43 protein-coding genes, 2 tRNA genes and 1 pseudogene (1 of these 46 running past the window's edge) are annotated in these 57671 nt (G+C 65.2%); 24 read left to right on the top strand and 22 right to left on the bottom strand.

Annotated features, from left to right (window positions below; genetic code table 11):
• The 5 genes from sfsA to ACP69S_RS12305 all read left to right on the top strand — a co-directional run.
• Positions 1-207 carry the 3' portion of a DNA/RNA nuclease SfsA gene (sfsA, locus tag ACP69S_RS12325; protein WP_425997594.1) on the top strand. 498 nt of this gene lie to the left of the window's left edge, so only the last 207 of its 705 coding nucleotides appear in the window; the start codon falls outside the window, past its left edge; its stop codon occupies positions 205-207.
• A gap of 75 nt (positions 208-282) precedes the next feature.
• Positions 283-666, top strand: a complete 384-nt coding sequence (locus tag ACP69S_RS12320) for a hypothetical protein (RefSeq protein WP_425997592.1) — start codon at positions 283-285, stop codon at positions 664-666.
• 122 nt (positions 667-788) lie between these two features.
• Positions 789-1619, top strand: coding sequence for a type I methionyl aminopeptidase (gene map, locus ACP69S_RS12315; RefSeq protein WP_425997590.1), 831 nt, complete (start codon positions 789-791; stop codon positions 1617-1619).
• A gap of 61 nt (positions 1620-1680) precedes the next feature.
• Entirely contained in the window at positions 1681-2394 is a 714-nt protein-coding gene (radC, locus tag ACP69S_RS12310; protein WP_425997588.1) for a RadC family protein, read from the top strand.
• 71 nt (positions 2395-2465) lie between these two features.
• Entirely contained in the window at positions 2466-3719 is a 1254-nt protein-coding gene (locus ACP69S_RS12305) for a dipeptidase (RefSeq protein ID WP_425997611.1), read from the top strand.
• Between the two features lie 148 nt (positions 3720-3867).
• Here ACP69S_RS12305 and msrQ read toward each other — a convergent pair whose 3' ends face one another.
• From msrQ to ACP69S_RS12285, 4 genes and pseudogenes are all read right to left on the bottom strand, one after another.
• Positions 3868-4509, bottom strand: a complete 642-nt coding sequence (msrQ, locus tag ACP69S_RS12300; protein ID WP_425997586.1) for a protein-methionine-sulfoxide reductase heme-binding subunit MsrQ — start codon at positions 4507-4509, stop codon at positions 3868-3870.
• Positions 4509-5429, bottom strand: coding sequence for a protein-methionine-sulfoxide reductase catalytic subunit MsrP (gene msrP / locus ACP69S_RS12295; RefSeq protein WP_425997584.1), 921 nt, complete (start codon positions 5427-5429; stop codon positions 4509-4511). Before msrP ends, msrQ begins: the two co-directional genes overlap by 1 nt.
• A gap of 145 nt (positions 5430-5574) precedes the next feature.
• Positions 5575-5757, bottom strand: coding sequence for a CsbD family protein (locus ACP69S_RS12290; protein WP_425997582.1), 183 nt, complete (start codon positions 5755-5757; stop codon positions 5575-5577).
• Between the two features lie 192 nt (positions 5758-5949).
• Positions 5950-6777, bottom strand: a pseudogene (locus ACP69S_RS12285) (trypsin-like serine peptidase); the annotation flags it as partial.
• 35 nt (positions 6778-6812) lie between these two features.
• On the opposite strand from ACP69S_RS12285, the gene ACP69S_RS12280 reads away from it, so the two are divergent.
• Positions 6813-8990, top strand: a complete 2178-nt coding sequence (locus ACP69S_RS12280; protein ID WP_425997580.1) for a S9 family peptidase — start codon at positions 6813-6815, stop codon at positions 8988-8990.
• A gap of 136 nt (positions 8991-9126) precedes the next feature.
• Positions 9127-9675, top strand: a complete 549-nt coding sequence (locus ACP69S_RS12275) for a GNAT family N-acetyltransferase (RefSeq protein WP_425997578.1) — start codon at positions 9127-9129, stop codon at positions 9673-9675.
• A 55-nt stretch (positions 9676-9730) separates the two neighbouring features.
• On the opposite strand, the gene ACP69S_RS12270 is transcribed toward ACP69S_RS12275, so the two are convergent.
• Complete coding sequence (locus ACP69S_RS12270) at positions 9731-10171, bottom strand: MucR family transcriptional regulator (protein ID WP_425997576.1); 441 nt, start codon at positions 10169-10171, stop codon at positions 9731-9733.
• Positions 10172-10519: 348 nt separating this feature from the next.
• Positions 10520-10593 (bottom strand) — tRNA-Gln (locus ACP69S_RS12265).
• Positions 10594-10744: 151 nt separating this feature from the next.
• Here ACP69S_RS12265 and ACP69S_RS12260 point away from each other — a divergent pair.
• Both ACP69S_RS12260 and sppA read left to right on the top strand, forming a co-directional pair.
• Positions 10745-10821, top strand: a tRNA-Pro gene (locus tag ACP69S_RS12260).
• Between the two features lie 116 nt (positions 10822-10937).
• Complete coding sequence (sppA, locus tag ACP69S_RS12255; protein ID WP_425997574.1) at positions 10938-12722, top strand: signal peptide peptidase SppA; 1785 nt, start codon at positions 10938-10940, stop codon at positions 12720-12722.
• Between the two features lie 345 nt (positions 12723-13067).
• On the opposite strand, the gene ACP69S_RS12250 is transcribed toward sppA, so the two are convergent.
• Positions 13068-16235 (bottom strand): TonB-dependent receptor, encoded by a 3168-nt coding sequence (locus tag ACP69S_RS12250; protein ID WP_425997572.1) that lies wholly within the window; start codon positions 16233-16235, stop codon positions 13068-13070.
• 611 nt (positions 16236-16846) lie between these two features.
• On the opposite strand from ACP69S_RS12250, the gene ACP69S_RS12245 reads away from it, so the two are divergent.
• The gene (locus tag ACP69S_RS12245; RefSeq protein WP_425997570.1) at positions 16847-17257 is read left to right on the top strand and encodes a TIGR01244 family sulfur transferase; all 411 of its coding nucleotides are present in this window, start codon (positions 16847-16849) and stop codon (positions 17255-17257) included.
• A 157-nt stretch (positions 17258-17414) separates the two neighbouring features.
• On the opposite strand, the gene ACP69S_RS12240 is transcribed toward ACP69S_RS12245, so the two are convergent.
• Positions 17415-17555: a hypothetical protein gene (locus ACP69S_RS12240; RefSeq protein ID WP_425997568.1), complete on the bottom strand. Its 141-nt coding sequence runs from the start codon at positions 17553-17555 to the stop codon at positions 17415-17417.
• Between the two features lie 59 nt (positions 17556-17614).
• On the opposite strand from ACP69S_RS12240, the gene ACP69S_RS12235 reads away from it, so the two are divergent.
• Entirely contained in the window at positions 17615-18505 is an 891-nt protein-coding gene (locus ACP69S_RS12235) for an MBL fold metallo-hydrolase (RefSeq protein ID WP_425997566.1), read from the top strand.
• A 6-nt stretch (positions 18506-18511) separates the two neighbouring features.
• Here ACP69S_RS12235 and ACP69S_RS12230 read toward each other — a convergent pair whose 3' ends face one another.
• Both ACP69S_RS12230 and ACP69S_RS12225 read right to left on the bottom strand, forming a co-directional pair.
• The gene (locus ACP69S_RS12230; RefSeq protein ID WP_425997564.1) at positions 18512-21295 is read right to left on the bottom strand and encodes a long-chain-fatty-acid--CoA ligase; all 2784 of its coding nucleotides are present in this window, start codon (positions 21293-21295) and stop codon (positions 18512-18514) included.
• Positions 21296-21445: 150 nt separating this feature from the next.
• The gene (locus ACP69S_RS12225) at positions 21446-22945 is read right to left on the bottom strand and encodes an AAA family ATPase (RefSeq protein ID WP_425997562.1); all 1500 of its coding nucleotides are present in this window, start codon (positions 22943-22945) and stop codon (positions 21446-21448) included.
• A 194-nt stretch (positions 22946-23139) separates the two neighbouring features.
• On the opposite strand from ACP69S_RS12225, the gene ACP69S_RS12220 reads away from it, so the two are divergent.
• Positions 23140-23718 (top strand): TetR/AcrR family transcriptional regulator, encoded by a 579-nt coding sequence (locus ACP69S_RS12220; protein ID WP_425997561.1) that lies wholly within the window; start codon positions 23140-23142, stop codon positions 23716-23718.
• A gap of 1 nt (position 23719) precedes the next feature.
• Here the strand turns inward: ACP69S_RS12220 and pdxH are convergent, their stop codons facing one another.
• Complete coding sequence (gene pdxH / locus ACP69S_RS12215) at positions 23720-24385, bottom strand: pyridoxamine 5'-phosphate oxidase (RefSeq protein WP_425997559.1); 666 nt, start codon at positions 24383-24385, stop codon at positions 23720-23722.
• A 94-nt stretch (positions 24386-24479) separates the two neighbouring features.
• Between pdxH and ACP69S_RS12210 the strand changes: the two genes are divergently transcribed.
• From ACP69S_RS12210 to ACP69S_RS12200, 3 genes are all read left to right on the top strand, one after another.
• Positions 24480-25193 (top strand): DnaJ domain-containing protein, encoded by a 714-nt coding sequence (locus ACP69S_RS12210; RefSeq protein WP_425997557.1) that lies wholly within the window; start codon positions 24480-24482, stop codon positions 25191-25193.
• A 109-nt stretch (positions 25194-25302) separates the two neighbouring features.
• Positions 25303-25719, top strand: a complete 417-nt coding sequence (locus ACP69S_RS12205; RefSeq protein WP_425997555.1) for an organic hydroperoxide resistance protein — start codon at positions 25303-25305, stop codon at positions 25717-25719.
• Positions 25716-26165, top strand: a complete 450-nt coding sequence (locus ACP69S_RS12200; RefSeq protein ID WP_425997553.1) for a MarR family winged helix-turn-helix transcriptional regulator — start codon at positions 25716-25718, stop codon at positions 26163-26165. The genes ACP69S_RS12205 and ACP69S_RS12200 overlap by 4 nt, the downstream gene beginning before the upstream one ends.
• A 227-nt stretch (positions 26166-26392) precedes the next feature.
• Here ACP69S_RS12200 and ACP69S_RS12195 read toward each other — a convergent pair whose 3' ends face one another.
• Positions 26393-26746: an L-rhamnose mutarotase gene (locus ACP69S_RS12195; RefSeq protein ID WP_425997552.1), complete on the bottom strand. Its 354-nt coding sequence runs from the start codon at positions 26744-26746 to the stop codon at positions 26393-26395.
• A gap of 95 nt (positions 26747-26841) precedes the next feature.
• Here ACP69S_RS12195 and fucP point away from each other — a divergent pair, with 95 nt between their 5' ends.
• The 3 genes from fucP to ACP69S_RS12180 are packed head-to-tail and all read left to right on the top strand — an operon-like array spanning position 26842 to position 29699.
• The gene (gene fucP, locus ACP69S_RS12190; RefSeq protein ID WP_425997550.1) at positions 26842-28113 is read left to right on the top strand and encodes an L-fucose:H+ symporter permease; all 1272 of its coding nucleotides are present in this window, start codon (positions 26842-26844) and stop codon (positions 28111-28113) included.
• Positions 28110-28928 (top strand): amidohydrolase family protein, encoded by an 819-nt coding sequence (locus tag ACP69S_RS12185; RefSeq protein ID WP_425997548.1) that lies wholly within the window; start codon positions 28110-28112, stop codon positions 28926-28928. Before fucP ends, ACP69S_RS12185 begins: the two co-directional genes overlap by 4 nt.
• Positions 28929-28934: 6 nt before the next feature.
• On the top strand, positions 28935-29699 hold the full coding sequence (locus ACP69S_RS12180; protein WP_425997546.1) for an IclR family transcriptional regulator: 765 nt from the start codon (positions 28935-28937) through the stop codon (positions 29697-29699).
• Here the strand turns inward: ACP69S_RS12180 and ACP69S_RS12175 are convergent.
• Together ACP69S_RS12175 and ACP69S_RS12170 are read right to left on the bottom strand one after the other, a co-directional pair.
• The gene (locus tag ACP69S_RS12175) at positions 29696-31621 is read right to left on the bottom strand and encodes a sialate O-acetylesterase (protein WP_425997544.1); all 1926 of its coding nucleotides are present in this window, start codon (positions 31619-31621) and stop codon (positions 29696-29698) included. The genes ACP69S_RS12180 and ACP69S_RS12175 overlap by 4 nt on opposite strands.
• A 130-nt stretch (positions 31622-31751) precedes the next feature.
• Complete coding sequence (locus ACP69S_RS12170; protein WP_425997542.1) at positions 31752-34220, bottom strand: glycoside hydrolase family 3 protein; 2469 nt, start codon at positions 34218-34220, stop codon at positions 31752-31754.
• A 127-nt stretch (positions 34221-34347) separates the two neighbouring features.
• On the opposite strand from ACP69S_RS12170, the gene ACP69S_RS12165 reads away from it, so the two are divergent.
• The gene (locus ACP69S_RS12165; RefSeq protein WP_425997541.1) at positions 34348-36324 is read left to right on the top strand and encodes a glycoside hydrolase family 97 protein; all 1977 of its coding nucleotides are present in this window, start codon (positions 34348-34350) and stop codon (positions 36322-36324) included.
• Between the two features lie 10 nt (positions 36325-36334).
• The gene (locus ACP69S_RS12160) at positions 36335-37963 is read left to right on the top strand and encodes an alpha-L-fucosidase (RefSeq protein ID WP_425997539.1); all 1629 of its coding nucleotides are present in this window, start codon (positions 36335-36337) and stop codon (positions 37961-37963) included.
• A 94-nt stretch (positions 37964-38057) separates the two neighbouring features.
• On the opposite strand, the gene ACP69S_RS12155 is transcribed toward ACP69S_RS12160, so the two are convergent.
• The 8 genes from ACP69S_RS12155 to ACP69S_RS12120 form a co-directional block, all read right to left on the bottom strand.
• Positions 38058-38879 (bottom strand): flagellin, encoded by an 822-nt coding sequence (locus ACP69S_RS12155; RefSeq protein ID WP_425997537.1) that lies wholly within the window; start codon positions 38877-38879, stop codon positions 38058-38060.
• A 345-nt stretch (positions 38880-39224) separates the two neighbouring features.
• A complete protein-coding gene (locus ACP69S_RS12150) occupies positions 39225-40046 on the bottom strand; it encodes a flagellin (RefSeq protein ID WP_425997535.1) in 822 nt (273 codons plus the stop codon).
• A gap of 265 nt (positions 40047-40311) precedes the next feature.
• Positions 40312-41817 carry a tryptophan halogenase family protein gene (locus ACP69S_RS12145; RefSeq protein WP_425997533.1) on the bottom strand — a complete coding sequence of 502 codons (1506 nt, stop codon included), beginning with the start codon at positions 41815-41817 and terminating at the stop codon, positions 40312-40314.
• A 68-nt stretch (positions 41818-41885) separates the two neighbouring features.
• Entirely contained in the window at positions 41886-42896 is a 1011-nt protein-coding gene (locus ACP69S_RS12140) for an isoaspartyl peptidase/L-asparaginase family protein (protein ID WP_425997531.1), read from the bottom strand.
• Between the two features lie 78 nt (positions 42897-42974).
• On the bottom strand, positions 42975-45824 hold the full coding sequence (locus ACP69S_RS12135; RefSeq protein WP_425997529.1) for a TIM-barrel domain-containing protein: 2850 nt from the start codon (positions 45822-45824) through the stop codon (positions 42975-42977).
• Positions 45825-45866: 42 nt separating this feature from the next.
• Positions 45867-47498: a DUF5597 domain-containing protein gene (locus tag ACP69S_RS12130; RefSeq protein WP_425997527.1), complete on the bottom strand. Its 1632-nt coding sequence runs from the start codon at positions 47496-47498 to the stop codon at positions 45867-45869.
• A 355-nt stretch (positions 47499-47853) separates the two neighbouring features.
• Positions 47854-49377, bottom strand: a complete 1524-nt coding sequence (locus ACP69S_RS12125) for a tryptophan halogenase family protein (protein WP_425997525.1) — start codon at positions 49375-49377, stop codon at positions 47854-47856.
• 70 nt (positions 49378-49447) lie between these two features.
• Positions 49448-52384 carry a TonB-dependent receptor gene (locus ACP69S_RS12120; protein ID WP_425997523.1) on the bottom strand — a complete coding sequence of 979 codons (2937 nt, stop codon included), beginning with the start codon at positions 52382-52384 and terminating at the stop codon, positions 49448-49450.
• Between the two features lie 305 nt (positions 52385-52689).
• Here ACP69S_RS12120 and ACP69S_RS12115 point away from each other — a divergent pair, with 305 nt between their 5' ends.
• Genes ACP69S_RS12115 through ACP69S_RS12100 form a run of 4 tightly spaced genes read left to right on the top strand, consistent with a single transcriptional unit; the run spans position 52690 to position 57583 of the window.
• Positions 52690-54426: an IlvD/Edd family dehydratase gene (locus ACP69S_RS12115; RefSeq protein ID WP_425997521.1), complete on the top strand. Its 1737-nt coding sequence runs from the start codon at positions 52690-52692 to the stop codon at positions 54424-54426.
• Positions 54426-55358 carry a 2-dehydro-3-deoxygalactonokinase gene (locus ACP69S_RS12110; protein WP_425997519.1) on the top strand — a complete coding sequence of 311 codons (933 nt, stop codon included), beginning with the start codon at positions 54426-54428 and terminating at the stop codon, positions 55356-55358. Before ACP69S_RS12115 ends, ACP69S_RS12110 begins: the two co-directional genes overlap by 1 nt.
• Positions 55345-55974, top strand: a complete 630-nt coding sequence (locus ACP69S_RS12105) for a 2-dehydro-3-deoxy-6-phosphogalactonate aldolase (protein ID WP_425997517.1) — start codon at positions 55345-55347, stop codon at positions 55972-55974. Before ACP69S_RS12110 ends, ACP69S_RS12105 begins: the two co-directional genes overlap by 14 nt.
• A 37-nt stretch (positions 55975-56011) precedes the next feature.
• On the top strand, positions 56012-57583 hold the full coding sequence (locus tag ACP69S_RS12100) for a sodium/sugar symporter (RefSeq protein ID WP_425997515.1): 1572 nt from the start codon (positions 56012-56014) through the stop codon (positions 57581-57583).
• The last annotated feature ends 88 nt before the right edge of the window (positions 57584-57671 follow it).

Here is a 57671-nt window from a genome sequence, read left to right as displayed (position 1 = left end):
GTCGCTGCGGGGGATCGGGCGGTGGCGCTGTTCGTGGTGCAGCGGATGGATTGCGAAAGCTTCAGAGCTTGCGCGGATCTCGATCCGGCCTTTGCGCAGGGCTTGGCCCAGGCGCACGCTGCGGGCGTCGGAATCCTAGTCTACGCCTGCGACGTCACCACCGAAAGCGTCCGCATCACCCGACGCCTCTCGCTGGATCTTAACTGACATGACGGCGAATTAAGCTGCAATCGGCTCGTAGCTGGCTAACCCTCCGCTCGTACTCCTGGGGGACCGCCGCGCATGAGATTCTCGACCCTGACGGCGTTTTGCGCCACGTTGGCGTTGTCCGGCTGCGGCGCGTCTTCGGACGGCAAGGAGAGCGGCATGATGACGGCCGCGCGGGCCGTCTTCGCCTTCAAGGCCTGCACTGACAAGCTGGAGGCCAAGTTCGGCCTGAACGACATCTCCGGCGTCACCTCCGACGACATGGACCCTGTCTCCACCGGCAAGCCGGGCGAGTGGGACGTGACGTTCACCGCCGACGTCACCGAGAAGAAAAACGGCCGCGTAACGCGCTACAAGGGCGTCTGCCACGTGCGGCGCGACAAGCCTACGACGCTCGACGCGACCTTTCTTCAGGTGGTCAAGTCGGCAGGCGGCGATGTGCGTCGCAGCAGACCGTAGCGGCGGGCGTTGAACTTTCGTGTTATAATCGCGAAATAAGCCAGACGACATCCGCCTGCCCGCCGCTTCCTTGGCGCGGCGCCCGCTCCCCCGGGTCATTGGCGATCTGATCCGAGAATGCCATGACCCTCGACGACGCGACCGAGATCGAAGCCGAAACCCGCACGGGCGCAATCAAGATTCACAAGGCCGAAGAGTTCGAAGGCATGCGCAAGGCCGGCAAGCTGGCCGCTGAATGCTTGGACATGCTGATTCCGCACGTCGTTCCGGGCGTGTTGTCCGACGAACTGGACCGGCTGGCCCGCGAGTTCATCCTTGATCACGGCGCCCTGCCCGCCTGCCTGTTTTATCGCGGCTATCCCAAGACGGTCTGCATCTCGCGCAATCACGTGGTTTGTCACGGCATCCCGGGCGACTGGGCCCTGCGCGAAGGCGACGTCACCAATATCGACGTCACCGTCATCGTCGATGGCTGGCACGGCGACACCTCGCGGATGTACGGCGTTGGCGAGGTGGGTCCCCGCGCCCGCCGCCTGATCGACATCACCTATGAAGGAATGGCGCGCGGCCTGGCCGCCGTGAAGCCCGGCGCGACGCTGGGCGACATCGGCCACGCCATCCAGAGCTATATCGAGGCGCAGCGCTGCAGCGTGGTTCGAGACTTCTGCGGCCACGGCCTGGGCAAGGTGTTCCACGACGCGCCCAACATCCTGCACTTTGGTCGTCCCGGTCAGGGCGCGGTGCTGAAGCCGGGCATGTTCTTCACCATCGAGCCGATGGTGAACTTGGGCAAGCCTGCCGTGAAGGTGCTGGGCGACGGCTGGACCGCCGTGACCCGCGACAAGTCGCTGTCGGCCCAGTGCGAGCATTCAATCGGCGTGACGGAAGACGGCTACGAGGTCTTCACCGCCTCGCCGGCTGGCCTGTTCCAGCCCCCGATCATGGGCGCGTAAACCACCACTCGACAACCTGAAGGTGTTTAGGCCAGATACCCGCTCCTGACTCGGGGGCGAAATGGTCAGCGCACGATCCCTAGGCGTATCCGACATGACGCCGGCGGCCCATCATCTGGGCCACCGCGAACGCTTGCGCGAGCGGGCCAAGGCCGGCGGGCTGGTGGCCCTGCCCGACTACGAGCTTCTGGAGCTCTATCTCTTCCGCACCTTCGCGCGCGGCGACGTCAAACCCAAGGCCAAGGCGCTGCTGGCCAGGTTCGGCTCGTTCGGTGCGGTGATCAGCGCCTCGATCGAGGAACTCAGGACTGTGCCCGGCGTCGGCGAGACCGCCGCCATAGACATCAAGCTGCTGCACGAGGCCGCCCTGCGGGCCGGTCGCGACAAGATCGCCAAGCGCCCGGTGATCTCGTCCTGGAGCGCCCTGCTGGCCTATGTCCGCGTCGCCCTGGCCAACGAGCCGCGCGAGCAGTTCCGTGTGCTGTTTCTCGACAAGAAGAACCAGCTGATCGCCGACGAGATCATGAACCACGGCACCGTCGACCACGCTCCGGTCTATCCCCGCGAGGTGATGCGCCGGGCGCTGGAGCTTTCCAGCAGCAACATCATTCTGCTCCACAACCACCCGAGTGGAGATCCAACACCGTCGCGGCCTGACATCGACATGACAAAGCAGATCATCGAGGCGGGCCGGGCGCTGAAGATCAGCGTGCATGATCATCTGGTGGTGGGCCGCGAAGGCGTGGCCAGCTTCAAGGCGCTGGGCCTGATGTAAGGGTTTGGCGTCATCTTCGTCTTGACGCGCTCCTGACCATCCGTGACCGTCACGGTTCCAGTCCGCGTCCCATCTCCGGAGCCTCGATGTCCTATCGCCTGCTGACCGCCCTCCTCGGCTCCGCCGCTCTGCTCGCCACCGCCGCCCATGCAGCGACGCCGCCCAAGCCTGCCGTGTCGAAGGTCGACATGGCCTTGCACCGGAAGATGCTGACGCTCGACACCCATCTGGATACGCCCACCCACTTCACCCGCCCCGGCTGGGACATCGCCGACCACCACGAGGTCGAGCATGACTTCAGCCAGGTGGACCTGCCGCGCATGAACCAGGGCGGCCTGGATGGCGGGTTCTTCGTGATCTATACCGGCCAGGGCGACCTGACCGCAGACGGATACAGGTACGCCCGCGACTACGCTCTGCGCCGCGCCATCGAGATTCGCGAAATGCTGGCCGCCCATGCGGACAAGTTCGAACTGGCCCTGACCGCCGCCGACGCCGCGCGCATCGACAAGGCCGGCAAGAAGTTCGCCTTTGTCAGTATGGAAAACAGCTGGCCGCTGGGCGAGGACCTGACCCTGATGGAGACCTTCCACAACGAGGGCCTGCGGATGGCCGGGCCGGTCCACTTCCGCAACAACCAGCTGGCCGACAGCTCGACCGACCCCAAGGGCAAGATCTGGAACGGCTATTCGCCGCTGGGTCTGCGCTGGATCGCAGAGGCCAACCGTCTGGGCTTGGTGATTGATGTCAGCCACGCCAGCGATGACGTGGTCGACCAGTCCGTCGCGCTGTCCAAGACCCCGATCATCGCCTCACACTCGGGGCCCAAGGCGCTCTATGACCACGCGCGCAACATCGATGACGCGCGCCTCAAGAAGATCGCCGACGCCGGCGGGGCGATTTGCATCAACTCAATCTACCTGACCGACACCACGCCCAGCCCCGAGCGCAAGGCGGCGCTGGAGGCCCTGGGTCGCGGCCCCGACCTGAAGACGGCGACGCCGCAGGCGGTCAAGGCCTATGCCGACAAGCGCGCCGCGATCGACAAGACCCATCCTGCGGTGCGCGGAGACTTCGACCTGTTCATGAAGAGCATGTTGCACGTGCTGAAGGTGGCCGGTCCCAAGGGCGTCTGCGTCGGCGCCGACTGGGACGGCGGCGGCGGCATGGATGGCTTCGAGGACATCACCGACCTGCCCAAGATCACCGCGCGCCTGAAGGCCGAGGGCTATTCGGACGCTGACGTCGAGGCGATCTGGAGCGGCAATGTGCTGCGCATCCTGGCGGCTGCCGAGACCTATGCGAAGAGCGTGGCTGCGAAATAATAGCTCCTCCCCCACTGGGGGAGGTGGCCCGAAGGGGCGGAGGGGGCCAACTCGGCCCAAGTCGTAAAGGCCCCCTCAATCGCGGAGTTTATCCTCGGGCCGACCCTTGGTCGGTCGCGGGGGCGACAGCTCCCCAAAAGGGAAGCAGCTAGGCTCGCCGCGCCAGTCGATCCCATACCCGCCAACCCATCAGCACCACAAACAAGGCCGCATAGATCACCGGTGGCCGATGATCGGCTTTCACCAGCAGGTAGTAGTGGGTAACGCCCAGCGGGACGATCAGGTAGATCAGCCAGTGCAGCCTTTGCCACGCCGCCCGCCCCATCCGGACGACCCAGCCATTGGTCGAGGTCACCGCCAGCGGGATCAGCAGCACGAACGCGCCCATGCCCAGGGTGATGAAGGGCCGCTTGAGGATGTCCTTCCATAGCTGGCCAAAGTCGAAGAACAGATCGACGCCGACATAGCTGAAGAGATGCAACACGATGTAGCTGAAGGCGAACAGCCCCACCGTGCGCCGAAACCGGAGCAGACGCGGCGCCTTGAGGATCCGCGCCGCTGGCGTGATCGCGAGACCCACCAGCAGCAGCCGCAGCCCCCAGACGCCCAGTTGCCGGATCAGTTTCTCGATGGGATTGGCGCCCAAATCGCCGTTGAAACCCTTCCACGCCAGCCAGACCAGCGGGGCAAAACAGGCCAGCCACACCAGGCCGTAAACCAGGTTGTCCTGCAGCTTCGAAGGACGCTTGCGCCGGCTGGCGACGCCGGGCGCGGAAACGCTCTGGTCCATCAGAAGTTCTTCTTCAGGTCCATGCCGCGATAAAGGTCAGCAACGTACTGGCCATAGCCGTTGAACGGCAGGGTCTCGCGACGGCGGAACTCACCGATGCGGCGCTCACTGGCCTGCGACCAGCGTGGGTGATCCACGGCCGGATTGACGTTGGAATAGAAGCCATATTCGCGTGGAGCCGAGATGTTCCAGGCCGTGCGTGGCTTCTTGTCGGTAAGGGTGATCTGCACGATCGACTTGATACCCTTGAAACCGTATTTCCACGGCACGACCAGCCGCAGGGGCGCGCCGTTCTGGTTGGGCAGGGTCTCGCCATAGAGGCCCACCGCCAGCAGGGTCAGCGGATGGGTGGCCTCGTCGATCCTCAGCCCCTCGCGATAGGGCCATTCCAGCACGTTCCAGGCCTGGCCGGGCATTTCCGAGGGACGCCGCAAGGTCTCGAACGCCACATATTTGGCCTTGGAGGTCGGCTTGACCGAGGCGATCAGGTCCTTGAGCGGAAAGCCGACCCACGGGATCACCATCGACCAGCCCTCCACGCAGCGCATCCGATAGATGCGCTCCTCCAGCTTGTTCTGCTTGATCAGGTCGTCGATCCCCACCGTGCGCGGCGCCTCGCACTCGCCGTCGATGCGCACCGTCCAGGGCCGGGTCTTCAGCTTGCCGGCGTTCTCGGCGGGGTCGGCCTTGTCGACGCCGAACTCATAGAAGTTGTTGTAAGTGGTGATGTCTTCCTTAGAGGTCGCCTTCTCGGTGGTCGAAAAGCCTTTTGAATAGCTGAGCGACGCCGCGCCCGCGGCTCCCGCCAGCCCGGTCAAACCCAGACCCGCCGCGCTGCCGATGAACTCACGCCGCCTCAGATAGAGACCGCGCTCGGTGACCTCGTTCTCGGTCAGGTCGGGGACATTGCGGATCAACATGGCGAGCTCCGAAGACGATCTTCTGGATCAAGATACGCACGGCCTCGCCGATTGGTTACGTCGAAAGGCGATTTTCGCTCAGGTCGCCGACGAAAACGGCCCCGGGATCGCTCCCGGGGCCGTTCGTCAGTCTGGCGACCAGACCCTATTTCTTGATGGCGTTGCCGACAGCGTCTTGCGCTTGGCCGACCTTGTTCTGCACGTCGCCCTTGGCCTTCTGGGCCACGCCTTCGGCCTGCAGCTTTTCGTTGCTGGTAGCCTTGCCAATGGCTTCCTTGGCGGCGCCGACGCCCTTGTCGATAGCGCCTTCTACACGATTGGTGCTCATGGCTTTGCTCCTGTTGGGGTGAAAGTCCCCACAAGAACGGGCTTATAGATGCGAAGGTTCCGAGGTTTTCCTAGCGCCCAATGCCCATGGCGCTGGCCGAAACCGCCGCCGAGGCAGCCGTCGCGCCGTGGATGAGCGGTTCGATCCGGATCGTGGCGGCCACAGTCGAGACAGGCGGCTTGCCGAGCAGGCCGATCGTCTCGCGGATATATTTGGCGTGGGTGACGATGCCGATTTCCAGCCGCTCGCCCGACAGCTCGACCTGCTGGGTCAGTATGCCGGCAATGAACTGTACTTCCTGCGACTCGGTTGAGCCCGGCCGGCGCCGCGCGCCCTCGGCCATGAACACCGGTCCGCCGGAATTGCCGGGAAACACCGAGAAATCCATCAGGAAGGTCGGAAAGGCGGTGGCTGGAGCTAACGGATAAGAGGCTACCCGGCCAGACCGCAGGATCGGGAAGCCGGCCGGGTTGGCCGACAGGCCACGCGGAAAGCCCAGCGCCATCATCTCGTCACCGGGCCCCAGCTTGTACTCGCTGAAGGTGTCGTCCTTGGCCAGCCAGGCCAGCGGAATGGCGGCCTTGGCAAACTCCGGAGGCGCTTCGACCTCGATGGCGGCGACGTCGCGGCCGGCGTGCTTGACCCACAGCGGATGGTCGCCGTCGCGGATCTTCAGGGTCTGGGGATCGTAGCGCCAGGCGCCGTCCTTGGCCTGGATGCGATAGCCGATCTTGGCCGAGTAAGAGGGCATCCGGTCGAAGACGTGAGCGGCGGTGATCAGAATGGTGCGCGGCCGACCGTCGGCGTCGGTATCGGCGATCAGGAAGCCGGTTCCGACCGTTCGCGAGCCGTCCTTGAGCGGCTGCTCAAGCTGAACAGTCGCCTGGATCAGATCGACGGACAGGTCGTAAACCATCGTCGCCCCTAACTGTACTACCCCCGCTCCACGCACATCGGCGCGCTTTGCCGGTTCAGTTTGACCAGACCCGCCCTGCCCCGCAAGCTGGCGTTCTGCCGCAGAGGGCGTTTACGAGTTGGTGGGGGAAATAAGCATCATGAACCGACGTCAGATGATGACGAGCGCCGCTGCGGTGCTTATTTCCACTCCAGTTTTCATTCCCGGAATCTCCATGTCCGCACCCAAAGCCGCTCGCCCCGTCCCGCCCGTCGCCAAGAAGGAGCCCAAGCGCATCGAGCAGCTGGGCCGGGTTCGGACCGATGACTATGCGTGGATGAAGGACGACAACTGGCAGAAGGTTCTGCGCGACCCGTCGCTGATCAAGCCCGACGTCAAAGAGCATCTCACCGCCGAGAACGCCTACACCAAGGCGATGCTGGCCTCGACCGAGCCGCTGCAGACGGCGATGTTCGAAGAGATGAAGGGCCGCATCAAGCAGGACGACGCCAGCGTTCCCGCCCCCGACGGTCCGTGGGAATACTACACCCGCTTCGAGACCGGAGCTCAGCACCCGATCCATGCCCGCAAGCCCAAGGGCGGCGGGGCCGAGCAGATCCTGCTGAACGAAGAGACCGAGAGCAAGGGCAAGGCCTTCTACCAAGTGGGCGCAGCTAGCCATTCGCCGGACCACGAGCTCTACGCCTTCGCCGTCGACGAGCAGGGCTCGGAAGTCTACCGCATCCACCTCAAGGACCTGGCCACCGGCGCCGTGCTGGAAAGTCCGGTCGAAAGCACAACCGGCGACTTCTGCTTCTCGCCCGACAGCCAGTGGCTGTTCTGGACCTTCCGGGACGACAACGGCCGCCCGGCCCGCATCCATCGTCGCCCGGCGCGCGGCGGCGCCAAGGACGACGTGCTGATCTATGACGAGCCCGATGACGGCTTCTTCATTGGCGTCGGTACGGTGTCGTCCGAGAAGTTCATCGTCATCAGCTGCGGCAATCAGGAGACCAGCGAAAACCTGCTGATCCCGGCCAGCGACCCCACCGCCAAGCCGGTGGTCGTCGAGCCCCGTAAGGTCGGCCTGCGCTACGAGCTGGACCACTGGAACGACCACTTCGTGATCCGCACCAACGCCGACGGCGCGGTGGACTGGAAGCTGGTCACGGCCCCCGAGGCCTCGCCCGGCAAGGCGCACTGGAAGGACTGGGTGGTGCACAAGCCGGGCCGGCTGATCGTGGGCATGACCGCCTTCAAGAACCACTTCGCGCGGCTGGAAAAGGTCGACGCCGTCAACCGCATCGTCGTCACGGCTAAAGGCGGCGACGAACATGTGGTCGACTTTGACGAGGCCGCCTATGCGCTGAGCCTGGAGGGTGGCTATGAGTACGACACCACCACAGTCCGGTTCGTCTACAACTCGATGACCACGCCGCGGCAGTGGTTCGACTATGACATGGCCAGCCGCCAGCGGACCCTGCGCAAGACCCAGGAAATCCCCTCGGGCCACGATCCGGCCCAGTATGAGACCCGCCGCCTGAACGCCAAGGCGTCTGACGGGACCGACGTGCCGATCTTCGTGCTGATGAAGAAGGGGACCAAGCTGGATGGCAGCGCCCCGCTGCTGCTCTACGGCTATGGCTCCTACGGCATCTCGATGGAGGCAAGCTTCTCGATCCGCAATTTCAGCCTCGTCGATCGCGGTTGGATCTGGGCCACGGCCTGCCCGCGCGGCGGTTCGGAAAAGGGCTGGAGCTGGTTCTTGGACGGCAAGAAGTTCAAGAAGAAAAACACCTTCAGCGACTTTATCGCCTGCGCCGAGCACCTGCACGCGGCTGGCTATGGCAAGCCCGCCAACTCGGTGGCCTATGGCGGTTCGGCCGGCGGGCTCCTGATGGGCGCGATCACCAATATGCGGCCCGACCTGTTCGCCGGGATCATCGCCGCGGTGCCGTTCGTCGACGTGGTCAACACCATGAGCGACACCACCCTGCCCCTGACCCCGCCGGAATGGCCCGAATGGGGCAATCCGCTGGAGGACAAGGCGGCCTACGACTACATCGCCAGCTATTCGCCCTACGACAATGTGTCGGCCAAGCCCTATCCGGCCGTGCTGGCCACCGGCGGTCTCTCAGACCCGCGCGTCACCTATTGGGAGCCGGAGAAGTGGGTCGCCAAGCTGCGGCCGGCCACCACCAGCGGCAAGCCGGTGCTGCTGAAGATCAACATGGACGCCGGCCACGGCGGGGCTTCGGGGCGGTTTGATTTCCTCAAGGAGATCGCGCTCGACTATGCCTTCGCGGTCTGGGCGGTCGAGAAGGGCTGGGAGGCTTGAACTTGGCCGATCGAAAGATCCTCCCCCTAGCGGGGGAGGTGTCGCCGAAGGCGACGGAGGGGGAAGTTGGCCGGCGGTGGGGATCACTTCCCCCTCAGGCCCTTCGGGCCAACTCCCCCGCTAGGGAGAGGATCTAATGGTCACCGTTCGCGCCTCCACCGACGCCGATATCCCCGAGATCACGGCGATCTATGCCTGGAACGTCTTGAACGGCCTGGGCACCTTCGAGGAGGACCCGCCCGGCGAGGACGAGGTGGCCCGCCGCCGCGCGACCTTCCTGGATCGCGGCCTGCCCTATCTGGTCGCCGAGCAGGACGGCGTCGTGCTGGGCTATGCCTATGCCGGCCCGTTCCGCCTGCGCGCTGCCTATCGATACACGGTCGAGGACAGCGTCTATGTTTCCCCGGACGTCGTCGGCAAGGGTGTCGGCAAGGCCCTGCTGGGCGCCCTGATCGGCGAGTGCGAAGCGCTGGGCCTTCGCCAGATGTGCGCGGTGATCGGAGACAGCGGCAACAAGGCCTCCATCGGCCTGCACGCGGCCATGGGCTTCGAAAAGCAGGGCGTTTTTCCGGCCATGGGACACAAGTTCGGCCGCTGGGTCGATCTGGTCTGGATGCAGCGCCCGCTTAACGGCGGCGGCGAGCGTCAGCCTGACGCGCCAGGCCTTGGCCTCAGCGGGGTTTGAATCAAAAAAGGCCGGCGATGCGCCGGCCTTTTTCAATACTGATGATCCGGAAGGCTTAGGCCTTGCGAGCGCGCGGCGCCTTGGCCGGGCTCTTGGCCTTGCGGCCGCCTTGACCCAGGCCCAGGGCCTTGGCCATTGCCGAGCGGGCCTCGCTATAGGCTGGCGCCGTGGTCGGGTAGTCGTTTGGCAGACCCCACTTGGCCTTGTATTCGGCGACGGTCATGCCGTGCGTGGTCAGGTGGCGCTTCAGGGTCTTGTAGGGCTTGCCGTCTTCGAAGCTGATCAGGGCGTCTGGCGTGATGCTCTTGCGAATCTGCGCCGACGTAGCCTTCGTAACGGCCTCGACAACTGGAGCTTCCGGCGAGCCAATACCTGCAAGGGCGTCGTGCGTAGCGCGAATCAGAGCCGGAAGATCGGAAATCGGCGTGCTATTATTCGCGACATAGTTGGCCACGATTTCCGCAGTAAGCTCGATGAGCGAGGCTTTGTCTTCCATGATTACGTCTCCAATCAGGCTTTGATTTGGAGATACACCCCCCACGTTGGAATACAAGTACTGATTGGATCAATTGGACCTGCAGATCGATTATTCGACCAATCTTCTCTGTTTCGGACCGCGAAATAGAGACCGGCGATACGCAAACCGTGATCACGCTCGGCTTCATGCCGGTCACGCTTGATCAAATGTAACAGAATGCGAATCGAGGTCTCGGCTAGACCAGTGACTCAACTCTCGACATTGAGAATCGATGCCCGCACGCGACGCGCGCAGCTTTATCGCCAAATGCGATCGCGCCAGCGCAAGGCGGCGACTGCCGCGATGCGTTCGTAAAGAAGGAAGAAGTGGCTGGGGAACTAGGACTCGAACCTAGAACGACGGTACCAAAAACCGCTGTGTTACCATTACACCATTCCCCAGCAGGAACGGCGAAACCCCGTGGGGCTCGGCGAGGCGGTGGAGATAGCGCAGGAGTCGGACGGATGCAACGTCGCTTTGAACTTCTTTTTCGAGCGCCATATTTGACCCTTGCGAGGGCGTAACCGCGCCTCTATAAGCCGCCCTCCAAGTCGGAGTGTGGCTCAGTCTGGTAGAGCACTGCGTTCGGGACGCAGGGGTCGCAGGTTCAAATCCTGCCACTCCGACCATATTTTCCCGCATCAATCCCTTTCTTTCGGCCTCCCTGACCAGTGTTGCGTGCTGTTCATTTGTACGTGCGCGCGACAGTCGTTAGTTTACGACTGAATTGGTGACGGGATCTTCGATGAAGCAGTTCTTTCTGACCGTGGCGGGCGTGTTTGTCGGCCTGATGTTGTTCCTGGTCGGCGTACCCTTCCTGTTGATCGTGATGGCCGCTGGCGCGACGCGTCCCGCCCCGGTCCCCGCCCATTCCGTTCTGCACCTGGATCTGCGCGGCGGCCTGACCGATCAGGCGGCCCAGAACCCCTTCGCCGCGTTCGGCGGGGGCGGGACTTCCGTCATGTCGGTGATCGAGACGCTGCGGCGCGCCGAGACCGACGACAAGGTCAAGGCGCTGTTCGTGCGCCTGCCCGAGGGCGGCATGGCCCCCGCCACCGCCGACGAACTGCGGCTGGCCTTCAGGCACTTCCGCTCGGTCGGCAAGAAGCCAATCTACGCCCACAGCCAGGGCCTCTATCCCTCAGGCATGATCACCTCGACCTATATGCTGGGCGCAGCCTCCAGCGAGTTCTGGATGCAGCCAGACAGCTCGTTCCAGGCCGTGGGCGTGGCCAGCGAGGCGATGTTCTTCAAGCGCTTCTTCGACAAGTACGGCGTCAAGGCAGAGTACGAGCAACGCCATGAGTACAAGAACGCGGTCAACCCATACCTTTATAGTGACTTCACGCCCGCCCACCGCGAGTCGCAACTGTCGTGGATGGGCTCGGTCTATCGCTCGGCCCTGACCACGGCCGCAGCCGATCGCATGAAGGACCCCGCCGTCCTGATCCGCGACCTTGAGGCAGGCCCCTACAGCGCCCAGGAGGCCCAGGCCAAGGGGCTGATCGACCGGGTCGGCCAGGTCAACGACGTACAGACCCTGGCCCTCTCGCGGGCCGGCAAGGGCGCCAAGCTGATCGAGTTCGACGACTACGCCGCGCGGTCCAAGCGCCCGTCGGCCAAGACCGGACCGGCCATCGCCGTGATCGGCGCGGAAGGCCCGATCGTCACCGGGACCAGCGGCTCCGCCTCGCCGTTCGGCGGCGACTCCACGGTCTATTCCGACGATGTGGCCAAGGCGATCTACGACGCGACGGCCGACAAGGACGTCAAGGCCATCGTCTTCCGTGTCTCTTCGCCCGGCGGGTCCGACACGGCTTCCGAACAGATCCTGGCGGCCGTGAAAGCCGCCAAGGCCGCCGGCAAACCGGTCGTGGTCAGCATGGGTACATACGCGGCCTCCGGCGGTTACTGGATCAGCAGCGGCGCCTCGTCGATCATCGCCGAGCCGACCACCCTGACCGGATCAATCGGTGTCTATGGCGGCAAGTTCGCGGTCGGCGACGCCTTGGCCCGTTTCGGTGTCGACACCCGCGAAGTGCATGTGGGCGGCGACTATGCCGGCGCGTTCGGAGCCGGCGACGGCTTCACCCCCGACCAGCGCGCCAAATTCTCCGGCTGGATGGATCGCATCTATGCCGGCTTCATCACCCGCGTCGCCGAGGGCCGCAAGCTGCCGCCCGAGCGGGTGCGCGAGATCGCTAAGGGCCGCGTCTGGACCGGCGAGCAGGCCAAGCAACTGGGTCTGGTCGACGAGCTGGGCGGCTTCTATCAGGCGGTCGACAAGGCCAAAAGCCTGGCCAATCTGAAGGGCGAGGTCCGCCTCAAGCGCATGGATGGCGGCAAGTCGCCGTTCGAAGCCCTGGAACAGGCCCTAGGCATCAGCTCGACCTCGATGAGGACCCTGGCGGCCTCGGCCTGGATCCTCGGCGATCCGCGCTCGGAAGCCATTCTCGACGAACTGGCCACGGCCCGGCTCCGCGCCGCCCCCGGCGGCGCTTCGGTGCTGGCCGACACGCCGGTACGGTAGGGGGCAGCCACTCTACGCAAAGCTCCGAGCCTTGCTTGGGGAAAGGGCCGCCCGGGTGACCGGGCGGCCCTTTTGTTTGACCCAGGGCAAAGGGCGCGCCCTCGCCGCTCCACCGCGGAAGACATCTTGAGGATCGGTCAGGGCCGAAGGCCGCCATCCGCCGCCCATGGCCGCGACACGACGATGGTGTGGAACGGCCCGTCTCGAGGCTTCCTGACGATCATCGCCCTGCTCCCGCAAACGCAACACGACGGCCGCAAAACTTGGGCCCGGCGATCGCCCAAAGAAAAACGGCGGGCTCGTGAGAGCCCGCCGTCAATTCCGATCCGAAAGGATCAGGCGTTTTTAGAACGCCCAGTCAAAGCCGAAGCGGACCGAGCGCGGAGCCTGATAAGCCGTGACCTTCTGAAAGTCAGGGTTCACAGCGCCACCGGTCTTTTCGCCGAACTCGTCCTTCTCGATGCCCGCGTCCAGATTGAAGACGTTGAAGACATCGGCGCGAAGAACCAGGCCACCTTCGTCCTTGTCCATGTAGGGCAAGGAAGGGATGAACTTCGACGGCACGGAGTAACGGGCCGAGATGTCGAAGCGGGTTACCCACTCGCCCTCGAACACCGTACCGCGGTCGGCGACCTTGTCGTTGCAGAAGCGGGCGGCCGCGCCGTAGGAGGCGTTGGCCGTCTCGTAGTCCTGCTCGAGGAAACCATCGGCGGGATCAAAGTTTTCCGGAGCGTTGCCGATGCAACCATACTTGCGCGGCGAGATCACCGACAGGTTGGAGCCGAACAGCAGGTTCTCGGTAACCGAGTAGGAGCCGAACAGCTTCAGCTGGTGAGCACGGTGGTTCGGCAGCAGGCCCTGGGTGCCAGGGACGAAGGCCAGGTGGTCGAAGTCGACCGTGATGCCGGCGTCGGTTTGACCGTTGTCCGAACGCGAGGCGCCTTCGAAGTTACCCTTGGATTCCGAGATCGTGTACGAACCTTGCAGGCCCCACTTGCCGTCGAACGAACGCTCGAAGCTGAACTCAAGGCCCAGATACTCGCGCTTTGCCTTCGGGAACTGCAGTTGCTGGGACGTAACCGTGATCGTTCGGATCTGGGTCTCGCCCGGCAGCGGATCGCTGAGCACCATCTTCACATCGCTACCCGGATTGATGATCAGGTATTGATGCTCGCCCGACCAGACGTCGGCGCAGCCGGTGCCAGCGGCATTCTTCAGAGCGTAGCCGTTGGCGACGCACCAGTTACGGATGCCAACGTCGAGCAGGGCGTCTTCGCTGATCCGACCCAGGTTGCGGTAGGTCAGGTTGACGCCGCCCTTCCACAGGTCGCTGAAGCGATGCTCGTAGCCCAGGATGTATTCGTCCTGATAGGTCGACTTCAGGTTCTTGGCGGCGACAGCGTCCGGGTTGGGAGACACGCCGTTGTTACGAACTTGGCACGAGAACGCGCCGACGGCAGCAGCGCTGCCAACCGAAGCCGGGCAAGCAACGAGGCTTCCGCCCGAGACTTGCGTGCCCAGACCCGCGGTCGGGAGACCGGTAACCGGGTTCAGCGAGCCGAACGTCGTGCCGCCGCCGGCGGGGCGCCAGAATTCGGACACGTCGATGGCCGGGCTGGCCGCACGGAAGGCGGTGTTCGTGGCGACCGGCAGATAGGTGCGGCCGTAAGAACCGTAAACCTTGTCGTTGCGATCACCGAACACGTCGTAGGCGAAGCCGCCGCGCAGGGCGATTTCGTTGTCGAACGACGAGAAGACTTGGCCGTTCGGATCGGAAACCGAGAACTGGTCCTTGCGGACGCCCAGGTTCAGGGTCAGGCGATCGCTCAGGTCCCAGGCGTCCTGTATGTAGTAGGCCTTGTTCTTGCCGGCGAAACCACCGCCGGTCTGGAACTTGCGGCCTTCGATGTACTCTTGGCCGGCCGCCACGGCACCGCCCAGTGCGCCAGCAGCGCCCGCGCGACGGTAGACGTAGTTACGACCGCCGTTGCGCACGGTGAACTGCGTCAGGAGCGTGTTTTCCTGATCGTAGCCGAAGCGGACGTGGTGCGAACCGAACACGTTGAAATAAACATCGGCGTCGGCGCGATAGAACTCGCGCTCGGCGATCGACGGGAAGGTGCCGGCGGCGGTCCGCTGCAGAGCGCGATCGACGGTTGGCGTGACGCGGGTATCCTGAACGCGAGCGATGCCCGACAGGTTACCAACGGCGGCGTTGTCGACTTCACTACGGCCATAGGCGGCCGAAACCGTCAACCAGTCGGTGAAGGTGCCGGTATAGCGAGCCACATAGTTCTCGCCACCCTGGTACAGGCTCTCGGCGCTGGCGCGCGTCGGGTTGATGACGTCGTTAGCCGGATTGAAGGTGAACTGGTCGCGCTTGCGCTTACGGCTGGTGTCGAAATAGGTCAGTTCGAGGTGGTGCTTGTCGGTGATGTAGCCGTCCAGCTTGAAGGCGTAGAACGGGTCGGCCGTGCGGTCTTCGACATAGGTGCCGCCCGTGGTCGCCGTGGTCGTCTCGAGGTTAGAGAAGCTGGCCAGACCGTAGAAGAACAGGCGATCCTTGATGATCGGGCCACCGGCCTCGATGATCACGCTCTTGTCGGTGCGGCTGGTCAGCGAGTTCTGGGTGATGGTGGTGTTGGGCGCTTGCTCGCGAAGGCTGTTGGGCTCGTAGTTGCCGTGCAGCCCGAAAGTAAAGTCGTTGGTGCCTGACTTGGTGACCGCGTTGACCACGGCGCCGGTGCCGCGACCGAATTCGGCGGGATAGCCGCCGGTCTTCACTTCGACCGTCTTGTAGAACTCGAACGGCACCAGGGCGGCGCCGATGCCATTCACGAAGTTGGTGATGTTCAGGCCGTTGACGAAGAACACGTTCTCGCCGATCGACGCGCCGCCGACAGCGGCTTGCGACTGACCTTGGCTGACGAAAGTGCCGACGGTGTCGCCGGGGACGGCCGACGGAGCCAACAGGGTCAGCGCGGTCACGTTACGCGCGATGGGGACTTGCTTGGTCAGCGTCTCGACATCGATGGTCAGGCCGGTGGTGGTGCCCGCGAAGTCGAGTTGCGGGTTGGCCTTGCCGGTGACGATGATCTCGGAGACTTCAGCGCCTTCAGCAGCGATGGTGAAGCCGTAGTTCGAAGCCGAACCGATACCGACCTTCACGTTTCCGTCGCTGGCCGGAACAAAGCCCGACTTGCTGATGGCGACCGAATAACCGCCCGACGGGATCAGGGCGATGCGGAATTGACCGTCGGAGTCGGTCATGACGTCGCGCTCGAAGCCTTGGGCCAGCGACTTCACCTTTACGGAGGCGCCGGCGACCGGAGCACCCGTGGTGTCCTTGATGGTGCCGATCAGCGTGCCGCTCGAGTAGTCTTGGGCGCTGGCCATGGTCGGAACGGCGGTGGCGATGGTCGTGATGGCCAGCGGTGTCGCGATCGACGCGAGACCTGCCAGCAGCGTCGACGTCAACAGACGTGCGCGAACGCTACCCTTTGTGGAGTTCATGCTCATTATATCCCTCTGGCACGGTGCATGCGTACGGCCGGACTAGCCCCTGAAGAAACGTTTCGTCCGGCGGGCGCGGAAATCCGCGCCAAGTGCACCACGAGATTACTGGTGTCCCGGAAAACATTTCCCCGGTTGGTGAGGACGTTAGGAGCCATGACAGTTTTGGGTCAATTGACATTACAACCCGGTAATCCACATCGCTTAACGTTGTCGCATAAACGCAACACGTCCGCCGCAATATCGTTAAACACCGTCCGACCATTCGACGCAGGGGGCAGATAGTCGCGTCGACTGACCCCTAAAACCTTGGTTTAGCGGGAAAATATGACCTCTCGCGGATCACCGAACGCTGTAATCCTTGGTTGTGCGGGCGCGGGAAAATCCTCCTCGCCAATCTTGACTTTGCAGAAACACATTCCGTGCATTCTGCGGAATCGCGGCACTTTCGACCCCATTTAGGCCGACAAGCGACCATTGATTTCAGATAATGATCATTTCCAAGGCAAGTCTTCTACGACAATGCCCGTTGCCACGACGCCGCTCGCTCGTGATGATGCCAACTATCACCCGTGCCTGCGACGGGTCGGCCAGTGAGTGAGCAAGCCCCCATGAGCGACTTCCGACGCATCACCGAATCCTTTTCCGTCAGCCCGCAAGTGACGGAAGCCGATATTGTCCGAGCCGCGGCCGAGGGGTTCGTTCTGGTGATCAACAACCGGCCCGACGGCGAGGACCCCGGCCAGCCATCCAGCGCCGCCATTGAGGCCGCGGCCCGCGCGGCGGGCATGGACTATGTCCACATCCCCGTGCGCGGTGGACCGGGCCCCGACCAGGTCGAGGCCGTCCAGCGCGCCGTCGAGGCTGCGGGCGGACCCGTGCTGGCCTTCTGTCGTTCGGGAACCCGCTCTATCGTCACCTGGTCGATTGGCCAGGCGCTTTCGGGCGCGAGCGATCGCGAGACCCTGGTTCGCCAGGGCGCGGCGGCAGGTTATGATCTGTCCGGCGTCCTGCCCGGCTGATCAGCCGCCGGCATGGGCGCAAGCTTCACTATATATTGAGCGACTAGAGCATTTTCTGATAAGTGTGAAACGGTTATCGGATCGAAAAATGCTCTAAACTTCTGATTTAGAGCCCTTTTCGCCCGACCCTGATGAAGCTATCAGGTCGGAAAGGGCTCTAGAACGACACCCGGGCGGCCATTGGCGACTGTTCGGCTTCGCAACTGGCCAGGACGAACTGGGCCATGACGAGACACAGTATGGCGAAGGCCGCGCGCTGGAGCCGTTTTGAGACAAAAATCGCCGCGTCCGCCACCATGGCAAGTCCTCCAAGGGTTACTGGAGGGCTCCACCGCAAGACCGGCGCCGGAGACAGCGATGATCCCCTATATTCGTGAGATCGAGTTCGAGTACGGCCGCTGCGATCAAGTCTCGCCGCTGATCCGCCGCGTGATTGCCCGCAATCCGGGGCCGTTCACCTATACCGGCACCGGCGTCTACATCGTCGGCTCGGGCGAGGTGGCGGTGATCGACCCTGGCCCGGAAATCGCCGAGCATCTCGATGCGCTGCTGGCCGTGCTGGGAGGCGAGCGCGTGACCCACATTCTTGTCACTCATCATCACCTGGACCACTCTCCCCTCGCCCGCCCGCTGGCCGATCTGACGGGAGCGACGATCTATGGCCGCGCGGCCCCGACGGATCATGGCGAGGCCCATGCCGGACTTGAGGAAGGCGCCGACGGCCGCTTCCGGCCCGATGTCGAACTGGCCGATGGGCAGATCCTGTCGGGTCCCGGCTGGACGCTGGAGGCGATCGCCACACCAGGCCACACCTCCAACCATGTCTGTTTTGGCCTGAAGGAAGAGAACGCGCTCTTCTGCGGCGACCACATCATGGGCTGGTCGACCACGGTCATCACCCCGCCCGATGGCGACATGGGCGACTATTTCGCCAGTCTGGAAAAGGTGCGGGCTCGGAGCTTCGACACCCTGTGGCCCACACACGGCGCGCCCGTGCGCGAGGTCGAGCCGTTCATCGACGCCTATATCGCCCACCGCCGGGCGCGGGAAGTTCAGATCCTGGACGCCCTGGCCGCCGGTCACACCCGGATCAAGGCGATGGTGCCCGTGCTCTATGCGGCCGTCGATCCCCGCCTGCACCCGGCCGCCGCCATGTCGGTGCTGGCCCACATGCAGCAGCTGGTGCGAGAGGGTCGGGTGCTTTGCGACGGCGCCCCTGACCTGGAAGCCGACTACAGACTGGCCTGATGCGCCTCAGCCCTTGATGGCGGTCAGCAGGCTTTCGATCCGGCGGCAATTGCGGCCCAGATCGGCGCCGCCCTCGCGGCCGATGGAACGCATATCAACCCGCGCGCCTGCGGCGTCGGGGCGAACCCGCACGACCAAATCATCGACCAGCCCGTACCAGTAACTGCGGCCCGTGGCTTCCAGCCGGCCGTCCATCGGATCGTCGGTGATCAGCGTGAGCCCCGAAGCGAGCACAGCCGCCTTGGCCACCTCATAGGCGTCAGCGGGGCTGCGTTCCAGCACCAGCGGCCGAGCCGCTGCACAGGTCTGGGCATTGACGTCGGCGACCCGCCGGCCCGCGAAGACCACCGATCCGACCGGCAGACTTGGATCGTCCTCGACCGCTTGGGCCGAGCCGCCGCGCGCGGCCAGAGCCGCGTCAGAGAATCCCAGCGGCGTCTTCCAGTCGGTGGCCACGTCGTGAACGGGCGGCGCCCGGCCGCCCACGGCGTTGACGCCCAGCATGGCGGCGATGGTGGCGACGGTGATCAGCAGGATCAGCAACACCCGCTTCCACAGCTTCGAGAACCCGACCATCAGGGCGATGATCAGGCCCAGAACCCCCGTTGCAACGCTCAGCAACGCCACCTTCGGCGCCCAGTCCTGAGCCATCTGGTTGTAGCCGAGCGTCAGGTCGAGCAGGCCAAACTTCACACCCAGCGCGCCCACGGCGACCAGCAGTCCGGGAACCAGGGCAATCACCAGGGCGAGATCGAGGTAGAGTGGCGCCCAGGCCGGCGTCTGCCCCACCTTGGCGGACACCGCCCTGGCCTTGCGCTGATCGCGCGGCGTCAGCGGCATGGCGAAGGGCATGTCGTCCGCGACCGAGGCGACCGGGGTCGCGGCCGGCCCCGCCGCCTCGGCCTCGCGCAGACGCAGGGGCTGGTCGTCCAGGTTTTCCGGCGTCGGCAGGGCCTCGCTCTCCGTGGCGACCACGGGCGTCAGCTCGACTTCGGCCGGGGCGGACTCGACGTGAATCTCCCCAGCCTCAAGCTCCCCCGAGGCGATCGCCTCCACATCCGGCGGCGTCTCCGAGGGATCTGGCGCATAGATACGCGCGGCCTGGCCGCCATCGGCGGCGGCAAGAGTGGCCGTGGCGACCACAGCGGTCGGCAGGACATAGTCCTTCAGCCGCTGGCGGATGAGCTTCTTGTCGATCTTGCCGGTCGCTCCCAACGGGATGTCGTCGACGAACAGCACGTCGTCGGGCATCCACCACTTGGCGATCTTGCCTTCGAGGAAGGCCAGGAACTCTTCCTTGGTGGCGGTCTCGCCCTCCTTCAGCTTGACCAGCAGGATCGGTCGCTCGTCCCACTTGGGATGGGCCACGCCGATCACCGCCGCCAGCGCCGCCTTGGGATGGCCCATGGCGATGTTCTCGATGTCGATGGTGCTGATCCATTCGCCGCCGGACTTCACGACGTCCTTGGCGCGGTCGGTGATCTGCATGAAGCCGTGGTCGTCGATGGTGGCGACGTCGCCGGTGTCGAAGAAGCCCTCGTCGTCGAGGATCTTGCCGCCCGCGCCGCGGAAATATTCGGCGGCGATGATCGGGCCCTTGATCTTCAGATTGCCAAAGCTCTTGCCGTCATGTGGCAGGCGCTGGCCGGCGTCATCGGTCAGCTTCAGCTCGACGCCCATCGGCGGCCGGCCCTGCTTCAGGCGATAGGGCATCTGCTGGTCATAGGGCAGCTTGAGTAGTTCGTCGGTCATCACCGACAGGGTGCCGACCGGCGAGGTTTCGGTCATACCCCAGGCGTGGACGACCTCGACGTCATAGTCTTCCTGGAAGGCTCGGATGATGTGCTCGGGACAGGCTGCCCCGCCGATCACCACCTTCTTCAGCACCGGCAGCTTCAGGTCGTTGTCGCGCAGGTGCTGCAGCAGCATCTGCCAGACCGTGGGCACGGCGGCCGAGAAGGTGACGCCTTCGGTCTCAAGCAGCTCGTAGATCGAGGCTCCGTCCATCTTGGCGCCCGGCATCACCATCTTGGCGCCCGTGCCCGGAGCCGAGAACGCCACGCCCCAGGCGTTGGCGTGGAACATCGGCACCACGGGCAGGATCACGTCGCGCTGCGACAGGCCCATCACGTCGGGCTGCAGGGTGATCAGGGTGTGCAGGAAATTGGAGCGGTGCGAATACATCACCCCCTTGGGGTCGCCCGTCGTGCCCGAGGTGTAGCAAAGCCCGGCCGCCGTGGTTTCGTCGAAGCCGCCCCAGGCGCAGTCGCCGCTCTGGCTCTCGACCAGGGTCTCGAAACAATGGACGCCCTTGAAGTGCGGGGCCTCGCCAGCCGGCGCGAAGGACGGCATGTGCGCGCCATCGGTGAAGACGACGACATGCTCGATGCTTGGGACCTTCGGCAGGATGGCCGCAACGATCGGCAAAAAGGTCAGGTCGGTGAACAGCACGCGGTCACCGGCGTGGTCGGCGATCCAGGCGATCTGCTCGGGAAACAGGCGCGGATTGAGGGTATGGCACACAGCCCCGATGCCCATGATGCCGTACCAGGCTTCCATGTGCCGGCCGGTGTTCCAGGCCAGGGTCGCGACGCGATCGCCCGGCTTGATCCCCAGCGACAGCAGGGCGTTGGAGACCCGCTTGGCGCGGTCATGGATCGCCGCATAGGTGGTGCGCACGATCGGTCCCTCGACCGACCGCGTGACGACTTCGCGGCTACCGTGCCACTGAGCGGCGTGGTCGATGATCTTGTCGACCGTCAACGCCCCGTGCTGCATCAACCCCTGCATCGAACTGGCTCTCCCGAAAGGCTTCTTGTTGTTGTTTGAGGGGAGGCTATCGGGCGGCGCTTCTCCGCGCAACGCGCCGCGCGCAACGGGCGAAGGCGCCCCCGACGCGGCTTCTTGAAGCCCGGCCTTGTCGATGACAGCGGAAGAGGGCTACCCCATCGTCTCCGCTAGGGTCCGCGCCTCGTCCTCGAAGGCGCTGACGGTGTCGACCTTGCGCCAGGCGATGTCGCCGGTTTCGCGGGTAAGCTGGGTTTCCAGCACCGCCACATCGGCGTCCGACGCGTCATTGACCCGGGCTGCGACGCGGGCGCGCAGGACTTCCGGCGGAGCTTCCAGCCAAACACCCTGGAAGCCGACGTCCGCCGAACCGGCCAAGGCTTCGGCCCGCGCGCGCTCCTCCGGTTTCATGAAGACCGCGTCCAGCACCACCGAGCGGCGAGCCTTCAGCGTCAGGGCCGCGTCGCTGAACAGCTGGTCGTACACCCGCACGCTCATCTCCGGCGTATAGGCCTCGCGCGGCAGGCGCTGCAGCGAGGGCACACCCCACAGGCGCTTGCGGATTTCATCAGTGCGCAGCACCACCGCGCCCGGGGCCGAGCCCAGACCGGGAGCGCAGACGCGGGCGAAGGTCGACTTGCCCGAGCCCGACAGGCCGCCGGTCGCCACCAGGCTGACAGGCCGAGGGGCCAGATGTTCCAGCGCCGTGGCCAGATAGGCCCGCGCCGCTTCGTCGTCGCCGGTATAGGCCCAGACGTGAGTGCGAACGGCGGCCCGCACCGACAGCATCAGCGGCAGGGCGGCCAACCCGGTCCACAGGCCGTCGCCGAAGCCGCGGGCGGCCTCGTCCAGATAGGCGTTCAGCACCCGACCCGCCGCGTCGCGGCGACGGCGGAAGTCCAGATCCATCAGCAGGAAAGCCAGGTCGTACTGAATATCGATGTCCGACAGGGTGTCGTTGAACTCGATGCAGTCGAACAGGATCGGCTTGCTGTTCTCGATAAGGATGTTCCCCAGATGCAAGTCGCCGTGGCAGTGGCGCGCAAAGCCCTCGGTCGCGCGCGCATCGAGCAGTGGGCCCAGGCGTTCCAGAGCCAGGTCCGTCTCGGCGATCAGGCGTTCGACGGCTAACGAGCCCAGGCGCGGAGCCAGGCCGCGCAGCAGGTTGGCGTTGGAACGGATCGTGTAGCCCAGGGCGTTCACCCCGCCACCTTGCGGTCGCAGGGTCGCCCCGGCGTGGAAACGCGCCACGGTGCGGCCCAAGGCGTCTTCCAGAGCGTCATCGATGGCCCAGGGCTGGGTAGCCAGCACGCCCTGCTCGTCGAAACGGCGCATCTCCAGCGCGTATTCGACGACTTCGCCCTCGCCGTCGACTTCGAGGCCGCCAGCCGCGTCGCGGGTGAGGCGTCGCACGGTGCGATAGATGTCGGGCGCGGCCGCGCGGTTGAACACCAGTTCTCGCTCCAGCGCCCAGCGCCGAAGCTCAAGGGTGGAATAGTCGAGAAAGCCGAAATCGACGGGACGCTTCACCTTGAAGGCTGCGTCGCCGATCAGGAACACCCGGGCGCATGAGGTTTCGATGGTGTTCTCGGCTCGCCCGGCGAACCAGGCGGCCACTTCCTGTTCGCGCGCGCTCTCAGCGTCCTTGTTCACGCCCAAAATCCTGTCGCTTCGCGCTCGAAGGCCGGCGCCGGGGTCCCTTAACCGAATCTAGAGGCCCCGTCCTCGCCTATGACTTGCAATGATTCAGAATACTCGATTAGCCTGTAGTTCAGTGATGGATTAGAGTTGTCGAAATGCTGATAGGCGCCGGCCTCAAGAGGGCCGAACACAAGAGAAACGAAATCGTGGCCGCCGCGCGGGCCCAGTTCCTGCGCGACGGCTATCGCGACGCCGGGATGGAGGTGGTCGCTCGCGCCGCCAGCGTCTCGACGGCGACCCTCTATGCCTATTTCCCCGGAAAGGCCGATCTCTTCAGGGCGGTCGTTCTGGAAACCGCGCGCGACATCGCCGCCCCGGTTCGCGAGAGCATCCGGACCAGGGGTGACGCCCGCACGCGCCTGTTGGCCTTCGCCCACGCCTATGCGGCCTTCCTGAGTCGCCCCGCGAACCGGGCCATGTTTCGTCTGGTTACAGCCGAGCGGCGGCGCTTTGACGACGTGGCGGAGTATTTCCTGCAAGGCGCTCGCGACGAACTGGGCGGCGCGGCCATCTCGGTGATCGCCGACCTGGTCCAGACCGGCGAGATCGCGGTCGATAAATCTTCCTGGGCGGCCGGTCAGTTGATGGGCATGATCGATCACGTCACCCTGGTGCTGGGCCTGACCGCCGGCGACGACATCCAGACCCGCCGACCTCTGGCCGACATCTGTGACGAAGCAGTCGAAACCTTCATGGCGCGCTATGGAACAAAGGCGGCAAATTGACTCAGGGATAGAGGCGCTTGGTCGCCCAGCCCTCGCCGACCCGGTCATAGACCAGCCGTTCGTGCAGACGAAATGGCCGGTCGCGCCAGAACTCGATGACCTGCGGAACCACGCGATAGCCCGACCAATGTGGCGGACGCGGAACCTTGGAGAAGCCAAATTTCAGGCCCATCTCGGCGACCCGTTTCTCCAGCGCAAGGCGGTCAGGCAGCGGCCGAGACTGTTCGCTGGCCCAGGCGCCCAACTGGCTGTGGCGCGCCCGGCTGGCGAAATAGGCGTCGGCCTCGGCCCCGCTGACCGGCTCGACCGCGCCCCGGATCCGGACCTGCCGGCGCAAGGATTTCCAGTGAAACAACAGCGCCGCTTTGGGATTGGCGTTCAGTTCCACCCCCTTGGCGCTCTGAGTGTTGGTGTAGAAGACAAAGCCCCGGGCGTCGAAATCCTTGAGCAGCACCATCCGCGAATCCGGCATGCCGTCGCCGTCGACCGTCGAGACCGTCACGGCGTTGGCGTCGTTAGGCTCCTTCTTGCCGGCCTCGGCCAGCCATTCGGAAAACAGCGCCAGCGGATCGTTTTCAGGCAGCAGCGGCAAGGGCGCGGCCTGGGTCACCTGACGAACATAGTCGTCTTCGCTGGGCGAGGCGGGGATCAGGGTCTCGTCGGTCATGAGAGGGGTATAGACCCGCCTCGCCTTCACCACCACCGCGCCTGAAAGTCTTAACTTAACCCGGCGTTGACCAAGTCCCGGCAGGGTCGGCTTGATGTCTCTGCGGCCCGCCACTTCCCTGACCCTTTCCGCCGCTCGCGCCCTGCTGGGTGTCGCGCCCGGCGCCGGTGAGCGCGAACTGCGCGCGGCCTATCGGGAATCGGCCAAGCGCGCCCACCCCGACCGTCCCGGCGGCGATGCGGCCCTGTTCCGCGACGTACTGGCCGCTTATCGCCTGCTGCAGGACCAGCCGCCACCCCGCGAGATTCATTTCCCGCCGGCCTGCACGACGCCCGCCGCCGAAGTTCCGGTCAGCCAGGCGACGCTGGAACTCGACGTCGCCACCGCCGTCAACGGCGGCGCCATGGATCTGGCCATCGACGGTCGCCGGCTGCGCCTGAAACTGCCTGCGGGCCTGCGTGTGGATGACAAGGTGCGGGTCGACGGCGTGACTTTCGCGGTCCGCCATAAGGGCGCCCGCGAGGCTCTGATCCGCGGCGACGACCTGTGGCTGACCGGCAAGGTCGACAAACGCGTCCTCGCAGAGGGCGGCCGGGTCGAGCTCGACACCGCCTTGGGGCCGCGCCTGGCCTGGATCTCGACCAAGGCCGCCTCGCGAGGCCTCGTCCGCCTGCCCGGCCAAGGCCTCCCAGCGCGCGGCCCTCACGCGGCGGGTGACCTGTTCCTGCGCCTGGAAGCCGTCGCCTCCAGCGCCGAAAGCGCCGCCCGCTCGCTGCTCAAGCGCTTCGCGGCAGCCTGGGCCGCCTGACGCCTTTCGGGAGAAATAGATCGCGCGCGTTTTAATTTCACCCCCAGGCCTTGCATTTATATCGCACGCGATTAAATCGCTCTCGTTATTCTTCGCAAGGAGCGAGCCAATGAGCACTCTGTATGAAACCCGCGCCACCGTCGTCGGCGGTCGTGAAGGCCATGTCCGCAGCGACGACGGCCTGCTCGACGTGCAGCTGGCCATGCCCAAGGCCTTGGGCGGCAAGGAAGACGGCACCAATCCCGAGCAGCTGTTCGCGGCCGGCTACGCCGCCTGTTTCCAGAGCGCCATGGGCTTGGTGGCCCGTCAGCAGAAGATTGGCCTGACCGGCTCGCAGGTGACCGGCATCGTCGGCCTGCTGCCCATCGAGGTTGGCTTCAAGCTGGAAGTCGCCCTGGAAATCGAAACCCAGGGCCTGTCTCAAGCCGACGCTGAGGCCCTGGTTGCGACGGCGCACAAGGTCTGCCCCTATTCCAACGCCACGCGCGGCAATATCGATGTCGCCATCACCGTAAAGGCCGCATGAGCCAGACCACGACAAAGTCCGCATCCGCTCCGGTCGAGGCCCTGCGCCTCGACCGTCAGCTATGCTTTGCCCTCTACGGCGCAGCCAACCGCGTGACGCGGCTATATCGCCCGCTGCTCGACGCCCTCGGCCTGACCTATCCGCAGTACCTGGCTATGCTGGTGCTGTGGGAGCAAAGCCCGCGCACCGTCGGCGCCCTGAGCGACGCACTGGATCTCGACTCCAGCACCCTGACCCCGCTGTTGAAGCGCCTGGAAGCCGGCGGCATGATCGCGCGCGCCCGCGATCCCAAGGACGAGCGCCGCGTGATCGTGGCCCTGACCGACAAGGGCCTTGCCCTTCGCGATCAGGCCGCGACGATTCCCGAGAAGATCCTCTGCCAGATGGACCTGGCGCTGGACGACCTTGGCTCCCTGCGCGACCGGCTCAAGGTCCTGGCGGTCTAGGCTTGGAGGGGATGGGTTCGTAGGGCCCGGCCGAAGGCAGGCACTGGACCAGAATCCGCGCGGTTAGCGAGATCTCGGCCGATATGGGCGGCGGCTCGCCGAACATCGCCTCCCAAAGACTGGCCCATTCCTCATACTCACGCTTACTCACGGGCGGCTCCTTTGCCTCCCCAAATGATCTCGCAAGCCAAGGGGTTGCTGGTAAACGGCGCGTTAACCAAGCTTTCTCAAGGCTGCTCGGACAGGGCGTAGACCCGCTCGCAGGGAACCCACTTCTCCCCCGGAGCCGACCACGGCAAGCCTTGCTGGAAGCTCCACATCAGGGTTTCCCAGTCCTGGACCAGCGGATCAGCCGCGTCGGCCGCCGCCTTGGCCGGGGCGGAAAAAGCGTCCCCGACCTCCATGATCATGAAAAGCCGGTTGCCGGTCAGAAAGATCTCCAGCGCCTCGATTCCCGCCGCGCGGATCGAAGCGTTGATCGCCGGCGGCGGGCCGCCCGGTGCGTGCCATTGGCGATAGCGAGCGATCAGGGCAGGGTCGTCCTTGAGGTCGATCGCGTAGCAGAGCCGCCGGGTGATCATGGAGCGCGTCCCCAAGTCTTCATTTTCATATTTGACGATAATATTCACATATGATGTGTTGTCGCCAGAAAACGGCGCGCCAGCGAGGGAACATCATGGAGAACGGCCCAAGGTCCAGGGCGGCGCTGCTGCCGCTCGTCCTGATCACCGCCCTGTTCTTCCTGTGGGGCGTCGCCAACAATCTCAACGACGTCCTGATCCCGCAGTTCAAGAAGACCTTCACTTTGAACGATTGGCAATCGGGCCTGGTCCAGTCGGCCTTCTATATGGGCTATTTCGTGCTGGCCCTGCCGGCAGGAATGGTCATGCGGCGCTTTGGCTACAAGTCGGCCGTGGTGGTGGGCCTGATCCTCTACGGGACGGGTGCGCTGCTGTTCTATCCGGCCGCCGAGGCGCGGCAGTATTCGTACTTCCTGGTCGCCCTGTTCGTGATCGCCAGCGGTCTGGCCTTCCTGGAGACCTCGGCCAATCCGCTCATGACCGTGCTGGGCGATCCGGCCAAGTCGGAGCAGCGGCTGAACTTCGCCCAAGCCTTCAATCCCGCCGGATCCATCGCCGGCATCTTCATCGGTCGGGAGTTCATCCTGTCGGGCCATGAGCCGACTGCGGCCCAGCTGGCGGCGTTGAGCCCCGCCGCGCTGGAGCAGTTCCGCGCCGCCGAGGCCCAGGCGGTCCAGGGACCCTATCTGCTGCTGGCCGGGGTGGTGCTGATCCTCGCGGCCATCGTCTCGCTGGTCCGCTTTCCCGCCCAGGCCAACCGTCCGCCGGCCGATGCCGACGAAGGCTCGGTGCTTGGTGACCTCCCCACGCTGCTGGCCCGACCGCGCTTCGTGTTCGGCGTCGTCGCCCAGTTCTTCTATGTCGGAGCTCAGGTCGGGGTGTGGAGCTTCATGATCCGCTACGCCCAAGCCGAGGAGCCGGGCATGGGGGAGAAGGCCGCCGCGGGCGTCCTGATTGCCTCCCTCTGGGCGCTGTTCGCCGGCCGGTTCGTCGGCACGGCCCTGATGAGCCTGGTCGCGCCCTGGCGACTGATGGCCGGCTATGCGGCGGTCAATGTGGCGTTGGTCGCCATCGCCGTGGTCGTCGGCGGCATGACCGGCCTCTACGCCCTGGCGGCGACCAGCTTCTTCATGTCGATCATGTTTCCGACCATCTTCGCGACCGCCGTTAAGGATCTGGGTCCGCTGACCAAGACCGGCTCGTCCTTCGTAGTCATGGCCATTATCGGCGGCGCGGTGCTGACGCCGCTGATGGGCTGGATCTCGCACGTCTCGTCGATGCGGATCGCCATGGGCGTGCCGGCTGTGTGCTTCGTCGTGGTCGGGCTCTACGCCCTTTCGGCCGGCAAGGCCGCCGCCGCGCGATGATCGACGCGCACCATCATTTCTGGCGGATCGGGGCCAACGACTGCATGTGGCCGACGCCGGACTTGGTCGCGATCCATCGCAATTTCGGACCGGCGGACCTGAAGGCTGTCGGCGAGCCTCTGGGCCTGACGGGTTCGGTGCTGGTGCAGTCCCAGCCCAGCGCCCGCGACACAGACTGGCTGCTGGACCTGGCCGCCGACGAACCGCTGGTGCTGGCCGTCGTCGGCTGGACCGATCTTGCCGCGCCCGACGCCGCAACTCGGATCGCCAGACTCGCAGCTCGACCCAAGCTTCGCGGTCTGCGGCCGATGCTGCAGGATCTGGCGGAGACGTGGGTCCTCGAGCCCGCGCTGGAGCCGGCGATCCGGGCGATGCTCGCGCACGACCGCAGCTTCGACGCCTTGGTCCGGCCACGCCACCTGCCTCATCTGCTAACCTTCGCCCGCCGTTGGCCAGACCTACGGATCGTCATCGACCATGGCGGCAAGCCCGCCATGGCTGTCTGCGGCCTTGATCCGTGGCGCACCCACATCGCCGCCTTCGCCGCCCTGCCGAACGTCTTTTGCAAGCTATCGGGCCTCCTGACCGAGGCCTCGCCCGACCAGCCGCCCGAGGCCCTTGCGCCCTATGTCGCCCATCTGGTCGAGACTTTCGGACCCTCGCGCCTGATGTGGGGCAGCGACTGGCCCGTCCTCAATCTGGCCGGCGACTATGCCGGCTGGCTCGCCCTTGCCCGCCGCCTGAGCGGCCACACCCAGCCCGACGATCTGGCCGCCTTGTTCGACGAGACGGCGCGGCGATTCTATCGTCTATAGACGCCCATGGCCGAGCCCGAAGACACCGACCGCAAGTACCGCGCACCCGCTCTGGAAAAGGGCCTGGATGTGCTCGAACTCCTGGCCGCCCATCGCACTCCCCTGACCCTGTCCCAGATCTCCACTGCCCTGGACCGCTCGGTCAGCGAGCTCTTTCGCATGGTCCAGGTGCTGGAGTTTCGCGGCTATGTCGGCCCCTCCCCCACTGGCGAGGGTCTGGTTCTGACCAACAGGCTGTTCGCCCTGGGCATGACCCGGGCCCCGGCCAAGGACCTGCTGGAAGCCGCCCTGCCCCAGATGCGCAAGCTGTCTCTGGCCATCGGCCAATCGGTCCATATGGCGGTGGCCAGCGCCGATCAGATGGTGGTCGTGGCGCGCATCGAGGCGCCGGGCGATCTGGGCTTTTCCGTGCGCGTCGGCTACCGGCGGCCGGTGGTCGAGGCGACCTCCGGCCTGGTGCTCTATGCCTTCCAGCCCGACAAGGTCCGGTCAGGATGGCGCGCGCGGCTGAAGCCCGCCGCCGGGGCCGAGCTCTGGACCGACTTCGAAACCCGAGCGACCACGGCGCGGAAGGTTGGCTATGTGCGCGCCGACAGCGCGGTGGTCCGGCAGATCACCGATCTTTCCGCGCCGATCATGGGCCCGGAGGGCGTCGCCGCCGCCCTGACCGTCCCCTACGTCCAGACCCCGACCGCGATCCCGATGCCCGACACGATCGCCGCGATCCAGGCGACGGCGCGCGACATCTCCGCCGAGCTGGGCGCGGCCTAGTCGATCCGCAGTTCGAACGGCGTCGCCGGTAAGCGGTTGGAACCATAGAGATTGAGGATCGGGCTTTCGGCCCAGGCGAAGCGAACCTTGATGGGCGCCGGACCGGCGGGAAAGGCGATGGAGACCGCCGCCCCATCTGCGGTCGCATCGACGAAACGGCAGACGGCCGCCGCGTCGCACAGCTCGAAGCCCGCCGGCCGCGCCGCTCCGAACACGACCAGCGGCTGGTCGAAGGCTACGACAACCGCCGCGCCTTCGCGCCTGGCCGACACCGGCGCGGGGCCGGCGGCGCTCAGGGTTGTCTCGCCATAGGCCAGCTTGCGAGCCAGCAAGGCCAGGCGAGCGCCGACCTGCTGTTTGTTGGTCGGATGGATGTCGTAGATGTCGCCAAGATCGACGGCCGAGGCCATGCCGACCTTGGGATCAGCCGCCGCCGTGCGTCGCTGGACGTCGCGCAGGGCGGCCCAACCGGACTCGGCCGGCGCCGATCTGTAAGGGCCGAAGCTGGCCAGCTGCACCATCAGGAACGGCAGGTCCGGGCTCGCGAACTCTCGCCGCCAATCGGCGATCAGGGCCGGCATCAGCCGGGCATATTCGGCCGCCTGCGTGACATTGGCCTCGCCCTGGTACCAGGCGAAACCCCTCAGGCCATAGGGCGCGAGCGAAGCGATCATGCCGTTGTGCAGGGTGGAAAGGCCACTCGCGCCCAGCCATGGCGCATGCGGCGGCAGGCCGGTCTGGTCAAGGGTCGTCGAGACCTTGTAGCGCCAGGCCCCATCCAGCGGGACGAAGGCGCCATTGGCCAGCTTCAGGCCCTTTTGCGCTGCGGGACCCCAGGCCCCGCCACCGCCGCCGGTGTCGATCACCCGCAAGGCGATGACATTGCGCCCGGCCTTCAGAGCGCCCCGCGCCAGGGCGTAGTCGCGCGGCGCGTTCCAGCCCTGCTGCGAGCCGACCTGCCGGCCATTGACGAAAGTGGTGTCGATGTCATCGACGGGACCCAGCGACAGGGTCGCCGCCTGGGCGGCCTGCCTCGCGGTCAGGGTGATCGCGCCGCGCAGCCAGATTGTGCCGTCGAACGTCGACAGCTCCGGCGCGACTTCCCAGAAGTTCTCGGCGGACAGGCTGGCCCAGGCGCGGTCGTCGAAGTCGGGGCGTTTCCAGTCCCTGGCATGAGGCTCCACACCAGCCGCCCACCGCTCCAGCATCGCGCCCCAGCTGGCCACGCCGGCCTCGGGCGAGCGGGTATATTCCGACAGGATCCCCAGGCCGTCGTCGTAATTCCCCAAGGCGGTCAGGCCCTCGCGGCTGATCCAGTCCTGGATGATCGACCCACCCCAGGTGGCGTCGATCAGGCCCACCGGAACGCCGGTGGTTTTCTTGATATCGCGGCCCATGAAGAAGCAGGCGGACGCGAAATCGCCGGCGCTCTGCGGACTGGCGACACGCCAGACCGACTCCTTGGGCAGGGACGAGGTCGGGGCCGGGAGGCTGACACGGCCGGTCTGCAGCAGGCGGATATCGGGATCGGTCGCGCCGGCTGTCTCGTTGTCGCCGTTCATGATCCGGCGAAGCGGCATCTCCATGTTCGACTGGCCCGAGCACAGCCAGACATCGCCGATCAGCAAGTCAGAGATCGTCTGGCGCTCGCCGCCGGAGCGGACGGTCAGGGTCAAGACCTCGCCGGGCTCGCGGGCTGGAAGGGCGACGGACCAGCGGCCCTGGGTGTCGGCGACGGCCGAGATCGTTGCGCCGGAGAGCTCGACCTCGACGCCCGCGTTCGGCTGGACGAGACCCCAGACGCGGATCGGCTGGCTTCGTTGCAGGACCGCGTGGTCGCTGAACACCGGCGCCAGCAGAGACTGCGCCGAGGCGGCAGTGGCTAGGCCGGCGAAGACGGCGGCCAGGAGCAGGCGTTTCATCAGGAAATCCTAGACTTCCCTGTCATCCCGGAAGCCTCGCAGAGGCTATCCGGGACCGCAGGAAACTCGGTGCTTGCGGCGGTCCCGGCTCTTCGCGCTTCGCGCTACGGTCCGGATGACAGGGGTTCGTTCAGGGAGCCTTCGCCGGGCACACTGCGCCAGCCGGATCGGTCGTCAACTTCACGCCTTGCAGCGTGATCGTCAGCGATCCTGCCGTCGAGAGCACGAACGGCTCGGTGACCTTGGTCACATCGGTCCCCGCCGTCTGGAAGCACTTGAGCGGAACCTTCAGGCTTCGCCACTCGCCCACGGGCGCGGCGGCCAGCACCGGCGAGATGTCCAGCTTGCCCCAGCCGATCGACAGGCTGACTGGCGCCGAGGCCGCCGCGTCGACGCGGTAGTCGACTTGCAGCCCCATCTCGGCATTGGTCTGGAAGGTCAAGTCGATCGCACCGTCGCCAGCCAAGGCCGCCGTCGCCGGCGCCCCGCCCGCGAAGACGATCTGGCGACCGGCTTCCTGCACGCCGCCGGCGTCCACCGGACTGATCTGGACGGCCGTGGTCGGCGACAACTTGAAACCAAACGGCGCGGGCGTCCTGCCGGCTACGAAGTAACTTCCAACATTCAATGAGGCCGCCGTGACGCCGGACACTTCCGACAGCCGGGGCAGCCTGACCTTGTCGCGGTAGGTCAGGCCGAAACCATAGGCGAACAGCGGATCATAGATCTTGTCGCCGCGATTGAGCGAGGTCTGAGCCGCCGACTTCGGCCAGCTGAACGACAGCTTGCCGTGGAAGTCCGCGCGCGGCCTGCCGGCCTTGTCGCCCACGATCACGTCGGCGATCCCGCCACCTTCCGAGCCCGGCAGCCAGGCGCTGACGAAGGCGTCCGAGGCGTTGAGCTCCGGATTTATCCACAGGGGCCTGCCGGTCAGGAACACCGCCACCACCGGCACGCCAGCGGCCTTCAGGCGCTTGAGCAGGACCACGTCTGTCTTGTCGCCGGCCTGATATTCCAGTGTCTTCAGATCGCCCACGCCCTCGGCATAGGGCGTCTCGCCGAACACCACCACCGCCACGTCGGGCCTGGTGTCGAACCTGCCATCCACGTCGAGCGTGGCCTTGCCGCCGCCGGCCTCGACCGCGTCCTTCAGGCCCGACCAGATCGACTGGGCATTGGGGAAGTCGCTGTTCTTGTTGTCGGTGCCTTGCCATGACAGCGTCCAGCCGCCGGACTGCCGGCCGATGTCGTCGGCGCCCGAGCCGGCCACCAGCACATTGGCCGACGCCTTGATCGGCAGGACGCCGTTGTTCTTCAGCAAGACGAGCGACTTGCGCACCGCCTCGCGGGCCAGGGCGCGGTGCTCGGCATTGCCCAACACACCGTCGCGATCTTCCCACGGGCGGGCGGTCTTGAAGAGGCCCAGCTTGGCCTTCACCCGCAGGATGCGGCGCACGGCGTCGTCGATCCGGGCCTGCGAGATCTCGCCGGACTTCGCCTGGGCCAGCGTGTTGTCGAACAGGGCCTTCCAGCTGTCGGGGGCCATGTACATGTCCAGACCCGCATTGGCGGCCTGCGGGCAATTGGTCGGGATGCACCCGGCCACCTGGCCGTGGCCGTTCCAGTCGCCGATCACGAAGCCGTCGAAACCCATGGAGCCCTTCAGGACGTCGGTCAGCAGGGTCTTGTTGCCGTGCATCTTGATCCCGTTCCAGCTGTTGAACGAGGCCATCACGGTCATGGACCCGGCGTTGATCGCCGGCACATAGCCTTGGGCGTGCAGGCGGATCAGCTCTGCTTCGGACATCCGGGCGTCGCCCTGATCGACCCCCTTTTCAGTGCCGCCGTCGGCCAGGAAGTGCTTGGCGCTGGCGGCCACATGGCCCTTCTGCAGGACCTGGCCTTCGCTGACCGCGCCCTGCAGGCCCAGGATCATCTGGTCGGCATATTGGCGGACAATCTCGGGGTCCTCGGAATAGCCCTCATAGGTGCGGCCCCATCGGTCGTCGCGGGGCACGGTCAGGGTCGGCCCGAAGGCCCAGTCAAATCCTGACACCGCTGTCTCTTTGGCCGTAGCGATGCCGATGCGGCGGATGAGTTCAGCATCCCGGGTCGCGCCCAGGCCGATATTGTGTGGGAACAGGGTCGCGCCGATGACATTGCCGTTGCCGTGCACGGCGTCGATGCCGAACATCAACGGGATGTTGGTTCCGCCCTGCCGAGCTTGAGCCGCCTCGCGGAAAGCGCGGATGGTGGCCACCCACGGCTCCTTGGGCGAGCGGTCGGGCGCGCCCAGCGGCGGCGAGCTGCCGCCCGCCAGGATCGAGCCCAGCGGATAGGTCTTCAGGTCGTCGGGCTTGATGGCCGAGGTGTCGGCCTGGATCATCTGCCCGACCTTTTCCTCCAGCGTCATCGTGGCCAGCAGGCTGTCTACGAAGGCCTCGGTTTCGGGGTCGATGAGGCCGTAGCTTTTGGCCGCCGGCCATCGGGCTGCGTGGGCCGTCGCTTTGTCGGTCGGGGCGAAGACGGGCTCGGCCACGGCCACGCCCGTCAGGAGGGATGTCGCCATCAAGGCGACGCAAAAGGTCCTGGTGTTCATGCTCCCGCTTCTCTTCATTCGACGCGCCGCGCCTTGTTGATGGTACCGGTATCGCAAAGCTCGACGGCGATCCATAGACCGTCTAAATTGTGTGACAAATACGAAAATAATTTCACAGGAGGATTCGATGGGCGGCTTCAGGGGAACCCTACTGTTGGGCGCGGCGCTGACGGCGGTCGGCGGCGCTAACGCCCTGGCCGAAGAGCGGGTGCTGGCCTCGCCAGACAAAACCCTGTCGATCACCCTCTCGGACACCGGCGGGCAGGCCCGCTACGCGGTGGCCTACAAGGGCAAGGCCCTGATCGCGCCGTCGGCCCTGGGCCTTCTGCTCGACAAGGGCGGCGCTCTGTCGAACGGCCTCAGCATCGCCGCATCGAGCACGGCGAACGTCGATCAGACCTATGAACTGGTGGTCGGCAAGACCCGGCTGGTCCGCGACCACTACAACGAATTGACCGTCGACTTGGCCGAAGCCGGCCCCACCGGGCGCAAGCTGCGGGTGATTGCCCGCGCTTATGACGACGGCGTCGCGTTTCGCTATGTGCTGCCCGACCAGCCCGGTCTTGCCGGCGTGGCGATCCGCAACGAGGAAACCCGCTTCGACTTCGCCGCCGACGACCGCTGCTGGGCGCTGAACCTCGGCAAGTTCGGAACCTCGCACGAGGGGGAGTATGACCCGGTTCAGGCGTCGAGCTTCCGCGAGCACAATCTGTTCGAACTGCCGGTGGTCTGCCAGACGCCGCACGGCGCGACCTTTGCTCTCGCCGAGGCGGACCTGAAGAATTATGCCGGCCTCTATCTGACCGGACAGGGTGGTGGCGGCCTGGGGCTGAAGGCCAAGCTGTCGCCGCGCCTGGAGGACGGCTCGGTGGCGGTCCACACGCGGATCGGGACCGACACGGTGTCGTCCTGGCGCGTGGTCATGGTCGGCGATGCTCCCGGCGATCTGGTCTCGTCCAACCTGATCACCAGCCTCAATCCGCCAACCGCCCTGACCGACACCAGCTGGATAAAGCCGGGCAAGGCCGCTTGGGACTGGTGGAACGGCTCGGTCGTGGCGGGGGTCGACAAGCCCGGCATGGATACGGCCACGATGAAGGGCTTCATCGACTTCGCCGCCGCCAACAAGCTGGAATATATGCTGATCGATGACGGCTGGTATGTCGGCTCCGGCCAGGCGCCCAAGGTGCTGCCAGGCACGGACGTCACCCGGCCCATCCCGCAGATCGACATGCCCGGGCTCATCGCCTACGCCGCCGAACGCGGCGTCGGGACCATGATCTGGGTCCACTGGAAGGCGCTGGACGACCAGATGGACGAGGCCCTGGCCACCTACGAAAAGTGGGGCGTGAAGGGCATCAAGGTCGACTTCATGGACCGCGACGACCAGCCGATGGTCGACTACTACCACCGCCTGCTGACCAAGACCGGCCAGCACCGCCTGATGCTCGACCTGCACGGCGCCTATCGGCCCACGGGGCTCGTTCGCACCTATCCGCACTATGTCACCCAGGAGGGCGTGCTGGGGGCCGAGTACAACAAGTGGAGCGGCCGGATCACCGCCACCCACAATGTCACCCTGCCCTTCACCCGCATGCTGCTGGGGCCGATGGACTACACCCCCGGCGGCTTTCGCAACGTGACGCGCGAGGCCTTCAAGGACCGGTTCATCCTGCCGGTGGTGAAGACCACCCGAGGCCAGGCCCTGGCCATGTACGTCGTCTATGACAGCCCGCTGTCGATGGTTTCGGACAGCCCCATGACCTATGCCGCCTCGCCCGCAGGCCTGGACTTCGTGAGCGCCACACCAACCAGTTGGGACGAGACGCGGGTGCTGTCGGGACAGATCGGCCAGTCCATCGTCATGGCCCGCCGCAAGGGTCGCGAATGGTGGGTCGGGAGCATGACCAACGAGGACGGCCGCAAGGTCAAGGTCCCGCTCGACTTCCTCGGCGCCGACGCCTTCAGCGCCGATATCCGGGAGGACGGCGCAGCGCCGACTGAGCTGAAATCGACCGCTCGCGTGGTTTCGGCCAGCAACATCCTGACCTTGAAACTTGCGCCCAGCGGCGGTGGGGTCATTCGCCTGAGCCCGGTAAACTAGGAGACCGACCATGGCATTCACGCGTCGTAGCGCCTTGGGCGGCGTCATGAGCGCCGCCGCCAGCCTGGCCGCCACGCCGGCTCTGGCGGCGGCCAAGGGTCCCTTCCGCGGCAGTTGGGACTCCTTGGCCGGCGGCTATCAGACCCCCGACTGGTTCCGGGACGCCAAGCTCGGCATCTGGTCGCACTGGGGGCCGCAATGCGTTCCCGAGTTCGGCGACTGGTACGGCCGGCAGATGTATCAGCAGGGCAATTACGTCTACGAGCACCACCTCAAGACCTTTGGCCATCCCACCGACTTCGGCTTCATGGAGTTCATCCCGCGCTGGAAAGCAGAGCGCTGGGATCCCGACGCCCTGATGAAGACGTTCGTGAAGGCCGGCGCCCGCTACTTCATGTCGATGGCCAATCATCACGACAATCTCGACATGTTCGACAGTCGGCATCACGCCTGGAACACCACGCGTGTCGGCCCGAGGCGCGACATCGTTGGAACCTGGGAACGGGTCGCCCGCGAGCACGGCCTGAAGTTCGGGGTCTCGAACCATGGCGCCCATGCCTGGCACTGGTGGCAGACGGCCTATGGCTATGACGCGGAAGGACCCCGCAAGGGCCAGCGCTACGACGCCTTCCGCCTGAGCAAGAAGGATGGTCGGGGCAAGTGGTGGCAGGGGTTGGATCCGCAGGACCTTTACACCGGCGGAAACATGGTCATTCCCGACGGCGTCGGCACCATCGCCGCCGCCAATGCCTGGCATGACAAGCACGATGGAGAATGGATCGAGGCCGCGCCGGCCGGCAACCCGGCCTTCACCCGCAACTGGCTGGACCGGCAGAACGACCTCGTCGACCGCTATCGGCCCGACATCGTCTATTTCGACAATTATGGCCTGCCGCTGGGCCAGGCGGGGCTGGACGCGACCGCGCACTACTACAACCGCGCGGTTCGGTGGCATGGCGGAACGAGCGTCGTGGTCACCGGCAAGAAGCTGTCGCCCCTGCAGAGGCAGGCCATCGTCGAGGACGTCGAGCGCGGCTTCTCAGACCGGCTGCGCGACGAGCCCTGGCAGACCGACACCTGCATCGGCAGCTGGCACTACGACCGGCCGCTCTATGACCGCGACGGCTACAAGTCGGGCCGCGACGTGATCCAGCGGCTCATCGATGTGGTCAGCAAGAACGGCTGCCTGTTGCTGTCGATCCCCCAGCGCGGCGACGGCTCTATCGACGACAAGGAGGAAAAGGTCCTGGCCGACATGGCCGGCTGGATCGCTGTCAACGGCGAGGCGATCTATGCCTCGCGGCCGTGGCGAGTGTTCGGAGAAGGCCCGACCAAGCTTGTCGAGGGCATGCAGAACGAGGGCGCGGCCAAACCGTTCGAGGCCGCCGACATCCGCTTCACGACCAAGGCTGGCGCGCTCTACGCTTTGCCGATGGCGTGGCCAACAGGCCCGCTGCGGATCGAGAGCCTGGCGAGCGGCGGCCCGACCGGCGCCAGCGAGATTCAACGGGTGGAACTGCTGGGCGGCGGCGATCCCCTGCCCTTCAGGCGCGGTCCGGACGGCCTGAGCGTGGACCTGACGGAACGGCGGCCGGCCTTTACGCCGGTGCTGAAGATCAGCGGACCAGGCCTGGTCTGAGGCGCAAAAAAGGGGCGGACACGAGGTCCGCCCCATCAGATGCAGCTGTTCGTGCGAACGGACCTCTACACGGTCCGCCCGTCCAGCCGTCGTCTTATCGGAAAAGGCCCAAAATCGCCGCGCTCGAGGAGTTGGCGATCGACAGCGCTTGAATGCCCAGTTGCTGCTTGGTCTGCAGCGATTGCAGGCGAGCGCTTTCCTTGGCGAGGTCCGCATCGACCAGATTGCCCACGCCGGCGTCCAGGGCGTCTTGCAGCTTGCCGACGAAGGTCAGGTGGGTGTCCAGGCCCGTCGAACTGGTGCCCAGCGAGGCCAGCTTGTTGGTCGCCGTTTCCAGGGCCGTGCTGATCGAGGCGATCATGGTCTTGGCCGCAGTGGCGTTGGCGAAGGTCGAGGTGATCGACAGGCCGATACCGGCCAGCGACAGGGTCTTGGCGCTGACGGTAAAGCCCGAGCCGTCGGTATTGGCCAGGAAGGTCATCTGGGTGGTCGTCCCATCGGCGATGCTGACGCCGTTGAACTTGGCGTTGGTGGCGGCCTTGGTCACCTGATCGCGCAGGCTTTCGAAATCGGCCTTCAGGGCGTTGAAGCTGGAGGTGTTCAGCGAGGTGTCGGAAGCGGCCAGCGCCTTTTCCTTCATCTTGCCCAGCAGGTCAGTGATGGTGTCGCCAGCGGCCAGGGCCACATCGATGGTCGACTGGCCGCGTTGCAGCGAGTCCTTCACCGCGTTCATCGAAGAGGCGGTCGCCGACTGGTTCTTGGCGGTCGCCCAGATGGCGCCATTGTCCTTGGCGCTGCCGATCTTCTTTCCGGTGCTGATGCGCTGCTGAACGGTGGCCAGTTCTGAACTGGTGCTGTTCAGATTCTGCAACGCGATAAGCGCCCCTGCGTTCGTATTGATGCTATTCAACGCCATGACGAAACACTCCTATTCAGAGGTTCCCGACGTCATTTTGACGGTCGGAGGGCATTTTGCCCATCACAACTATATAACGGTGATATTTCAAAACAGTTGACCGGACATTATCACATAGATAACGACTCAATGTTGCGTTAACTTTATAAAAGTTGTTGCTAATTTGTATTTAATGAAATGTGTTTGTTTGAATAATGAAAATTATTTTCCAATCAACTCGGACGAGTTATATTACAGTTGCCTGATCCACACGAATAGAAACTCTACCCGGCCAACACTCAAAGAAAAAGGGGCGAGCCCGAAGGCCCGCCCCTATGCCGATCTGACGATCGACGAAAGTCAGTCTTAGCGGAACAGGCTCAGGATCGACGAGCTCGACTGGTTGGCGATAGACAACGCCTGGATGCCCAGCTGTTGCTTGGTTTGCAGCGACTGCAGCTTGGCGCTTTCCTTGGCCAGGTCGGCGTCAACCAGATTGCCCACGCCGGCGTCGAGGGCGTCTTGCAGCTTGCCGACGAAGGTCAGGTGGGTGTCCAGGCCGGTCGAGCTGGTGCCCAGCGAAGCCAGCTTGTTGGTCGCGGTGCCCAGAGCCGTGGTCACCGTGGCGATCATCGTCTTGGCGGTTGCGGCGTTAGTGAAGGTGGACGTCGCCGACAGGCCCAGGCCGGCCAGCGACAGGGTCTTGGCCGTCACCGTGAAGCCCGAGCCGTCCTGGTTGGCCAGGAAGGTCAGCTTGGTGGTCGAGCCATCGGCGATGCTGACGCCATTGAACTTGGCGTTCGTCGCGGCCTTGGTCACCTGATCGCGCAGGGATTCAAAGTCGGCCTTCAGCGCGTTGAAGCTGGAGGTGTTCAGCGAGGTGTCGGACGCGGCAAGGGTCTTTTCCTTCATCTTGCCGAGCAGGTCGGTGATCGTATCGCCAGCGGCCAAGGCCACGTCGATGGTCGATTGGCCGCGCTGCAGCGAGTCCTTCACCGAGTTCATCGAGGAAGCCATCGATGACTGGTTCTTGGCGGTCGCCCAGATGGCGCCATTGTCCTTGGCGCTGCCCACCTTCTTGCCGGTGTTGATGCGTTGTTGGACAGTCGCGAGCTCCGAGTTGGTGGAGTTCAGGTTTTGCAGAGCGATCAGAGCGCCCTGGTTCGTGTTGATGCTGTTCAGCGCCATTACGAAAATTCCTTCTAGGAGGTCTCCGGCGTCGTTTTGACTACCGGTGGGCTTCTTGCCCATCAGTAGTATCCAGCAACAGTCTTTCCATTTTATTTAAGACATAGCGTCGCATGCTTAATACATGTCAGTTATTCATTAATCCTAACGAGGGGCTAATCTGTCCCTGAGCGGTACTTATGAGTCTAGCTAGACTCATAAATTAGCCAGACAGGCCGGGGAGTCTTGGAGAGACGTTAAAACTGGATTCACCAGAATCGCCATCTCAACGCGGGGCGCGACAGTGCTCGGATATGAACGCCGCATGGGTCGGGAGTCTTTCGACCGCCTTGGCGATGTGATCGCGCATGCCGGCCAGGCGCCGCGCGACGTCGGCGGGATCGCGGACGTCAGCCATCGGTTCGTAGCCTTGAGGCGTTACGCCCTGCCCCAGTAGCACGGCCACCCAACTGGCTTCGGCGAACAGCTCGTCGTCGTAGCGAACCACCTTCCCACGCGTGCGGAAGAGGTCGAGCTTGCGGTGCAAGGTGTCGGGAACCGCCATCGCTCGGCAGGCCTCCCACAGCGGGCCGGAGCGGCCGTTGATGTAGTAGTGCAGGATGATGAAGTCGCGGATGTGCTCCATCTCAAGAATGGACAGCCGGTTATATTCGTCGCGAGCGACGGGATCGTCTGCGCCCAGCGGCAATAGAGACAGCAGCCGGATGATCGCGGTCTGGATCAGGTGGATGCTGGTCGATTCCAGCGGCTCCAGGAAACCGCTGGCCAGGCCCAAGGCCACGACATTGCGGTTCCAGAGCTTCTTGCGACGCCCCGTGGTGAACCTCAGGAAGCGCGGATCGGCCTGGGGCGCGCCGTCCAGATTGGCCATCAGGGTCGCGGCGGCGTCCCCGTCGCTGATGTGCCGGCTGGAATAGACATAGCCGTTGCCGATCCGGTGCTGCAGCGGGATGCGCCATTGCCAGCCGGCCTCTCGGGCCGTCGACCGCGTATAGGGCGTGAAATCGCCGCCGTTCTCGCAGGGAACCGCCACGGCCCGGTCGCACGGCAGCCAGTGGGTCCAGTCGTCATAGCCGGTCTTTAGCGCGCCCTCGATCAAGAGGCCCCGAAAGCCCGAGCAGTCGATGAAGAGATCGCCCTCGATCGTTTCGCCGTTCTCCAGCCTCACGCCGGTGACGTCGCCGCTCGCACCGTTTTGCTGAACCGAGGCGATCTTTCCCTCGATCCGCGTCACGCCTTGTGCCTCGGCCCGGCCTCGCAGGAAGCGCGCATAGAGCCCCGCGTCGAAATGGAAGGCGTAGGAGAAGGTCGAGAACACCGAGCGTGGATCATCGTCGCCCCGGCTGAACCGCCCCGTCCGCGCGGCGACGGCGGCCACGCTATAGTCGTCCAGCGCCGCCGTCTCGCCGCGCGCCCTCTGGCTTAGCCAGTGCTGGTGGAACGACACGCCGTCGATGCTGGCCCCATAGGCGCCGAACGGGTGCAGGTAGCGCTGGCCCTCGCCCGACCAGCCGTCGAACTGGATGCCCAGCTTGAAACTGCCTTGGCAGGCTTTCAGGAACTCGTTCTCGTCTATGCCCAGCAGGTGATTGAACAGACGGATCGGCGGCACGGTCGCCTCGCCCACCCCGACCGTGCCGATCTCCTCGGACTCGATCAGCGTGATAGGGCCGTACGAGCCCTTGAGCAGCCGCGACAGAGCGGCGGCGGCCATCCAGCCGGCTGTTCCTCCGCCGACGATCACGACCCGACGCGGCGCGCGCTGATCCATCCGATTACCCCCTTAAGCCACGCCCCATGAGGGCGCAGCTCGCGCGGCGGAGCAAGAAGACCAATCGGTTATTTTGGGCCCGTCTCCGCGGCGTAGATCGCAGTCGCCGCCGGAGCGGTCGAGGAGACCCAGCCGCGATACATGCCTGAGCTGTTCATCGGAAAGGCGGGCTTGCCCTTGCCGTCCATGGCGATCAGGCCGCCATCGCCGCCCAGGTCGCCGATCGCCTTGATGGTGGCGTCGCCGGCTGCCTTGACGTCCTCGCCCTTCCACTGGATGCGGGCGCACAGCTGGTAGGCGGCGTTGGCGCGGATAAAATATTCGCCCGAGCCGGTGGCCGAGACCGCGCAGACCCCGTCCTGCGCGTAGGTGCCAGAGCCGATGATCGGGCTGTCGCCGATGCGGCCCCACTTCTTGCCGGTCATGCCGCCCGTCGACGTGGCGGCGGCCAGGTGGCCCTTGCTGTCCAGGGCCACGGCGCCGACCGTGCCGTAGAGGTGGGTCGGATCGATGGCCGCCTTCTGCTTGGCGCGCCAGGCCTCAAGCTGCTTCCAGCGGAACTCGGTCCAGTAATAGGCAGGCTCGACCTGCTCCAGCCCCTGCTCCTTGGAGAACTGGTCGGCGCCCTCGCGGGCCAGCATCACGTGCGGCGACTTCTCCATGACCGCGCGGGCCAGGGTGATCGGGTTCTTCGTGCGGGTGACGCCGGCCACGGCGCCGGCCTTCATGGTCGCGCCATCCATGATCGAGGCATCCAGCTCGTTCTTGCCCTCGGCGGTGAACACCGCGCCCTTGCCGGCATTGAACAGCGGATTGTCTTCCAGCACCCGCACGGTCGCCTCGACCGCATCAAGGCTGGAGCCGCCGGCCTTCAGGACCTTGGAGCCGACCTCAAGGGCAGCGGCCAGGCCGGCGCGGAAGTCCGCCTCCTTCTCGGGCGACAGGTCGCCGCGCTCAATGACCCCGGCCCCGCCATGGATGGCCAGGGACCAGGTTTGGGCGGCCCCCTCAGGTGCGGCATGAGCAGGCGCGGCCAGCAAGGCTGCGACGGCGGTCGTGGCGAGGATCAGGGACTTCATGCGGCGACTCCGGAAAGCGAGGTCGCCAGTTCTGGACAGCGCGGGCGGCAAAGCAAGAGCCTCGCCGCCCGCCCTCGCCTACTTCCTGCGCGTCACCACCACCGGCTGGCCGGCATAGTCGACGCTTGCATCGACCGTTTCGAAGTCGGTCGGCTTGGCGCCTCCGCCGATGAAGCGGACCTTGATCGCCCGCTTGTCCAGCATGCCCTTGAAGTTCCCCGACCGCGCGCCGACGGTCAGGCGACCGCTGACGTCGTCATAGGAGATCGGGATGCGGCTATAGGCGCCGCGCTCGTAGCCGTTGCTGAGGCCGTCGTCCTCATAGAGCTCGAACTTGCCGTCCTTGCCGGTGTAGATCACCAGGGTAATCGGGGCGTCCGGCTTCTCGCCGACATATTGCTGGACCACCGTGGTCGGCACGATCGAGCCGGCCTTCACGAACAGCGGCATGCGCGACAGGGGCGCGGCGGCCTTGATGGTCTGGCCGCCGGCGTGGCGCTGGCCGGTCTCGAAGTCATACCAGGTCGCGCCGGCCGGCAGATAGACGTCGCGCGAACGGGCCTTGAAGCTGGTCACCGGGGCGACCAGGAACTCGTGGCCGAACAGGTACTGGTCGTCGATATTCCGCACCTTCAGGTCGCTCGGGAAATCCATGACCAGGCCGCGCATCAGGCTGCCATCGCGGTGATAGGTCTCGGCCGCCAGGGTGTAGATATAGGGCATCAGCCGGTAGCGAAGCTCGTCGTACCAGGCCAGCGACTGATAAACCTCCGTGCCCTCGTCGGCGAGGTTGTAGATCTCGCGGAACGGGGCCTCGCCGTGGCTGCGGAACAGCGGGCTGAAGGCGCCGAACTGGAACCAGCGCAAGTTCAGCTCCTGCCATTCGGGCCAGTGGGCGGGGTCCTTGTTGGTATAACGGGCCTCCACCGAGAAGCCGCCGATGTCGGTGGTCCAGTTGGGAATGCCCGACATCGACAGGTTTACGCCCGCCGAGATCTGGTCGCGGAAGTCGTCCCAGCGCGCCACCACGTCGCCGCTCCACACCGCCGAGGCGTGACGCTGCAGCCCGCCGAAACCCGAGCGGGTCAGGATGAACGGCCGCACGTCGGGGTTCAGGGCGCGCTCGCCGTCATAGACACCCTGGGTGTGAACCAGCGAATAGCTGTTGAAGTATTCGGCGCCGGGGCCAAGCGCCGTCGGGCTCATGCGCAGGGTGCGCTCGGCCACGTCGAGGTTGGAGTGCATGTCCGGCTCGGAGGCGTCCATCCACCAGGCGTCGACGCCCAGGCCCTTCAGGTTGTCCTTCACCTGACGCCAGTAGATGGCGCGGGCCTCCGCCGGATAGGGGTCGTAGAACGAGTTCTTGTAGCCCGGCCCCACCCAGTCTATCGCCCCCTGCTCGACATTGCGGCGATACATGAAGCCCTTGGCGTCCAGCTCCTTGTAGTTATCCGTGGTCGGATAGAACTTCGGCCAGATCGAGATCATGAAGTGGGCGTTCAGGCCGTGGATCTCGTCGACCATGGCCTTGGGATCGGGGAAGCGCGTCTCGTCGAACCTGTGGGTGCCCCACTCGGGGTCTTTCCAGTAGCGCCAGTCCATCACGATGTTATCGAGCGGCAGCTTGCGCTTGCGGTACTCCTTGACCACCCCGACGATCTGCTCGGCGGTCTCGTAGCGCTGGCGGCTCTGCCAGAAGCCATAGGCCCAGCGCGGCATCATCACCGAGGCGCCGGTCAGGTCGCGGTAGCCCGAGATCACTTGGTCCAGATCGTCGCCGCCGACGAAATAGTAGTCGATCGCCTTGCCGACCTCTGATGTCAGGTAGAGCGAATGCCGGTCGGACTTGGCCATCGGATCGTTGTGCAGCAGGCCGATATAGCCGCCGTCCGGGTTCCACTCGACGCGGACCTTGTGTTTCTTGCCCGGCGTCAGGGCGGCGCTGAAGTTGTGGTACCAGGGGTTCCAGTTCTGCCGCCAGCGGTCGATGACCAGCTTGCCGTCGACGAACACCTTGGCGTAGTCGCTGGAATAGAGCTGGAAGGTGTGGGCGCCGGCCTTGTCGGTCTGGATCTGGCCCTCCCAGACGACCTTCTGGTCCTTCATCGGGGCCTTGGTCGCCGGATCGACGGCCTCCGCAGGCCAGTTGGGCAGGTCCTTCAGGAAGCGGTAGTCGATGTCCTTCTCGACCCGGCTGACCTTCAGCTTGCCGCCGACATAGTAGCTGGCCGTGAAGCCGCCGGGCTTGCCGTCGGCGTCAAAGATCTTCAGGTCGCGCGAGGCCACATCATAGGGAACCGGATTACCGAACCGGGTAATCGCGTTGTTGTCCCACAGCAGGCCATAACCCTTGCTGGACAGCAGCATCGGCACCGCGACGGCGCGATTATACTGAAGCAGCTGAACGTCCTGGCCGTTGTAGTTCATCTGGCCGTTCTGGTGCTGGCCCAAGCCGTAGAAGGCCTCGTCCGTACCGGGATTGAACTGCTGGCGAACCTCGTAGAAGTCCTGGCCCTCGACCTTGACCGGCAGGAAGGCGCCGCGGTCGCGCTCGCTGAGCACCAACTCGCCGGCGGCGTCGCGGAAGTCGACCGTGCCGTCCTTCAGCGAGATCGTGGCCGAGGCCTTGGCGGCCTTCAGCACGACGTTGTCGCCTGACTGGACGACCGTGAAGCCACTGGTCGCCGGCTTGGCAACGACCATCAGGCTGGGCGGCGTCGCCAAGCTGTCGGTCGGCGTGGCCGTGACGTGGATGATGCGGTCGCTCATCACCTGCAGCCGCACCTTCCTGGCCGGCCCCGAGGCGGGGCTGACAATCACGCCGTCGGCGGTTTTCTCGAACCCCGCCTCCAGCGCGTGGACCGAGGTCGAGGCGGTCAGGACCAGAGCAAAGGCCAGGCCTGTCGTCGAGAATGAGAATGGGCGCATCACTGGGGTCTCCCGGTACTTGGGCTTGTTCTTGTGTCTTGTTCAGTAGGTGGCCAGCTTGACCCGCAGGACCTGCGAGCCGCCGGTGAAGTTCAGGCCGTAGTCGATCTGGTCGCCGTTCCAGAGGCGGTCGAAGACCCACTGGCCATTGTAAAAATGGCCTTCCTCGACCCGGGCCAACAGGTGCGGCTTGCCGTCCTTCTTGGCGCGGCCGAACTCGACGCGGGCGTTGCGGCCGGTTACCAGGAATTCATTGGGCGCCAACTGGGCGATCACTGCGCCGCCATTCGGACCTGAAGGGTCGGCGGGACGGTCCTTGATGAAGGTCCAATCGGAGCCGCCGAACTGCCACTTGCCGTAGCGCAGGGTGACGGACCAGTCGCCCATCACCGTCGATTGCGCGGCGCGGTCGTCGGGCTCGGAGCCGCCCCAGACGGGCTTTTCGAATGACAGCCTGGCCCACTCACGCTGCATCGGCGCGAACAGGCGATAGTTGGCGGCGAACGCCTCGACCGTGGCGGCGTCCAGCTTGGCCGCGCCCAGCGGGAAGTTGGCGTAGCCAGTGAAATCCATGCCGAATGGGGAAAATCCGATGCCCTGCCGGCCCAGGGTGTCGAACAGATAGCGGGCATAGGGAATGGCGTTGCCGGTCTCAGCCACGAACAGTGCGTTGTCGGGCCGGGCATAATGCTTGTTGACCGCGAAGTACTTCTCCGACTCCGGCATGTAGATGTCGGGCGCGATCAGATCGATCGAGGGCGCGCCGGCCTTCCAGACGTCGATGACATTGTGGGTCGGACCGCCGGACGAATAGGTGACCGGGTCCTGATCCTTCAGGGGATCGCGAAGGGCGGCGTTGACGTACATCGGCAAGGGCTTGATGGCCTTGCCGGCCACGGTCACCTGATCGACGAAGCGGGCGATCCACCAGGCGTGGAAATACTCGTCGGCGTCCTTGCCGAAGGCCTGGCTCCAGGTTCCGGGCTTGGCCTTCATCGCCTTGACCAGGGCGGCGGGCGCGGGGCCGCCGAAGACTTTCTGGGCGGCCGGCGAATAGTCGCGAACGCTGCCGTAGGTGCCGGTCTCGTTCTCGACCTGGACCATGATCACCGTGTTGTCGGTATCTTTGGCCTTCAGGTGGGTCATCAGGGCCACGAAGGCCTTGCGGTCGGCGTCTAGCGTCGACTGGGCCAGCGGCGACATCGAATAGGAGCGCTGGCCGTCCTTCTTGTGCAGGCGGGGAAAGCGCTTGTCGTCCAGCTTGACCCACTCTGGCGCGTAGGATGGCGAGGAGTTCTTCCAGGTGCCGAACCACAGCAGGACGAGGCGCACCTTGTTGTCGCGGGCCTGTTTCAGCAGCAGGTCCAGATAGCTGAAGTCGAACCTGCCCTCGGCCGGCTCGATCTGCTCCCAGGCGATGGGGACCTGCAGCGTATTGGCGTGCAGTTGAGCGACGGCAGGCCACACCTTGTCCATCTGCGAGGGCCAGGCGCTGGAGTTGTTGACCTGGGCGCCCAGCATCAGGAACGGCGCTCCGTCGACCAGCAGGGCGTGACGGCCGTCTTTCTCGACGAGCCGCGGCAGGTCGGCCGAATGGGCGGCGCCGGCCAGAGCGGTCGCGGCCAGCAGGCTGAGGCCGCAGACAGCGGAGCGAAGGGCAGTGAACCCGGTCATCGTCTCTTCCCTTGCCGGTCGATCCGCGTGCCGTTCGTCGAAACGACGGTTCGGATCTTGTTACCGCTATCAATATTTGTCGGATAATTTGCTCGACCTGGGCCGAAAGCAATCGTCCTGAAAGATGGAAAAATCCGCGCATCGCCGCAGGAGACGATGCGCGGTGAGAATACCGCGCGGTTTCGGGGAGAGTGATCCCGCACGAGACGCGTGGAGGTCCAGCAGATCCCCGCGCGCGGCCGACGGACAAGGCAGGGTCCGCCGGCGCCACACCGGGAAACTATAGTCATACAATTGGCGCCGACAAGCAAAATGATAGCGCTATCAATCGTCGCTTGGCGCGCTGAAGGCCGGGTCACGACGCCGGCTCCAGCGACGGCGCCCTGCAGTAGCGGGCGATGAATTCCGAATGGCGAGGCGTAGCTTCCACGGCTTGGCTCACCGCCTCGCGGCGCTTGCGCATGCCCTCCGTCAGCTCGGTCATCGGGATCAGGTCGGCCCGCGGGTCGTGGGCGGCGGGAACGATCCCCTGCCCCAGATAGACCGACAGCCAGCTGGGCTCCATGAACGAGGTGTCCGCGCCCAGCGTCACCTTGCCGGTTTGGCGGAAATGCTCGATCTGGGCCGCCAGGGTGTCGGGCAACTCGACCGACCGGCAGTACCGCCAGAACTCGGAATCGTCGCGCTGGCTGGTGTGGTAGTGCAGCACCAGGAAGTCGCGGATGTACTCCACCTCGTTGGCGCTCAGGCGATTGAAGGTGTCGGCCAGAGCGGGGTCGAAATCGCGGTCGGGGAAATATTCCAGCAGCCGCCCGACGCCGTTTTGGATCAGGTGGATGCTGGTGCTTTCCAGCGGTTCGAGAAAGCCCGAGGACAGGCCGATGGCCACGCAGTTCCTGTTCCAGACCTTGCGACGACGGCCGGTGACGAAACGCAGCGCGTTCAGGCCCGCCTGGGCCTTGCCGCTGATATTGGCCAGCAGGGTCCGCGCCGCCTCGTCCTCGTCGATGAAGCTGTCGCAGAACACGTAGCCATTGCCGGTGCGATGCTGCAGCGGGATCTTCCACTGCCAGCCGGCCGCGCGGGCGGTGGCCGTGGTATAGGGCTCCAGCGCCCCGTCGCTGTCGCACGGTACGGCCAGGGCGCGATTGGCCGGCAGCCAACGCGACCAATCCTCGTAGCCGGTTTTCAGCGCGCCCTCGATGAGCAGGCCCCGAAAGCCCGAGCAATCGATGAAGAGATCGCCGTCTACGACCTTGCCGCCTTCCAGCCGCACCGACTGGATGAAGCCGTCCTCGGGCCTCAGGACCACCTCGACGACCTTGCCCTCGGTGCGACCCACCCCGCGCTTTTCCGCGTAGGCGCGCAGGAACCTGGCATAGAGGCCGGCGTCGAACTGGAAGGCGTAGGAAAAGGTCGAATAGATCGAGCGCGGATCGGGAACAGGCGGCCGAAACCGGTCGCCCAGCGCCATCCGCGCGCCGAGGCAATAGGCCTCGTGGCTGGTCGGATCGCCCGCCAACCGCAGCTTGCGCCAGTGATGGTGTGGCGACACCCCGTCGATGGCCGGGCCGTAGTCGCCAAAGGCGTGGAAGTAGCGGGAGCCTAGGGCGCGCCAGTCCTTGAACTCGATGCCCAGCTTGAAGGTGGCCTGGGTGGCCTTGATGAACTCGATCTCGTCGATGCCCAGCACGGCGTTGAACTGGCGGATCGGCGGAATGGTCGCCTCGCCCACCCCGACCGTGGCAATCTGGTCGCTCTCGATCAGCTCGATCTCGATGGGGCGGCTTTCGAAGAAGCGCGAGATGCCCGCGGCCGCGATCCAGCCAGCCGTGCCGCCGCCGACGATGACGATCTTGCGGATGCGGTTGTCGGTCATTCGGGCTCCCGCAACGACAGGCCCGCACCCCGGAACCGAGGCGCGGGCTCTCCGGATGAACGCTCCGACCCTAGAAGGTCAAACGCAGTTGAGCATTGTAGCGGCGTCCGGTGACGAACCAGGCGCGCCCTTTCATGCCGATGCCCTGCTGCATCAGCTGCTTGTATTGGGAATCGGTGAGGTTTTGCGCCTCGACGCCCAGGCTGACCTGCTCGTTGAACTTGTAGAAGAACGAGGCGTCCATCTGTCCGTAGTCGTCCGCCCAGGTAGGCAGGGCCCAGTTCTGGTCGTAGTTGCCGGTGGTCTTGTTGAGGCCGTTGCTGCCGCGCGTGCCGTTGACGTTCACCGCCTGCAGGTACTTCGAGCGCCAGTTATAGGCGACCCGGGCCGAGATCGGGCCTTTCTCGTACATCAGGGCGATGTTGTAGGTGTGCTCGGACAGGTTGGTCAGCGGCAGCTCGCCATAGGTCGAGCCGTCGGTGTCGATGCCCAGCTGGTTCAAGGCCAGAGTTGCCTGCTGGCCCGTCGTGACATTGGACGGCAGCTTGTAGAGCGTCTGGCTGCTGTCGACATAGGTGTAGTTGGCCTGGACGCCGAAGCCCGAAAGCGGGCCGGGCAGGAAGTCGAAGAACTGGCTGTAGGCCACCTCGAGGCCATCGGCCCTGCCCTCGGCGCCATTGACCGGCGCCGTGGTCGAGAACTGGTAGATCGTCCCGTTCGTCGCCGCGTAGGGCACGTTGTAGAGCGTATTGGTGACCACATCGGACAGCTTCTTGTGGAACACCGCCGCCGTCAGCGAGCCTGTCGGCGCGAAGTACCATTCCAGCGTGGCGTCGAACTGGTCGGACCTGGTCGGCTCCAGGAACGGATTGCCGCTGCCGGTGCCGGTCAGGTCGGCGCGCGCCGATGAACCGGTGCCCGAAATCCCGATGTCCAGCGTCGTATAGGCCTGAAGCTGACTGAAGTCCGGTCGAGCCAGGGCGCGGGCTGCGGCGAAGCGGGCCTGCAGGTTGTCGCGCAGTTTCACCCGGAGGTTCAGGCTGGGCAGGACGTTGGTGTAGTCGTTCGAATAGGTCCCCTGCTGGGAGGTCCGGACGAAATTGGGGATCAGGCCGGCCGGGATCGAGGGGTCCAGGGTGGGCGTCTGGGCGCCGACGAATGAGCCGGTGGCCTCGGCGCGCGTCTTGACCACCCGAACGCCGATCGTGCCATCGATGGGATAGGTCAGGTCGTCCCAACCAAACCGGGCCTGGGCGTAACCGGCATAGGTGTTTTCGCCCTGCAGGTTGATCGCGCCAGCGCCGTAGCTGGCGGGAGCGAAGGTCCACCCCTTGTCGCCAAAGCTGTTGTCGGCGCGGAAGCTGTGCAGCTTGGCGTAGCTGGCGGGCCAGCCATTGGCCAGGTCCAGGCCCGGGAACACCACGGGTGAAGGCAGGTCGGCCTGGCCGTTGAAGAAGTTGGGGAAGGAGTGGAGCGTGTTGCTGGCCTTGTAATCGCTCAGATAGGCCAGATCGGGCATGTACCAGCCCAGCATCCAGGTCTGGCTGAGGGCCTGCCAGTTATAGGGCGTGTTCTTGTTCTCGGCGTCGCGATCCGTGAAGCGGGCGCCAAAGCGCAGCGACTTGACCACGCCGCCTTCGTCAAATGCATAGTCCACATCGCCGCGCCAAGCCCACTCGTGACCGACGCTCTGGTCGAAGTGGTCCATCGTGAACGCCCAGTAGTAGTTGCTGGGGTTGGACATATAGGTTTTATCGACGCCGATCTTCGGCAACTTGCCGGTCAGGTCGATGGTCTCGCTGGGGATCAGCAGGCCGGTTGCGACGGTCGAGTCAAAGCCCACCGTGGTGCTGCGTACGTACTGCAGGTCGGTTTTGATCGTCAGCTTGTCGTCCGGGGTCCAGGTCGTGGACCAGGACACATCGGTCGTGCGCGACTTGCGGTTGGCGGCGCGAACGTCGTCGTTGAACGGCATGCCGCCGTCGGCCGGGTCGGACAACACGCCCTTGGTCAGCACGCCCTTGTCGTCATACTGGCCGTTGGTGACCACCACGTTCCCGGGATTGCCGACCTGCGAGAAGATCGCGTACTCGCCCCACTCCATGTCGTATTGCGAGTTGAACCAGGTCAGGGCGGTCTCGAACCTGTCGTTCGGACGCCATTGCAGGGCGCCGTAGGCCCCGACGCGCTTGCGGTCGAAGTTCAGGGTGCGCCACTGCAGGCCGTTGGGGACCCAGACGGTCTTGCCGGTAGTGTTCCAGGGATTGGAGCCGTTGGCCAGATGCGGGAAATAGGGTTCCTGCTGGATGGCGTCGGTGCGGGTCGAGCTCTTGGAATAGGCGACGTCGAACAGAGCGCCGATCTCGCCGATCGAGGTGTCCCAGCGGTTGCTGAACAGTAGAGAGGCGGACGGCTTGCCCTTGCCCTTGCGCAGTTCGCCATAGCCGAGCGCGGCCGAAGCCGCGAGCTTCATGCCCTTGTGATTGAACGGCATCTGGGTGCGCAGATTCACCAGGCCGCCAATGGCGCCTTCGATCTGCTCGGCCGAAGGGTTCTTGTAGATGTCGACGCCAGCCATCAGTTCGGGTGGCACGTCTTCGAAGCTCAGCGAGCGACCGCCATTGGCGGTGAAACTGTCGCGGCCGTTCAACTCGGAACGAACATAGGTCAGGCCGCGAATGTTGACGCCCGAGCCCTCGACCGAGAAGTGCTCGGGATCGCCGCGCGACATGGTGTGGTCGATGGTGACGCCGACGATACGTTGCAGCACCTCGGTTACGGAGCGATCCGGCAGTTTGCCGATGTCGTCGGCACTGACGCCATCGACGATCTCCAACGCGTTCTGCTTGATCTTCTGCGCCGACTGGATAGCCGCGCGCTGCCCGGTGACGACCACCTCCTCGACGGCGGTGTCCTGAGCGAACGCTGACGGCGCGACCACGCATAGAACCAGCGCTGACGCGCCCGCGAGCATCAGATGGCGATGTGACTTGGTGAGGCTCTGCATGCCTGTTTCCTTCCCCCGTTTCGCGATCCGTCCCGGCCTTCTAGGCGCCGGTGACGTGCGTTTCTTCAGGTCGGATCTTTCAATCCGATCCGGCCTATAATCGTACAATTAGCACCTTCAAGTCGTACTTGATAGCGCTATCATTTCATCTGTAAACTAGGTTTCTTCGCCGCACTCCAGTCTGGTGGGGCTTTCAGCCGGACTCGCAGAGCGAGGGCAACGCTCGTTTGCGATAATCCCTATAATACTATAAATGGCCGCGAGAGGCGTTCGAGAGCCGGATTCAACCGGCGATAGGGATGGTTATGAGTGACGGTAACGCGGGCAAGCGCCTGCGCAGCAGCGGATCCTACGGCAAGCTGGATCGCGATGGCTTCATCCATCGCAGCTGGATGAAGAGCCAGGGCCTGCCCGACGACGTCTTCGACGGCCGCCCCGTGATCGGCATCTGCAACACCTGGTCCGAGATTACCCCCTGCAACGCCGGCCTGCGCGAGATCGCTGAGCACGTGAAGCGCGGTGTCTGGGAAGCCGGCGGCCTGCCCCTGGAATTCCCCGCTATCTCCCTGGGCGAGACCCAGATGCGGCCGACTGCCATGTTGTTCCGCAACCTGCTGGCCATGGATGTCGAGGAGTCGATTCGCGGCAATCCGATAGACGGCGTCGTGCTGCTGGGCGGCTGCGACAAGACCACGCCAGGTCAGATGATGGGCGCGGCCAGCGTCGATCTGCCCACCATTGTCGTCTCGTCGGGCCCGATGCTGAACGGCAAGTTCCGGGGCAAGGACATCGGCTCGGGCACTGACGTCTGGAAGTTTTCCGAAGCCGTGCGGGCCGGTGAGATGAGTCTTCCAGATTTCATGTCAGCGGAAAGCGGCATGAGCCGCTCGCCCGGCACCTGCATGACCATGGGTACCGCCTCGACCATGGCCTCGATCGTCGAGGCCATGGGCATGAGCCTGCCCTATAACGCCACCATCCCCGCCGTGGACGCCCGCCGCAAGGCGATGTCCCACGAGACCGGCCGGGCCGTAGTCCGCATGGTCCTCGAAGGCCGGACCATGTCGCAGGTGGTCACCCGGGCCTCATTCGAGAACGCCCTGCGCGTCCATGCCGCCATCGGCGGGTCGACCAACGCTGTGGTTCACCTGCTGGCCTTGGCCGGTCGGCTGGGCGTCGAGTTGAAATTGGAGGACTTCGACGTTCTGTCACGCAACGTGCCGCTGCTGGTCGATCTGCAGCCCTCGGGCCGCTTCCTGATGGAAGACCTGCACTATGCCGGCGGCCTGCCAGCGGTGATGAAGGCGATGGAGACCTTCCTCGACCCTACTGCCCTGACCGTCACCGGCGCGACCATCGGCGCTCAGTACGAGAATGCCGAGGTCTGGAACGCCGAGGTCATCCGCCCCCTCGACGCGCCCGTGAAGGCCGACAGCGGCATCTGGGTGCTGCGCGGCAATCTCGCGCCCGGCGGGGCGGTGATGAAGCCCAGCGCCGCCAGCCCGCACCTGCTGAGCCATCGTGGCAAGGCCGTGGTCTTCGAGTCCATTGAGGATTTCCGCGCCCGTATCGACACGCCCGATCTCGACGTCGACGAGACCTCGATCCTGGTCTTGAAGGGCTGCGGCCCCAAGGGCTATCCGGGCATGCCGGAAGTCGGCAACATGCCGCTGCCGACCAAGCTGCTGGAGAAGGGGGTCAAGGACATGGTCCGCATCAGCGACGCCCGGATGAGCGGCACGGCCTTCGGCGCGGTTATCCTGCATGTGTCGCCCGAGGCCAACGCCGGCGGTCCGCTGGCCATCGTTCAGAACGGCGACGAAATCGTGTTCGACGGGCCGAGCCGCGCCCTGAACCTGCAAATCTCCGACGCGGAGATGGAGGCCCGTCTGGCCGTCTGGAACGCGAACCGGCCGCCCCCTGTGGCGACGCGCGGTTACGCCAAGCTGTATATCGACCACGTTCTGCAGGCCGACCAAGGCTGCGATCTGGACTTCCTGGTCGGCTCGTCCGGCTCGGTCGTGACCCGCGAAAGCCACTGATGGATCCCTCGATCTTCATCTTCGGCGACTGGGGCACCTCGCGGCTTCGGCTCTATCTGCGCCAGGGCAAGAGCGTGCTGGACCGTCGCGACGGCCCCGGCGTCAGCGTCCTGACCAAGTCGCCAGAGCAGACCTTCCTGGATCTGGTCGGCGACTGGCGCGAGGCCCAGCCAGCGGGCGCGATCCTGTGCGGCATGGTCGGCTCGCGCATCGGCTGGGTCGAGGCGCCTTACGCCCCCTGCCCGGCCACCGCCGACGATCTGCGCGAGCACGTCTTGAAGATCGATGCCGACGGCCTGCCGGTGTCGATCGTCCCCGGCCTGTCATGCGTCAATCCGCTGGGCGGACCCGACGTGATGCGCGGCGAGGAAACCCAGATCCTGGGCGCCCTCGAACTTGATCCTGCACTCAAGCACGGCCGCCATCTGCTGGTCCTGCCGGGCACCCACAGCAAGTGGACCGTGGTCGAGGACGGCGCGATCACGGGCTTCCTTACCGCTCCGGTCGGCGAGACCTTCGCCCTGCTCCGCCAGCACTCCACCCTGGCGGCCGGCGTTGGCGTCGAGGTTCAGGGCTCTGCCCAGGGATTCGCCATGGGCCTCGCCCGCATCGCCGAGCATGGACCGGCCCTGCTGCCGCACCTGCTGTTCGAGACGCGCGCACGCCAGCTTCTGGAAGGCCTATCCGCCGCCGACGCTGTGGGCTTCCTGTCGGGCTTGCTGATCGGCGCCGACGCGGCGGCCGCGCGACAATGGTTTGGCGACCTCGGCAAGGTGACCGTGATCGGCGCGCCGGCCCTGAATAATTTCTACGACCAGGCCATCGCCAGCCAAGGCGGCCATGTGACCGCTATCGACGGCGACGCTGCTGTCCTGGCCGGATTAACAACGTTGTCTCCCCCAAAGAACAGTGATTTTCATGTCCTCGCCTGAGCCGACCTTGAGCCGCCCTCCGCCCATCGTGGCGATCCTGCGCGGCGTGAAGCCCGACGAGGTCGTGGCTATCGCCGGCGCCTTGGTCGAGGCCGGGGTGCGGGCCATCGAGGTCCCGCTGAACTCGCCTGATCCGCTAGAGAGCATCAAGCGTCTGTGCGCCGCCTATGGCCACGTCGCCCTGTGCGGCGCGGGCACCGTGCTGACGCCAAAAGCCGTGGATGACGTGGCGGGGGTCGGCGGCAAGCTGATCGTCACACCGAACACCGATCCGGAGGTCATCGCCCGCGCCGTAACCCTGGGCCTGACGGTCATGCCCGGCTTCGCGACGCCGTCAGAAGCCTTTGCGGCTGTGAAGGCCGGGGCCAGGGCTCTGAAGCTTTTCCCGGCCGGCACATTTGGTCCGAGCCACATCAAGGCGGTCAGGGACGTGTTGCCCAAGGACGTGCTGGTCTACGCCGTCGGCGGCGTCGGTGCGGCCAATATCGAGCCGTGGCGCGCGGCCGGCGTGGCCGGGATCGGCGTGGGCGGCGAGCTCTATCGCCCCGGCTACTCGGCGCAGGAGGTTGGCCAGAAAGCCGCCGCCCTGGTCGCGGCCTGGAACGCCCAAGCCTAGTCGATCAAGAATAATAGTCCCTCGGGGGAGGAACCACGTGCAGACCATAGATTTCGTGATCTTGGTGATCTACGCGGTCGCCATTTTCGGCCTGGCCCAATGGGTCAGTCGCGACAAGGGCGGCAAGCAAAAGGACTCCACCGACTACTTCCTGGCGGGCAAGGCCCTGCCCTGGTGGGCCATCGGCGCCTCGCTGATCGCCGCCAACATCTCGGCCGAACAGATCATCGGCATGAGCGGCTCGGGCTACGCCATCGGCCTGGCGATCGCCTCCTATGAGTGGATGGCGGCCCTGACCCTGCTGATCGTCGGCAAGTTCTTCCTGCCGATCTTCCTGAAGAACAACGTCTACACCATGCCCCAATTCCTGGAGCAGCGTTACGGACCCAGCGTCCGCAATGTAATGGCCGTGTTCTGGTTGATCCTCTACGTCTTCGTGAACCTGACCTCGATCCTGTGGTTGGGCTCCATCGCCGTGCACACCGTGACCGGCGTCGATCAGATGGTGGCCCTGGCCGCAATCGGGGTGTTCGCCCTGGCCTATCAGATCTGGGGCGGCCTGAAGGCCGTGGCCCTGACCGACATCGTCCAGGTGGCCCTGCTGATCACTGGCGGCCTGATCATCGTGTTCATTTCGCTCAACCAGATCGGCGGCGCCGAGGGCGGCGTGGTGGCCGGCTTCAACACGCTGGCCGAGCGCTTCCCCGAGAAGTTCGACATGATCCTGTCGCGCGACAATCCGCACTACAAGGACCTGCCGGGCCTCAGCGTCCTGCTGGGCGGCATGTGGATCATGAACATCAGCTACTGGGGCTTCAACCAGTACATCATCCAGCGCGCCCTCGGCGCCAAGGACCTTGCCGAGGCCCAGAAGGGCATCGCCCTGGCCGCCTATCTGAAGCTGCTGATGCCGGTGATCGTCGTGCTGCCGGGCATCGCCGCCCTGATGTTGGTGCCCAATCTCTCCAAGCCCGACCAGGCCTATCCGGAGATGATGAAGCTGTTGCCGCCTGGCGTTCTGGGCTTGGTGTTCGCCGCCCTGGTGGCCGCCATCGTCGCGTCGCTAGCCGCCAAGATCAACTCGATCGCCACCATCTTCACCCTGGATATCTACGCCAAGATCAAGAAGGGCTCGACCGAGCACCATCTGGTCGCCGTTGGTCGCGCGACCGCCGTGGTCGCGGTGCTGATCGGCATCCTCATGGCCAAGCCCCTGCTGGGCAAGGCCGAGCAGGCCTTCCAGTTCATTCAGGACTTCACGGGCTTCTTCACGCCAGGCATCGTCGTGATCTTCATGCTGGGCCTGTTCTGGAAGCGCGCCACCACCGCCTCGGCCCTGGTCGCGGCCATCGGCGGCGCGGCCCTGTCGGGCGCCTTCTTCGTCGCCGACAAGATGGGCGTCTTCGTGATCCCCTTCATGAACCGTGTCGGCCTGGTGTTCCTGCTGACCCTGGCGGCGGCGGTGATCGTCTCGCTGGTCGCGCCGCAGAAGAAGGTCGTCAATGTCGTGAGCCTGGAGGGGGTCAGCTACAAGACCACCACCGGCTTCAACATCGCCGGCGTCGGCGTGATCCTGATCCTGATCGCCCTCTACGTCGTCTGGTGGTGAACCGCGCGTCGTGGGGGCCCCGCCCGGCGCGGCCCCCCCACCGCCACCACGGGCGAGCACCACCAGGCGGGGGGGGGTTAGGTTGGGG

Source organism: Caulobacter sp. DWR1-3-2b1 (genome assembly GCF_049895765.1).
Classification (GTDB): Bacteria; Pseudomonadota; Alphaproteobacteria; order Caulobacterales; family Caulobacteraceae; genus Caulobacter.
The sequence above is the reverse complement of the archived record's forward strand: the minus strand, read 5'-3'. Positions and strand labels throughout refer to the sequence as shown.

Coding starts and splice junctions, on each gene's coding strand:
- ACP69S_RS12320 (WP_425997592.1), top strand. CDS start 283: ATGAGATTCTCGACCCTGACGGCGTTTTGCGCCACGTTGGCGTTGTCC.
- map (WP_425997590.1), top strand. CDS start 789: ATGACCCTCGACGACGCGACCGAGATCGAAGCCGAAACCCGCACGGGC.
- radC (WP_425997588.1), top strand. CDS start 1,681: ATGGTCAGCGCACGATCCCTAGGCGTATCCGACATGACGCCGGCGGCC.
- msrQ (WP_425997586.1), bottom strand. CDS start 4,509: ATGGACCAGAGCGTTTCCGCGCCCGGCGTCGCCAGCCGGCGCAAGCGT.
- msrP (WP_425997584.1), bottom strand. CDS start 5,429: ATGTTGATCCGCAATGTCCCCGACCTGACCGAGAACGAGGTCACCGAG.
- ACP69S_RS12290 (WP_425997582.1), bottom strand. CDS start 5,757: ATGAGCACCAATCGTGTAGAAGGCGCTATCGACAAGGGCGTCGGCGCC.
- ACP69S_RS12280 (WP_425997580.1), top strand. CDS start 6,813: ATGAACCGACGTCAGATGATGACGAGCGCCGCTGCGGTGCTTATTTCC.
- ACP69S_RS12275 (WP_425997578.1), top strand. CDS start 9,127: ATGGTCACCGTTCGCGCCTCCACCGACGCCGATATCCCCGAGATCACG.
- ACP69S_RS12270 (WP_425997576.1), bottom strand. CDS start 10,171: ATGGAAGACAAAGCCTCGCTCATCGAGCTTACTGCGGAAATCGTGGCC.
- sppA (WP_425997574.1), top strand. CDS start 10,938: ATGAAGCAGTTCTTTCTGACCGTGGCGGGCGTGTTTGTCGGCCTGATG.
- ACP69S_RS12250 (WP_425997572.1), bottom strand. CDS start 16,235: ATGAACTCCACAAAGGGTAGCGTTCGCGCACGTCTGTTGACGTCGACG.
- ACP69S_RS12245 (WP_425997570.1), top strand. CDS start 16,847: ATGAGCGACTTCCGACGCATCACCGAATCCTTTTCCGTCAGCCCGCAA.
- ACP69S_RS12240 (WP_425997568.1), bottom strand. CDS start 17,555: ATGGTGGCGGACGCGGCGATTTTTGTCTCAAAACGGCTCCAGCGCGCG.
- ACP69S_RS12235 (WP_425997566.1), top strand. CDS start 17,615: ATGATCCCCTATATTCGTGAGATCGAGTTCGAGTACGGCCGCTGCGAT.
- ACP69S_RS12230 (WP_425997564.1), bottom strand. CDS start 21,295: ATGCAGGGGTTGATGCAGCACGGGGCGTTGACGGTCGACAAGATCATC.
- pdxH (WP_425997559.1), bottom strand. CDS start 24,385: ATGACCGACGAGACCCTGATCCCCGCCTCGCCCAGCGAAGACGACTAT.
- ACP69S_RS12210 (WP_425997557.1), top strand. CDS start 24,480: ATGTCTCTGCGGCCCGCCACTTCCCTGACCCTTTCCGCCGCTCGCGCC.
- ACP69S_RS12205 (WP_425997555.1), top strand. CDS start 25,303: ATGAGCACTCTGTATGAAACCCGCGCCACCGTCGTCGGCGGTCGTGAA.
- ACP69S_RS12200 (WP_425997553.1), top strand. CDS start 25,716: ATGAGCCAGACCACGACAAAGTCCGCATCCGCTCCGGTCGAGGCCCTG.
- ACP69S_RS12195 (WP_425997552.1), bottom strand. CDS start 26,746: ATGATCACCCGGCGGCTCTGCTACGCGATCGACCTCAAGGACGACCCT.
- fucP (WP_425997550.1), top strand. CDS start 26,842: ATGGAGAACGGCCCAAGGTCCAGGGCGGCGCTGCTGCCGCTCGTCCTG.
- ACP69S_RS12185 (WP_425997548.1), top strand. CDS start 28,110: ATGATCGACGCGCACCATCATTTCTGGCGGATCGGGGCCAACGACTGC.
- ACP69S_RS12180 (WP_425997546.1), top strand. CDS start 28,935: ATGGCCGAGCCCGAAGACACCGACCGCAAGTACCGCGCACCCGCTCTG.
- ACP69S_RS12175 (WP_425997544.1), bottom strand. CDS start 31,621: ATGAAACGCCTGCTCCTGGCCGCCGTCTTCGCCGGCCTAGCCACTGCC.
- ACP69S_RS12170 (WP_425997542.1), bottom strand. CDS start 34,220: ATGAACACCAGGACCTTTTGCGTCGCCTTGATGGCGACATCCCTCCTG.
- ACP69S_RS12165 (WP_425997541.1), top strand. CDS start 34,348: ATGGGCGGCTTCAGGGGAACCCTACTGTTGGGCGCGGCGCTGACGGCG.
- ACP69S_RS12160 (WP_425997539.1), top strand. CDS start 36,335: ATGGCATTCACGCGTCGTAGCGCCTTGGGCGGCGTCATGAGCGCCGCC.
- ACP69S_RS12155 (WP_425997537.1), bottom strand. CDS start 38,879: ATGGCGTTGAATAGCATCAATACGAACGCAGGGGCGCTTATCGCGTTG.
- ACP69S_RS12150 (WP_425997535.1), bottom strand. CDS start 40,046: ATGGCGCTGAACAGCATCAACACGAACCAGGGCGCTCTGATCGCTCTG.
- ACP69S_RS12145 (WP_425997533.1), bottom strand. CDS start 41,817: ATGGATCAGCGCGCGCCGCGTCGGGTCGTGATCGTCGGCGGAGGAACA.
- ACP69S_RS12140 (WP_425997531.1), bottom strand. CDS start 42,896: ATGAAGTCCCTGATCCTCGCCACGACCGCCGTCGCAGCCTTGCTGGCC.
- ACP69S_RS12135 (WP_425997529.1), bottom strand. CDS start 45,824: ATGCGCCCATTCTCATTCTCGACGACAGGCCTGGCCTTTGCTCTGGTC.
- ACP69S_RS12130 (WP_425997527.1), bottom strand. CDS start 47,498: ATGACCGGGTTCACTGCCCTTCGCTCCGCTGTCTGCGGCCTCAGCCTG.
- ACP69S_RS12125 (WP_425997525.1), bottom strand. CDS start 49,377: ATGACCGACAACCGCATCCGCAAGATCGTCATCGTCGGCGGCGGCACG.
- ACP69S_RS12120 (WP_425997523.1), bottom strand. CDS start 52,384: ATGCAGAGCCTCACCAAGTCACATCGCCATCTGATGCTCGCGGGCGCG.
- ACP69S_RS12115 (WP_425997521.1), top strand. CDS start 52,690: ATGAGTGACGGTAACGCGGGCAAGCGCCTGCGCAGCAGCGGATCCTAC.
- ACP69S_RS12110 (WP_425997519.1), top strand. CDS start 54,426: ATGGATCCCTCGATCTTCATCTTCGGCGACTGGGGCACCTCGCGGCTT.
- ACP69S_RS12105 (WP_425997517.1), top strand. CDS start 55,345: ATGTCCTCGCCTGAGCCGACCTTGAGCCGCCCTCCGCCCATCGTGGCG.